General features: G+C 33.7%; 54 protein-coding genes (2 of these 54 cut by a window edge). 15 read left to right on the top strand and 39 right to left on the bottom strand.

Annotation, left to right across the window (positions count from 1 at the left end):
- The 27 genes from wecB (AA089_RS02575) to AA089_RS02445 all read right to left on the bottom strand — a co-directional run.
- Nucleotides 1-439, bottom strand: partial view of a non-hydrolyzing UDP-N-acetylglucosamine 2-epimerase gene (gene wecB / locus AA089_RS02575; RefSeq protein ID WP_046755342.1) — the 5' portion only. 698 nt of this gene lie to the left of the window's left edge; only the first 439 of its 1,137 coding nucleotides appear in the window; the start codon lies at nt 437-439; the stop codon falls past the left edge of the window.
- Nucleotides 440-572: 133 nt separating this feature from the next.
- Nucleotides 573-1,709, bottom strand: coding sequence for a polysaccharide biosynthesis C-terminal domain-containing protein (locus AA089_RS02570; protein WP_046755341.1), 1,137 nt, complete (start codon nt 1,707-1,709; stop codon nt 573-575).
- Complete coding sequence (locus AA089_RS02565) at nt 1,697-2,134, bottom strand: dTDP-4-dehydrorhamnose 3,5-epimerase family protein (RefSeq protein ID WP_046755340.1); 438 nt, start codon at nt 2,132-2,134, stop codon at nt 1,697-1,699. The genes AA089_RS02570 and AA089_RS02565 overlap by 13 nt, the downstream gene beginning before the upstream one ends.
- A 9-nt stretch (nt 2,135-2,143) precedes the next feature.
- Nucleotides 2,144-3,148, bottom strand: coding sequence for a polysaccharide biosynthesis protein (locus AA089_RS02560; protein WP_046755339.1), 1,005 nt, complete (start codon nt 3,146-3,148; stop codon nt 2,144-2,146).
- Entirely contained in the window at nt 3,135-4,217 is a 1,083-nt protein-coding gene (locus AA089_RS02555; protein WP_046755338.1) for a glycosyltransferase family protein, read from the bottom strand. Before AA089_RS02555 ends, AA089_RS02560 begins: the two co-directional genes overlap by 14 nt.
- Nucleotides 4,214-5,578 carry an O-antigen polymerase gene (locus AA089_RS02550; protein WP_082113176.1) on the bottom strand — a complete coding sequence of 455 codons (1,365 nt, stop codon included), beginning with the start codon at nt 5,576-5,578 and terminating at the stop codon, nt 4,214-4,216. Before AA089_RS02550 ends, AA089_RS02555 begins: the two co-directional genes overlap by 4 nt.
- The gene (locus AA089_RS02545; protein WP_156168870.1) at nt 5,575-6,711 is read right to left on the bottom strand and encodes a hypothetical protein; all 1,137 of its coding nucleotides are present in this window, start codon (nt 6,709-6,711) and stop codon (nt 5,575-5,577) included. Before AA089_RS02545 ends, AA089_RS02550 begins: the two co-directional genes overlap by 4 nt.
- 31 nt (nt 6,712-6,742) lie before the next feature.
- On the bottom strand, nt 6,743-7,270 hold the full coding sequence (locus AA089_RS25730) for an acyltransferase (RefSeq protein WP_053002166.1): 528 nt from the start codon (nt 7,268-7,270) through the stop codon (nt 6,743-6,745).
- Nucleotides 7,245-8,576 carry an O-antigen ligase family protein gene (locus AA089_RS02535; RefSeq protein ID WP_082113175.1) on the bottom strand — a complete coding sequence of 444 codons (1,332 nt, stop codon included), beginning with the start codon at nt 8,574-8,576 and terminating at the stop codon, nt 7,245-7,247. The genes AA089_RS25730 and AA089_RS02535 overlap by 26 nt, the downstream gene beginning before the upstream one ends.
- Nucleotides 8,577-8,593: 17 nt before the next feature.
- Nucleotides 8,594-9,778 carry a hypothetical protein gene (locus AA089_RS02530; RefSeq protein WP_046755334.1) on the bottom strand — a complete coding sequence of 395 codons (1,185 nt, stop codon included), beginning with the start codon at nt 9,776-9,778 and terminating at the stop codon, nt 8,594-8,596.
- 10 nt (nt 9,779-9,788) lie between these two features.
- Entirely contained in the window at nt 9,789-10,364 is a 576-nt protein-coding gene (locus AA089_RS02525) for a hypothetical protein (RefSeq protein WP_046755333.1), read from the bottom strand.
- Between the two features lie 97 nt (nt 10,365-10,461).
- Nucleotides 10,462-11,928 carry a thrombospondin type 3 repeat-containing protein gene (locus AA089_RS02520; protein WP_046755332.1) on the bottom strand — a complete coding sequence of 489 codons (1,467 nt, stop codon included), beginning with the start codon at nt 11,926-11,928 and terminating at the stop codon, nt 10,462-10,464.
- 4 nt (nt 11,929-11,932) lie between these two features.
- Nucleotides 11,933-12,703 carry a T9SS type A sorting domain-containing protein gene (locus AA089_RS02515; RefSeq protein WP_082113174.1) on the bottom strand — a complete coding sequence of 257 codons (771 nt, stop codon included), beginning with the start codon at nt 12,701-12,703 and terminating at the stop codon, nt 11,933-11,935.
- Between the two features lie 14 nt (nt 12,704-12,717).
- On the bottom strand, nt 12,718-13,920 hold the full coding sequence (gene wecC / locus AA089_RS02510; RefSeq protein ID WP_046755330.1) for a UDP-N-acetyl-D-mannosamine dehydrogenase: 1,203 nt from the start codon (nt 13,918-13,920) through the stop codon (nt 12,718-12,720).
- A gap of 6 nt (nt 13,921-13,926) precedes the next feature.
- Entirely contained in the window at nt 13,927-15,051 is a 1,125-nt protein-coding gene (wecB, locus tag AA089_RS02505) for a non-hydrolyzing UDP-N-acetylglucosamine 2-epimerase (RefSeq protein ID WP_046755329.1), read from the bottom strand.
- Nucleotides 15,052-15,084: 33 nt separating this feature from the next.
- Nucleotides 15,085-16,344, bottom strand: a complete 1,260-nt coding sequence (locus tag AA089_RS02500; protein WP_046755328.1) for a nucleotide sugar dehydrogenase — start codon at nt 16,342-16,344, stop codon at nt 15,085-15,087.
- Nucleotides 16,334-17,329 (bottom strand): SDR family oxidoreductase, encoded by a 996-nt coding sequence (locus tag AA089_RS02495; protein ID WP_046755383.1) that lies wholly within the window; start codon nt 17,327-17,329, stop codon nt 16,334-16,336. The genes AA089_RS02500 and AA089_RS02495 overlap by 11 nt, the downstream gene beginning before the upstream one ends.
- A 105-nt stretch (nt 17,330-17,434) precedes the next feature.
- On the bottom strand, nt 17,435-18,244 hold the full coding sequence (gene cysQ, locus AA089_RS02490) for a 3'(2'),5'-bisphosphate nucleotidase CysQ (protein WP_046755327.1): 810 nt from the start codon (nt 18,242-18,244) through the stop codon (nt 17,435-17,437).
- 85 nt (nt 18,245-18,329) lie between these two features.
- Nucleotides 18,330-19,403 carry a Fic family protein gene (locus AA089_RS02485; protein WP_046755326.1) on the bottom strand — a complete coding sequence of 358 codons (1,074 nt, stop codon included), beginning with the start codon at nt 19,401-19,403 and terminating at the stop codon, nt 18,330-18,332.
- A 355-nt stretch (nt 19,404-19,758) separates the two neighbouring features.
- Nucleotides 19,759-20,604 (bottom strand): dTDP-4-dehydrorhamnose reductase, encoded by an 846-nt coding sequence (rfbD, locus tag AA089_RS02480; protein WP_046755325.1) that lies wholly within the window; start codon nt 20,602-20,604, stop codon nt 19,759-19,761.
- Nucleotides 20,601-21,134, bottom strand: a complete 534-nt coding sequence (gene rfbC / locus AA089_RS02475) for a dTDP-4-dehydrorhamnose 3,5-epimerase (RefSeq protein ID WP_046755324.1) — start codon at nt 21,132-21,134, stop codon at nt 20,601-20,603. The genes rfbD and rfbC overlap by 4 nt, the downstream gene beginning before the upstream one ends.
- Nucleotides 21,135-21,138: 4 nt before the next feature.
- Nucleotides 21,139-21,996: a glucose-1-phosphate thymidylyltransferase RfbA gene (gene rfbA / locus AA089_RS02470; protein WP_046755323.1), complete on the bottom strand. Its 858-nt coding sequence runs from the start codon at nt 21,994-21,996 to the stop codon at nt 21,139-21,141.
- Nucleotides 21,997-22,006: 10 nt separating this feature from the next.
- A complete protein-coding gene (rfbB, locus tag AA089_RS02465) occupies nt 22,007-23,026 on the bottom strand; it encodes a dTDP-glucose 4,6-dehydratase (RefSeq protein ID WP_046755322.1) in 1,020 nt (339 codons plus the stop codon).
- Nucleotides 23,019-24,107, bottom strand: coding sequence for a hypothetical protein (locus tag AA089_RS02460; RefSeq protein WP_046755321.1), 1,089 nt, complete (start codon nt 24,105-24,107; stop codon nt 23,019-23,021). Before AA089_RS02460 ends, rfbB begins: the two co-directional genes overlap by 8 nt.
- Before the next feature lie 7 nt (nt 24,108-24,114).
- Nucleotides 24,115-25,812: a DUF6909 family protein gene (locus AA089_RS02455; RefSeq protein ID WP_046755320.1), complete on the bottom strand. Its 1,698-nt coding sequence runs from the start codon at nt 25,810-25,812 to the stop codon at nt 24,115-24,117.
- A 42-nt stretch (nt 25,813-25,854) separates the two neighbouring features.
- A complete protein-coding gene (locus tag AA089_RS02450; RefSeq protein ID WP_046755319.1) occupies nt 25,855-27,354 on the bottom strand; it encodes a GH3 auxin-responsive promoter family protein in 1,500 nt (499 codons plus the stop codon).
- 38 nt (nt 27,355-27,392) lie between these two features.
- Complete coding sequence (locus tag AA089_RS02445; protein WP_046755318.1) at nt 27,393-28,265, bottom strand: M23 family metallopeptidase; 873 nt, start codon at nt 28,263-28,265, stop codon at nt 27,393-27,395.
- Between the two features lie 128 nt (nt 28,266-28,393).
- Here AA089_RS02445 and tatA point away from each other — a divergent pair, with 128 nt between their 5' ends.
- From tatA to AA089_RS02420, 5 genes are all read left to right on the top strand, one after another.
- Nucleotides 28,394-28,579 (top strand): twin-arginine translocase TatA/TatE family subunit, encoded by a 186-nt coding sequence (gene tatA, locus AA089_RS02440; RefSeq protein WP_046755317.1) that lies wholly within the window; start codon nt 28,394-28,396, stop codon nt 28,577-28,579.
- A gap of 121 nt (nt 28,580-28,700) precedes the next feature.
- Entirely contained in the window at nt 28,701-29,342 is a 642-nt protein-coding gene (locus AA089_RS02435; protein ID WP_046755316.1) for a hypothetical protein, read from the top strand.
- Between the two features lie 68 nt (nt 29,343-29,410).
- Nucleotides 29,411-29,908: a hypothetical protein gene (locus AA089_RS02430; protein ID WP_046755315.1), complete on the top strand. Its 498-nt coding sequence runs from the start codon at nt 29,411-29,413 to the stop codon at nt 29,906-29,908.
- Nucleotides 29,909-29,912: 4 nt separating this feature from the next.
- Nucleotides 29,913-30,671 (top strand): LVIVD repeat-containing protein, encoded by a 759-nt coding sequence (locus AA089_RS02425; RefSeq protein ID WP_046755314.1) that lies wholly within the window; start codon nt 29,913-29,915, stop codon nt 30,669-30,671.
- Nucleotides 30,672-30,720: 49 nt separating this feature from the next.
- Nucleotides 30,721-31,356, top strand: coding sequence for a hypothetical protein (locus tag AA089_RS02420; RefSeq protein WP_046755313.1), 636 nt, complete (start codon nt 30,721-30,723; stop codon nt 31,354-31,356).
- A 52-nt stretch (nt 31,357-31,408) separates the two neighbouring features.
- Here AA089_RS02420 and AA089_RS02415 read toward each other — a convergent pair whose 3' ends face one another.
- The 4 genes from AA089_RS02415 to AA089_RS02400 form a co-directional block, all read right to left on the bottom strand.
- Nucleotides 31,409-31,654: a hypothetical protein gene (locus AA089_RS02415; RefSeq protein ID WP_156168869.1), complete on the bottom strand. Its 246-nt coding sequence runs from the start codon at nt 31,652-31,654 to the stop codon at nt 31,409-31,411.
- Nucleotides 31,655-31,824: 170 nt separating this feature from the next.
- On the bottom strand, nt 31,825-33,951 hold the full coding sequence (locus AA089_RS02410; protein ID WP_046755311.1) for a Tex family protein: 2,127 nt from the start codon (nt 33,949-33,951) through the stop codon (nt 31,825-31,827).
- A gap of 149 nt (nt 33,952-34,100) precedes the next feature.
- The gene (locus AA089_RS02405; RefSeq protein ID WP_046755310.1) at nt 34,101-35,087 is read right to left on the bottom strand and encodes a DUF4837 family protein; all 987 of its coding nucleotides are present in this window, start codon (nt 35,085-35,087) and stop codon (nt 34,101-34,103) included.
- A gap of 30 nt (nt 35,088-35,117) precedes the next feature.
- Complete coding sequence (locus AA089_RS02400; protein WP_046755309.1) at nt 35,118-36,770, bottom strand: LysM peptidoglycan-binding domain-containing protein; 1,653 nt, start codon at nt 36,768-36,770, stop codon at nt 35,118-35,120.
- A 539-nt stretch (nt 36,771-37,309) separates the two neighbouring features.
- Between AA089_RS02400 and AA089_RS02395 the strand changes: the two genes are divergently transcribed.
- Entirely contained in the window at nt 37,310-38,197 is an 888-nt protein-coding gene (locus AA089_RS02395; RefSeq protein WP_046755308.1) for a type IV toxin-antitoxin system AbiEi family antitoxin domain-containing protein, read from the top strand.
- Here AA089_RS02395 and AA089_RS02390 read toward each other — a convergent pair.
- The 3 genes from AA089_RS02390 to AA089_RS23420 all read right to left on the bottom strand — a co-directional run bounded on the left by AA089_RS02390 (nt 38,175) and on the right by AA089_RS23420 (nt 41,676).
- The gene (locus tag AA089_RS02390) at nt 38,175-39,014 is read right to left on the bottom strand and encodes a nucleotidyl transferase AbiEii/AbiGii toxin family protein (protein WP_046755307.1); all 840 of its coding nucleotides are present in this window, start codon (nt 39,012-39,014) and stop codon (nt 38,175-38,177) included. The genes AA089_RS02395 and AA089_RS02390 overlap by 23 nt on opposite strands.
- Before the next feature lie 229 nt (nt 39,015-39,243).
- Nucleotides 39,244-40,431, bottom strand: coding sequence for a phosphoglycerate kinase (locus tag AA089_RS02385; RefSeq protein WP_046755306.1), 1,188 nt, complete (start codon nt 40,429-40,431; stop codon nt 39,244-39,246).
- Nucleotides 40,432-40,575: 144 nt separating this feature from the next.
- Entirely contained in the window at nt 40,576-41,676 is a 1,101-nt protein-coding gene (locus tag AA089_RS23420; RefSeq protein ID WP_053002165.1) for a DUF2652 domain-containing protein, read from the bottom strand.
- Nucleotides 41,677-41,802: 126 nt separating this feature from the next.
- On the opposite strand from AA089_RS23420, the gene AA089_RS02375 reads away from it, so the two are divergent.
- On the top strand, nt 41,803-42,963 hold the full coding sequence (locus AA089_RS02375; protein WP_046755305.1) for a DNA polymerase III subunit: 1,161 nt from the start codon (nt 41,803-41,805) through the stop codon (nt 42,961-42,963).
- 423 nt (nt 42,964-43,386) lie between these two features.
- Complete coding sequence (locus AA089_RS02365) at nt 43,387-44,088, top strand: Fic family protein (protein WP_241479961.1); 702 nt, start codon at nt 43,387-43,389, stop codon at nt 44,086-44,088.
- Nucleotides 44,089-44,155: 67 nt separating this feature from the next.
- Here AA089_RS02365 and AA089_RS02360 read toward each other — a convergent pair whose 3' ends face one another.
- Genes AA089_RS02360 through AA089_RS02350 form a run of 3 tightly spaced genes read right to left on the bottom strand, consistent with a single transcriptional unit; the run spans nt 44,156 to nt 48,289 of the window.
- On the bottom strand, nt 44,156-46,756 hold the full coding sequence (locus AA089_RS02360; RefSeq protein WP_046755303.1) for a carboxypeptidase-like regulatory domain-containing protein: 2,601 nt from the start codon (nt 46,754-46,756) through the stop codon (nt 44,156-44,158).
- 53 nt (nt 46,757-46,809) lie between these two features.
- On the bottom strand, nt 46,810-47,724 hold the full coding sequence (locus AA089_RS02355; RefSeq protein ID WP_082113173.1) for a FecR family protein: 915 nt from the start codon (nt 47,722-47,724) through the stop codon (nt 46,810-46,812).
- Between the two features lie 52 nt (nt 47,725-47,776).
- The gene (locus AA089_RS02350) at nt 47,777-48,289 is read right to left on the bottom strand and encodes an RNA polymerase sigma factor (protein ID WP_046755301.1); all 513 of its coding nucleotides are present in this window, start codon (nt 48,287-48,289) and stop codon (nt 47,777-47,779) included.
- Between the two features lie 969 nt (nt 48,290-49,258).
- Between AA089_RS02350 and AA089_RS02345 the strand changes: the two genes are divergently transcribed.
- Nucleotides 49,259-49,525, top strand: a complete 267-nt coding sequence (locus AA089_RS02345) for a hypothetical protein (protein ID WP_046755300.1) — start codon at nt 49,259-49,261, stop codon at nt 49,523-49,525.
- Nucleotides 49,526-49,536: 11 nt separating this feature from the next.
- Nucleotides 49,537-50,199, top strand: coding sequence for a hypothetical protein (locus AA089_RS02340; RefSeq protein ID WP_046755299.1), 663 nt, complete (start codon nt 49,537-49,539; stop codon nt 50,197-50,199).
- A 90-nt stretch (nt 50,200-50,289) separates the two neighbouring features.
- On the opposite strand, the gene AA089_RS02335 is transcribed toward AA089_RS02340, so the two are convergent.
- Nucleotides 50,290-51,138, bottom strand: a complete 849-nt coding sequence (locus AA089_RS02335; protein ID WP_046755298.1) for a DUF4249 domain-containing protein — start codon at nt 51,136-51,138, stop codon at nt 50,290-50,292.
- A 6-nt stretch (nt 51,139-51,144) separates the two neighbouring features.
- On the bottom strand, nt 51,145-53,523 hold the full coding sequence (locus tag AA089_RS02330; RefSeq protein WP_046755297.1) for a TonB-dependent receptor: 2,379 nt from the start codon (nt 53,521-53,523) through the stop codon (nt 51,145-51,147).
- A gap of 327 nt (nt 53,524-53,850) precedes the next feature.
- Between AA089_RS02330 and AA089_RS02325 the strand changes: the two genes are divergently transcribed.
- The 5 genes in view from AA089_RS02325 to AA089_RS02305 are tightly spaced (at most 58 nt apart) and all read left to right on the top strand, a layout consistent with a single transcriptional unit that may run on beyond the window.
- Complete coding sequence (locus AA089_RS02325; protein WP_046755296.1) at nt 53,851-55,080, top strand: hypothetical protein; 1,230 nt, start codon at nt 53,851-53,853, stop codon at nt 55,078-55,080.
- Between the two features lie 58 nt (nt 55,081-55,138).
- Entirely contained in the window at nt 55,139-55,717 is a 579-nt protein-coding gene (locus tag AA089_RS02320; RefSeq protein WP_156168868.1) for a hypothetical protein, read from the top strand.
- A 4-nt stretch (nt 55,718-55,721) separates the two neighbouring features.
- The gene (locus tag AA089_RS02315; RefSeq protein ID WP_046755294.1) at nt 55,722-56,348 is read left to right on the top strand and encodes a hypothetical protein; all 627 of its coding nucleotides are present in this window, start codon (nt 55,722-55,724) and stop codon (nt 56,346-56,348) included.
- Nucleotides 56,327-57,124: a sensor histidine kinase gene (locus AA089_RS02310; protein WP_046755293.1), complete on the top strand. Its 798-nt coding sequence runs from the start codon at nt 56,327-56,329 to the stop codon at nt 57,122-57,124. The genes AA089_RS02315 and AA089_RS02310 overlap by 22 nt, the downstream gene beginning before the upstream one ends.
- Before the next feature lies 1 nt (nt 57,125).
- A protein-coding gene (locus tag AA089_RS02305; protein WP_046755292.1) for a LytR/AlgR family response regulator transcription factor crosses the window boundary here: on the top strand, nt 57,126-57,671 show its 5' portion. Its footprint extends 201 nt past the window's final position; only the first 546 of its 747 coding nucleotides appear in the window; it begins with the start codon at nt 57,126-57,128; its stop codon lies beyond the right edge, outside the window.

The following is a 57,671-nucleotide window of genomic DNA, read 5'->3' as shown; positions in this document are numbered from 1 at the left end:
GATTGATATCTGATACGTGATCTACAATTTTACGATTGGTTTCTTCTGGCACACGCTGATCGAAACAACGATTTCCAGCTTCCATATGGAATACAGGAATTTTACGTTTTTTGGCTGGAATAGCACATAAACAAGAGTTTGTATCTCCCAATACTAAGAATGCATCTGGATTTTCTTGTTCTAAGATTGGATCTATTTTTATTAAAATGTTTCCAACGGTTTCCGTGGCATTTTTTCCTGCAGCTTCTAAGAAGTGGTCAGGTTTTCTCAACCCTAAATCTTCAAAGAATATTTCATTTAACTCATAGTCATAGTTTTGTCCTGTGTGGACTAAAATATGTTCGATGGCATCACTTTTGTCTAATGCAATTAGTGTACACGATAATCTAATAATTTCTGGTCGCGTTCCTACTACCGTAACTACTTTTAGTTTTTTCATCCAAAAAATTTTAAGAGTACAAACTTAGTATTTTTATTGCATTCTTAGCGGATATAATCGAATATCTACAAAAACCGTCGGTTTAATAACTTTAAGGTAAAGTTAAAAGGACTTGTTGTGATGTAATTTACGATTACACCTCTACAAAATACGTATCAGCATCTTTTGGATCGTACGGTTCGTTGATCCAAAATAGTGTAATTAGTTCTGTATCTCCAATGTTTTTGATGTTGTGTGTGTACCAAATTGGCATATCAACATACGCAGGTTCAGCACCGTCTAAGATGTATTCAAAGACTTCATCTGAATCAATTTTTCGAAGTTTGATAGACGCTTTTCCACTAATGACTGCAAAACGTTCTACTTTTCGTGTATGGTAATGGTTTCCACGTGTGATTCCTGGCACTGTTGTAGAGTACGAAGATTGTCCGGCAGTTCCTGCACGCATAATTTCTACAAATGCACCACGATTATCGGTATGTTTTGTAAATTTTCTTGGGAAATAGTCTTTTGGGATGAAACTCGTAAATGTGTTGAATAAGTCCAATTCGAACGAGTTTAAGTCTACTTTTGGCACTTGTCCGTTATCAACATATTGAATTTTGAAATCTTTTAGTAATCCTAAGATTTCAGATACTTTACGTGATGATGTATGTGGAACAATAAATGCGTCTATTGCTTTGGGAGCATCTTTTGCTATGATTTCTTCATAAAACGCTTGCGAAAGCTCGTTAATGTAGATGAGGTTAACCGTACTATCATTAATTACTGTTGGTTGCTCACCTTGTACTATTTGATGCGAAAATGTTGCAATGAACGAGTTGTAAAATGGTTTTCCAAAAGGTCCAAATACGTTTGGAATGATTAAAGAAGCAACTTTTCCTCCTGTTTTGGTTGCCCAATTTTCTAAGAGCTGTCTTCCGTCACGTTTTGATTTTCCGTATAGATTATCTCTTTCTTCTTGAGTAGAGGATGAAAAGATAATTTTTGGTGTGGAATTTGTTGCTTCACATGCACTAACTAGTTTTTGCACTAAACCAACATTGATATCATAAATGACTTGCTGATCTTCATGACGATTCATTGCTGCAATGTGAACAATGACGTCACATGATTTTACAAAGTTTTGCAATATTAATTCATTTTCGAAGTAGTTTCTTTCAAAACTGATTCGTTGAATTTCTGCTGATTTTGTTCCTAAGAAGTTGTATAAGTGACTTCCCATAAAACCACCTTGTCCTGTGATTCCTACTTTTATTAGTTGTCCCATTTGGTCCATTTGTTTTGATCAAATCGTACTTGATCGTTTTCTATTTCATTAAATCCATAATTGGACATAATCATGAGTTTTGCATTTGCTTCTAAAGCTTTGAAACCGTTTGCAAATCCATTTGGAATGTATAGTATTTCTTGCTTTTCCGCAGTGAGTTCATATTCGTACACTTTTAAATCATCTGAAGGGTTTTCCCAGTTGTCAATTGCAACCAATTTTACCGAAAAACTTCCTTGCACACAGCGAAACCAGCGGCTTTCTATGATATGTCCTTGCCAAGCACGAATAACTTCCGTATCGAAATGTGTTGTGAAGTATACACGTTTTATGGACGACATGTCAAACTCGTTGAAAAATTCGAGTTGTCCGCGTTCGTCCGTGTAGTTTCCGCCAGTAATGATTTTTGGTACTATTTTACTCATTATGCATACTTACTTCACGTCTTCGCGAATGAAGTCTAGTTTTAATAGTAATTTTTTCATTCCTTCAATATCTAAGCGATCTGTATTGTGCGAATGATAATCTTCTACCGTACTCATGTCTATTTCTCCTTCTGAGAAGTAGTTGGCATAGTTTAGGTCTCTGTTGTCGGCTGGAATTCGATAGTAATCGCCCATGTCTTCCGCTTTTATTTTTTCTTCTCTGGTCAACAACGATTCGTATAGTTTTTCTCCGTGACGCGTTCCAATGACTTTAATTTCACTGTCACTTTCATACATTTCTAACAATGCTTTTGCTAAAGTTTCTACCGTTGCTGCTGGTGCTTTTTGCACAAACATATCGCCTGCATTTGCATGTTCAAACGCAAATAACACTAAATCTACAGCATCTTCTAGTGTCATCATAAAACGCGTCATACTTGGATCTGTCAGCGTTAAGTTTTGATTCGCTTTTATTTGATCTACAAATAGTGGAATTACAGAACCTCTTGATGCCATTACGTTTCCGTAACGTGTTCCTGAGATTACCGTATTTCCTGCGTTTCTAGATTTTGCGACTAATACTTTTTCCATCATGGCTTTGGAGATTCCCATAGCATTGATTGGATATACGGCTTTATCTGTACTTAATACAACTACATTTTTTACATTGTTTCTAATGGCTGCCTCTAGTACGTTTTCTGTACCTAATACGTTTGTTTTTACGGCTTCTACAGGGAAAAACTCACATGATGGTACTTGTTTTAGTGCGGCTGCATGAAATATGTAGTCGACACCTCTTACGGCAGTTTCAACTGATTGTGGATCTCTAACATCGCCAATGTAAAATTTTACTTTTGGATGTGATAATCTTCTTCGTTGGTCTTCTTGTTTTTTTTCATCTCTAGAGAATACACGTATTTCACTAAAGTGATCTGTATCTAAAAATCTGTTTAATACAGCATTTCCAAAGGAACCTGTTCCTCCTGTTATGAGTAATGTTTTATTTTTTAGCATTGCTTAGTGGTAATTTGTCCATTTGATCTTCCCAAAAGTAGATCGGATTTTGTTTTAATTCTTTTTGTTTATTCTCCAATAGGGTTTTATCGTTGTATAAATCCATTGTTAATTGATGTAATGCATCAGCATCGTTGTATTTTATTGCAAAATATCCGCCTTCTGGAAAGTAATTCCCTGTTGTTTCTATTTCACTATTTAGTATTGGTACCGTTTTGGTTACTAATGCATCTCCCCATTTGTTTGGACTTGCTTTTCTGTTTATTTCTAAAGCAGGATCGTAAAATGTGAGTATTACATCTGATGTATAATAGTGAGCTAATGAGGTTGTTGCGTCAACGACACCTAAATAGTTTACATATTTGGAGCCTAATATATTTTCTCCTAGTCCTTCTTTTTTTCCTGTTATTTTTATTTCTAAATCGAGTCCATCTTCTAGTTTTCCTATGAATTCAGACATCATGTTTAAGCCTCTAGTTGGCACCAACCAACCGTTGGTATATAAGACTAGTTTGTGTGTTTTTTTGAGTCCTAATGCTTCCGATTTTTTATAATCTACAAGACTAGGGAAATTTTTGATGACTAAAAATCGGTCATGATCTATGTTGTATCCTGGAATTCGGCTATGATCTGGTACAACAGTTATTCTGGCTCTATTGATTATTCTACAATCTATCCAAAAAACAAGCTTTTTTAGCAGTTTTGGAAGTTGCTTGGATTGATAAAAATTGTCTGGATTGTCATAAATATACGCTCCGCCTCTGATGAGACTTACTAAGTATACCATGAGTGCACTTTCGTAACCCGAAACAAATACAAGTTTTTTTCTTTTTCTAAAAAGTAATCTAAAGAATAAGCCTGTCATCCATAAGATGTATTCGATTCCTTTGGAGTTATAGGTTTTGCAGATATCTTTTTCGTTATAGATACTTTTGTGCGTTCCCTTTTTTTTCCAAAGCTCCAAGCCATAATCTCTACTCGTAAAATAGTGTACGTTTTTAGAGAGTCTAACACGCTCATCAATATTGGCTATTCTTATGATAAGAATAATTTCTGGTTTAGATGTCATTTTTTTAAAACATATTTAAGTTTACCTAGGAACATTATTACTATAAATGGTAACACAACAAAAAGCGTTCTAGTGAAAATTCCTAAAAATTCTCCATATTGAAAAACGAAGCAAACAGCAACTAACAAATAGATATAGATTGAAAATTGTAATAAGCCACCATGTATTCTATTGAGCATATTTTTAAGCAATGCTAAAAAACAAGCTAATATGAATGCGCCTACGATAAATCCGAATACATGAAAATTCATGTAGCATTCTGTAGGATATCCTGTTGTGGTTGATGTGATATTTTTGGCATCTTTGGCATCAAGATCATAACTTCCAGGTTTTATCCAGTTTCGCATTGCAGGTCCGCCACCTAAAGGTTTGTTTTTCCATAGTTTTCTTGGAACAAAGTTGGTGAATCCTGCCATGAATGTTTTTCCGTATAGCGGACTCCATTTGTCCATATTGTCATTCATCCACACAATATTTTCAAACTTACCAAAGTTTACAACGAGGTTTTCTGTTATTTTTTCAACATATACTTTTGCAAATTCTTCGTAGAGATTTAGGTGAGTATTTTTTACTCGTACTCTCATAAATCCAAAAAAGGATAATGAAGATATTAGTAGAAACATGAAAACACCTATTCTGATGAAAAACTTTTTTTTGATTTTTTCTTTTAAATAGATAAAAGCAAATACGATTTGAATGAGCAAGAGAATCACCGATAATCTACTTCCTATGACCAAATATATTCCTGAAAACAAGATTACGGAAAGATATATGGCTATTTTTCTAGCTAAGTTTACTAGTGTTTTTCTTTTGTTTAAATACGTATTGATTAGCAATACTAGGATTAATATATTACTTGAGTAAATTATTAAAGAAATTAGTCCTAAGCCTTTGTTTAGTAGAATTCTATTTTGAAAGTAATCGCCAATACCAATGTCAAGTATATATTTTATGTGCGATATGGACACTAATAAAACAATGATGTAATAGAAAAAAAGTAATATGTTTTCTACAAGATTTAATTTTTTAAATTTAGGCCAAGGCGGTTTTTTTGAAAGCTTAAATGTGGAACTAACGACTGTGTAAAATATGAAGGTAGCAAAGTAGAATATCGTGAGAAATAGTTTGCTAAAAAAAATACTTGCGTCGCTATAACCTTCTCCTTCTTCTGTGTATGTGAAATTGTTTCCTGAAACCATTATCAACGGAATTAGGTTGTAACAAATAATCCAGCAAATAGAAAATAAAGCGAATGGATCAAAAAGAACTTCCCTTACTTTATCGTGTCTCTTTGTTTTATAGAGTATATAAATAATGAAGAAAAACTCCAAAAAGGTTAGTATATAGAAAAGGAATTTCATTCTTTAGTTCTTAAGGTATCTCTTTTTAGTTCAAATAAACATATGTATCCTATTAAAGCCCTTAAGCTCCAAGTTATTAATAATGCGCTTGAAATAGCTACTAAAATACTTAGCCCAAACTTGTATAGTAATATAAAAGCTGCGCAAATATAGAAAATATTAGCTAAATTATATCGTATAGATACCTTTCTAATGAGCTTATTCTCGCCAAAAGCACCAAAATAAGCACTTGGTATCAATAACAAGTACCGAGCGTATAAAATGAAGGTTAATACAATACCTAACCACGCTATTGGATCTTGTTTTTTAACCGATTTGTATAGCCAACCTGAAAACAGATAGTAACAAAAAACCATAACGACACCACCTACAACTATGTGTATAAGATATTTGTCTAAAAATAATAATGCTTTTTGTTTGTTGTCTCTTAAAAATGGAGTTAATAAGAATCCTAAAAAGCTTAGGATAGCCGCAAATGGCGCAATGAAAAAAGTCACATGAGAGAATAGTATTTCTGATGCTGTTGTATCTTCTAAACCATTGATTAATAACTGGTCAACAAATAAAATAACGTTTAAAGAACAGGTAGACAAGAAAAAGTAAAATCCTGTTTTTAGTGCTGGTTTATAGTTTTTAAATGACGATGCTTTGAAACTTATTTTACGCAATGGTCCAACTAAGAAAATGATAGCGCTTATAAATGCTATTGCTAGCGGAATTTCAATAAGTTTATAGGTAGCGGAAACAATGAGTACGTAAAATAGAATACGCCAGAAATGAAAAATGAAAATGGATCGCGTATAGTTTAGTTTTGATCTTTCAAATGAAAATAAGATTAGTATTGTGGAGTAGCACAATAATATGAGAAAAACATATGGATAGGAAACATCATAATCAAATATCCATAAAATACCGCATGTTAAGAGTGTTAAGACTACTATTTGAAACAAAACAGGTAATAGTGTTTCTTTATAGTTTAGGTTCAAGCGGACGATGGCTTGGTCAATTCCTAAGCTAATAAACGAGCCTGAAATAAATATTAAAGATTTTAAAAGTGCCCATTGTGAAACTGTGTCTACATCATATTTTACTATGATGGCAACATCTGCCAACCAAAACAAAAATAAGCTCAAAAAGTTTATAATAAATGGAAGTATTAATCTTTTAAGTTTGCTTATCATCACGCTTTAGGTTTCTTGTCTTTATTACTTTTGCTGGATTTCCACCTACAACTTCATATGGTTTTACTTCTTTTGTCACAATAGCTCCTGCTGCAATGACTGCTCCGTATCCTATTTTTTTTACGGTTGGTAAAATAATAGCTTTGGCACCTATCCATGCATAATCATCAATTTCTAATGGATAAGTTATAATTTCACTGTATTGTATGTCAATTTGGTCATCAACACTGTGATTGTGTGTAAAGATTTTGACACCTTCAGATACCGTAACAAAGTTACCAATTGTAACTGGCGACGTATAATCTATCATGACTTCTTTGTCTAATATAACAGATTCTCCAAAAGAAATAGATGTTTTACCAATAAAATGAGAAGGTCTTAAGTTTACACTTTCCGCAACTTTTAAGTTTTTAGCGTTAAAATGCTTTTGATATACTTTATTTCTTAATTTTCTCAGTATTGGATACGAAAATAATGGTGTCCCTTTAAATATTTTGTATAGTAGTTTCATTTCTGTAGTAGTTTAGTATAAATAATATGTTGAAAAAAGCGAAAAACACAACTCCTTTTTGTCGCATTAAAACGGAGTCGGCTACAAAGAATAAAAAACAAATTAAAATGAACAATACGTGTGCTCTGCTTTTGTGCTTCAGTCCTTTTTGTAAAGATCCGAAAAAGATAAGCAGCAATGCTACCAAGCCAAAAATACCCGTTTCTACATTTGTTTGAATAAATTGATTGTGATAGTGCATTCCTTTAAATTTCCACTTTTGCTCATCTTTCACTGTGGTTACATTTTTCACTATTTTTTTTTCATAGAACGCATCCAAATGTTTTTGGGCGTCGCCTGTTCCGCGACCTATGAAGAAATCTATTGGTTCTTGATTCGCGTAAGCCTGCAATGCATATACTCTGATTTTCTTGGCGTTTACTTTGTTGTCACCTTTATCAACTACATTTTCCTGTAATGTAACTCTTAATTCTTTAAGTCTTTCTATAAAGGCTGAATTAAAAAGTATGAATCCTAAAAGTACTGTACCACTTAAAAATATAAAAGCTTTGTATTTCGTCTTTATCCGCAGTTTAAAGAAATAATATCCTAATACGGCAATGAGTAGTACTAGCCCTATTCTACTCGATAAATGAAACATGAATAAGGTAAAGTAGGCTAGCAAAAACAAACTAAGATTAAAGAGTATTTTCTTCTTGTTTTCATGAAATATCGTGTATTCTAACATAAAAATGATCGCCGTAAGAATGTACAATGCAAAAAAAGAAGCCTGCAAATCTAAGCCTTTGGTTAGGTTGGTATAGGTAAACCAATGATAGGTAAAGTAGTCGTATATGGAAAAATCATACTGACCGCTGTTATTAAATCGTTGCCATTCTCCCAAATTAGTTATTTCGCAATATATAGAAGCGATAAACGCTGAAACGATAAGTGTTATTTTTATGGTATTGACATTGACGTCTACTTTTTTTAATCTTAAAAAAACCAATGGAAAGATTAAAAAAGGAAGATTTCTTTGCAGTATTTTTAGTGCATAAGCCTGATTTTCAGAAATTAACAAACCATATATTAGTGCTGAGAAAAAGATCACATTGAATAGCAAAAGTTTATGATTTACTATACTTTTTAATAATGAACCTATATTTTTGCCCACATCTAAAATCCAAAAAACGGCAAGTAAAATGATGGATATACTGTTAATGTTTTCTTTTTTAAGAAAAAGTGTAGCAACGACTAACATCAACAAATACGTATATATTTTGCTTTTATGATGTTCTATGTAATTATGTATATTACTTACACTCATAGCTGTTATACGTTTGACTATTTATTAAAACTAAAATTATTTTTCAAGTATAAAAACGAGAACGCAAAGAAAGTGGTATTTGATATAGAAGAAACAAAATTCCCTGAAAAGTTACCAATAAAAAATATGAGTATTAATATGATATTCAATATCGCTTCTTTTTTTGAGAATAGATACGACTTTACAAAGAATAGGTAAATGATAATACCTACTACACCAAAAAATAAGAAGATATCGACAAGCTCAATTTCTACCTTTAGTATCGTAAAGTTTGTACCACCAATGAGATAATTAATTGCATTCCAGTTGATTTCTATATATTCCATTGCACTAATAAAGAGTAAGTCGCGGTACGATAATAATACCGTAATGAGTCCATTGTCCGTATAAATTGTGGTAGACAAGTCCATTAATTTTAGCATATTTATCGCAATTTTTTCACTAAAAAAAACGAACAAAAGTGTCAATGAACCAACGGTAAAGTATACCAAGCGTTTTCTTTCTTGTCTAAAAAACACATCTGCCAATAAAAGTAAAAACAGAAATAAATAAGCACCTTTGGTTCCTAATAGTAACGCTGCAACTACTAAAATTATAAAATCTAGCAGTGTGGAACGGTTTATTTTTTTGAAATTTCTGTACTCCGTAAAACCTTTATAATATACGATAGAAATTACAAAAATATAATAAAAGGTTCCAGCTCCTTGAATTGGTAACAATCCATTAAAACCAAATCTATTTGTATACGGATACGATTTGAATACGTTAATGTCAAAAAGCAACCCCAATACTATAAATATGGCATTCACTTTTGCAAAAATTATCAATATTTTTATAATCTTTTTCCAGGTTTCTTGGGAAAGGTTTGCAAGAATTGGAATGAGTAAAAAGAAATATAAATGCCTGATGAAATAGTAAAACTTACCATTTATATAGCCTAAACTTAATTGTCTTTCTGGGTCAAATACTAATCCTAATAGAAATATTACTAAAATCGCTACAACATACGTCCAAGCTTTTTTATCTCCTAATTTTAAAAAAAAAAAGAGTGTAAAACAGATCAACAAAGCTTTTACGATGGTACTAGGGTAATAGTTTAGTTGTAAGTCCGTTAGTCTAACTATCATTTTAGTAACAAAGTCAGCAACCAGCAGTAAAACAATCAAGTATACGTATATATTTTGATATAGTTTTTTTACCATTCTTTTAAAGTTATGGGATCGTTACATCTTTTAAAGTATAGTAATTAGTGTTTTTATTGTTAGAAGCGTCGTACAAGTAAAATCGAATAAATGTAAATTCTTTTGGCGCTAAGCTAAATGTACCTGAAGCCACAATTTCATTCCCCATCAATACTGTTTTGGCTTTTATACCATTGGTTTTGCTTCCTTTAGATCGAATTGCAGGATCTTTAAATTTAGATGGATCTTTTGCCGTTGCAATGATGGCAATTTGCCAATTATTGTACACATCAAAATTTGTAGTTTTTTCATTAAAAACTAAAATTAGTGAATACGTATCTTCTCCTGTTTTTAAAATGTTTACTTCTTCAAAAACGATATCTTCTGAAAAAGCATGACTCTCGCTGGTTAGGTTTACCAAGCTTGGATTTTCTAGTAAGTTGTCAACCTTTTCAAAATTATATTTTTTTGCAATTTCTTCTACTTTGCTAAGCGCTTTTTCCTTTACATCTGTAACCTTAGAAGTATCTGCATCTGTTGGTTTCTTTTTATCATCTCCGCATGCTACTAAAGCAATTGCAATTAAAATTAAAAATAGTTTTCTCATGATTGTAATTTATTTATAAATTCTTCTAAAAATCTAACGTTTTATTATTTTTCTAATCTAGTTAATTCTTTGTAAATAGTGCTACATGTTGCACTGTTTAATTTGGACAGGGAATTTCTACTCCTATTAATTGTCCAACATTATTTGGTCTGTATCTAAAACATTTTCCGTTTGGAGCTTTCATAATAACTCCTCTGTAAATATTACTTATAAATACATCTCCATCTTCTACATGGAGCTTACTCTTTGGTGTTGTGGTGCTAATTCCAACAAAACCAGTATCGGTTCCTGCTGATGATTGACACGCATCACCAATACCATCTCCGTTAGCATCTAATTGGTTTGGGTTGACTGTATTCAAGCAATTATCACAAGCATCACCTACACCATCTCCATCAGTATCTTCTTGGTTAGGATTTGAAATATCCATGCAATTATCAACTAATCCATCAACACCACAGTAATCAATGATTGCATCATTGGAAGCACAATTTGTATTATTTCCAAAAACAGTTATAGATCTATTGGCAAGTTTAACTACGCAGCATTCATCTAAATTAATATTACCGCTAATTTCGCGAGAACCTGATGAACCAAATGTCATATTAGCCAATCCACTAATGTCAACTAAATTTAGATTACTTGTAATTGTAAAACCAGAGTTTATTAATAAGTTCGTAGTTGGTGTAAATAAACTCGTAATATTAGCGTTATTATGAATTTTAAGTGAACTTATCTCAGTAATACTTGATAATTCATCAAGATTACTAAGTTGTGCATTACTTTCAATTTCAATCTCTGCTGATAGATTGTAAAAACCTTGTAAAAAGGATAATGCTGTCATGCTATTATTACCTCTTACAGTAAAAACAGCATCCCAATTTGCAGGCGTTAAGCTTTGAATTGTAAAGCCCGCTATATCTACTAATGCGTTATTATACTCAATCTTAGCATATACTAATGGCATTATTGTATTTGATCCTATCGCAACATTTGCTAAATTATTATTTGATGTTATTTCTAATTGATTTAAACTAGTAATATTTGGCAAATTGATATTCTGTAATTGGTCACAATTAATAATTGTAAGCTTTGCTCTACTATGATCACCAACTATATTCATATTCGCTATTGCATCAAGGGATGTTAATGTTGAGTTGTTAGTTAAAGCTAGTTTTTCACAACTAGGCATACCTTGCAATCCATTTAAATTTTGAAGAAAAGGATTATTATAAATAAGAATATCATCAACACTAGTATTTAGGTTTTCTAAACCTGATAAAGATGTTAATGAAGTGTTCCTAATTGTAATATCCCCATTACCGTAAGGAGTTCCTGTTAAAAAAGATAGTCCTGAGATATCGGTTATAGGGTCAGAGCCTCCTACACTACCTGATCCAATAATTAAATTATAAAATTCATTACAGCTACCTGCGTTTGCTGTTATAAAATCATCTACCTCTGTTTGAGTGGTTAATGTAACTTGTCCACATTCTTGCGCATATATCGTAGTCAACCCACAAAAAATAAAGACGAACAAGAAAATTAGAATCGTTTTTTTCATAGCGCTATGTTTTTATTATTTTTTTGATGCCAACTTTACCATCTTCCGTTTCTATTTTTAATAGATAGGTGCCAACTGGTAATTGCTGAAGGTTTATTAGTTTTTGACTTTTAGATTCTAAAACCTGTACTCCTAAAAGATTGTATACTGCTACTTTTTTTACCGTATCTAAAGTTTGAATGGTAATCGTATTGCTTGTTGGATTTGGATAAATGGTAATTTTTTCCAAAGAAAAATCATCCACACTCAAGGTTCCTGTATATAAAAGTTTTACAACGCCTGCTGTTGCATAATCTACTGCAAAATCATTGTCAAATTCTAAACTAGCAAATTGACCTGTTAGCGTACCTGAGTAATTCAAAATGTTAAACTCATCGCCAAGTGAAGGTACATAATTCATGCTTGTAACAGTTAATTTTCCATCCAACGTTACATCGCCATCAACGGTTATATTATCATGTCCGTTTGTTTGTCCAACACCAGCATTTCCAGCAATTTCAATCGTAATGTTTGAGGTGTCAGCATTCATCAATGAAGAGTTTATTAGCAATTGCCCTATTTCAAAACCAGGACTAATATTCATCGTATTAGACATGGAAGAAAAATTGACAACTCCATTTCCGATAATTTTCCCGTCACCTTTGTTTAATATGCTTCCGTCAGAATATAATACTGCATTTTCTTGTAGAGAAATTAACGCGCCATCATTTGTCAAACTTTGTGCAAAACAAAAACTTGAAATAAAAGTTGTCATTATTATAATTAATTTTCTCATAAGAAAGTATTTATTTACTTAAAAACACCACAAAAATCAAGCGCATTGCTTGTTTTCTCTAATCTAGCAAATTCTTTGTGTGCTACCAAATATACAATAATATCTGCATCAGCTAACGCGTCTTCAATCTCATATATTGTAAATGCATTGTGCGATTTTATATTTGGCTCTACTGCCATAATATCAAACCCATCATTCATTAATGTATTGGCAACTAATAAGGCTGGCGATTCGCGTAAATCGTCAATATTTGGTTTAAACGCCAATCCCATACATGCAATTTTTGCATCGCGTCCATTGTCTAGTTTGAATTGCAATGCGGTACTTTTTGTTTTTTCAATTGCCCATTCGGTTTTGTAGTTGTTGATTTCTCTTGCAGCACGAATGATTTTCGCTTGCTTTGGGAATTCAGATACTATAAACCATGGATCAACAGCAATACAATGCCCACCAACTCCTGTTCCTGGCTGTAAAATGTTTACACGTGGATGTTTGTTGGCTAAGTTGATCAATTCCCAAACATTGATTCCTGCTTCATCACAAATCATAGAAAGTTCGTTTGCAAACGCAATTTGAACGTCTCTTGAAGAGTTTTCAACCAATTTACACATTTCGGCAGTTTTCGAATTGGTTTTGTGCAATTCTCCTTTTACAAAATGTCTGTAAAATTGCACTGCTCTTTCTGTAGAAGCTTCGTCAATTCCACCAATGGCTCTGTCATTGTGTTCCAATTCGTAAATTACGTTTCCTGGCAATACACGTTCTGGACAGTATGCCATGAATATTTTTCCTTCCAATTCAGGACGTTCCGCATTGATAACGGCTTGCATTTTTTCGGTTGTTCCTACAGGACTTGTCGATTCAACAATAACCAACGCGCCTTCTTTTAAAGTTGGCAACAACGCTCTGGTAGCTGCTTCAACATATGAAATATCTGGTTCGTGATCGCCCTTAAAAGGTGTTGGAACCGCAATTAAATATACATCAGCTTCCACTGGTGCTGTTTTTGCTTGTAAGTAGCCATCTTTTACTACTTTGTGTACCAAACCATCTAAATCTGGTTCTACAATGTGAATTTCTCCTTTGTTAATCGTATCTACGACACTTTGCGTAACATCAACTCCTGTTACTTTAATTTCTTTACTTGCGATTAACGCTGCTGTAGGAAGTCCAATATATCCTAGACCTACCATAACAACACTTGGTTTGTTTGCCATGATGTATTATAATTTTGACATGTATGTTACAATTTTATCACACGCTGTTCCATCTCCATACGGATTATGAAGTTTGCTCATTTTGTGATATGCTTCTTCGTTTGTTAGTAATTTTGTGGCTTCTGTAATAATTTTATCAGTGTCTGTTCCTACTAATAAAACCGTTCCTGCGTCTACAGCTTCAGGTCGTTCTGTAGTATCACGCATGACCAATACAGGTTTTCCTAAACTTGGTGCTTCTTCTTGTACACCGCCACTATCTGTAATGATTAAACTCGATTTGTCCATTAACCACACAAAAGCTGGATAAGATAACGGATTGATTAAATTCACATTATCGATATCTGCTAATAGTTCGTATACTGGTTTTTGCACATTCGGATTTAAATGTACAGGATAAATAATTTGCGTATCAGGATGATTTACAGCAATTTGCTTTAACGCGCTACAAATGTTGATAAATCCTTGCCCGTGATTTTCTCTACGATGTCCTGTTACTAATATCAATCGTTTTGAGGTATCGAGAACTTCTTTTACATCTTCTATTTCTTGATCTTGAAATCCTTCCGATTTTACTTTGTTTGCACTAAAGTGTAATGCATCAATTACGGTATTTCCTGTAATGAGTATGTTTTCATCTGCTACATTTTCATTCAGCAGGTTTTGTTTTGAGGTTTCTGTTGGAGAAAAGTGATAGTCACAAATACTTCCTGTAACACATCTGTTGATTTCTTCTGGAAACGGAGAACGCTTGTTAAACGTACGCAATCCTGCTTCTACATGACATACTTTTGCACCTGAATAAAAGGCTGCAATACTTGTTGCCATAGTTGTCGTTGTATCTCCGTGAACGTATACGTAATCTGGTTGAAACTCCTCAAGCACAGGTTTTAAGTTCATGATAATGTCTGAAGTTAACCCATATAAGTTTTGGTTAGGCTTCATTAAATCTAAATCGTAATCTGGTGTAATTTCGAAGAACGAAAGTACTTGATCTAGCATTTCTCTGTGTTGTGCTGTGATACAAACTTTCGTTTCAAAAGTATCTTGATGCTTTAAAAATTCTTTTACCAACGGCGCCATTTTGATGGCTTCTGGTCGTGTACCAAATACAATTAGATTTTTTTTCATGTATATGCTGCTATTTGTTATCGTTAGAAACGATTATAATCTTTCTGTTACAATTGATTTTGGGAGAAAATTTTTCGCGTCAAAAATAATACATCCTTCTTTAAAAAAGGGAGTTACGTCAATTTTATTAAAACTTTTATGAGCAACTGCCAAGATCATCGCTGATGTGTCAGTTGAAATGCTCGAAACCAACTCAATATCGTATTCTTTTTTTACTTCTGAAGCATTTACATTATCGTCAAACACCTCAACTTCAACTCCATATTCTGTGAGTTCGTGTATAATATCAATTACACGTGTATTTCTAATGTCAGGGCAATTTTCTTTAAAAGTGATTCCCAAAATGGTCACTTTTGCGCCTTTGACAAGTTTTTCTTGTTTTATCATGAGTTTTACAACGCGTTCTGCAATGTATTTCCCCATGTTGTCATTTATTTTTCTTCCTGCTAGGATGACTTGCGGATTGTAGCCTACACTTTTTGCTTTGTAGGTTAGGTAATACGGGTCCACGCCAATGCAATGTCCGCCAACCAACCCTGGCGTAAATGGCAAAAAGTTCCACTTAGTTCCTGCGGCCTGTAAAACTTCATGCGTATCAATGCCTAGTTTTCCAAATATTAATGCCAGTTCGTTTACAAACGCAATGTTGATGTCTCGCTGCGAATTTTCAATCACTTTTGCCGCTTCTGCTACTTTTATTGATGATGCTTTGAAGGTTCCTACCGTGATGATACTTTTGTACAATGCATCAACTTCATTGGCAATTTCTGGCGTGCTTCCTGAAGTTACTTTTACAATGTTACTAACTCTGTGTTTTTTGTCTCCGGGATTGATCCGCTCTGGCGAATAACCACAAAAGAAATCCTCATTAAATCGTAAACCACTTTTTTCTTCCAAAATTGGTACACAAACTTCTTCTGTACATCCTGGAAATACGGTAGATTCATAGATGACAATATCATTTTTACTCAGCACTGAACCTACTAATTTTGAAGCGGCTTCTAGTGGAGATAAGTCTGGAAATTTATGAGCTGTTATTGGTGTCGGAACCGTAACAATGTATGTATTTGCTTTCGCAATATCTGCTGCTTTGTTGGTATACTGTAGTGTTGAAGCTTGTTGCAATTCTTCGTTGCTTACTTCAAGTGTATGATCGGTTCCTTGTTGTAGTTCTTTTATTCGCGCTTCATTGATATCAAATCCGATGACTTGAAATCCTTTTTTGCTAAATTCTACAGCTAAAGGCAATCCAACATATCCTAATCCTATTATGGAAATTACCTTATTTTTCATTTGCTACAGCTTGATTTTTAAAGAAATCGTACGTAATTGACAATCCGTCACGAACTGTATGTGTTGGTTGATAGCCTATAATTTTTTTGGCTTTTGAAATATCGGCTAATGAATCGCGCACATCGCCAATACGAGTTTCGCCAAATGTAGCTTCCACGGTACTGTTTGAAAAATTTTTGATATGATTCCACAATTCATTCACACTAATTCGATCGCCAACGGCTACATTCATCACTTCGTGTTGGTTTATGTCTGCAAATAATGATTTTATATTTGCTTGTACTACATTTTCGACAAATGTAAAATCTCTGGTTTGATTTCCATCGCCATTGATTGTTACTTTTGTGTTATGTATTCCTGCATTGAAAAAGAGTGGAATTACTGCTGCGTAGGCACCTTTTACGTTTTGTTTTGGTCCAAAAACGTTAAAGTAGCGCAATCCTACGGTATGAAAACCAAAGTTTTTTGAGATATTTTCTGCGTATAATTCGTTTACATATTTTGTAATTGCATACGGAGATAATGGTTTTCCAATGATTTCTTCTTTTTTTGGCAATAATTTACTGTCGCCATACGTGCTTGAAGAAGCGGCATATACCATGCGTTTTACGCCAGCGTCTCTGGCAGCAATCATCATATTTAAAAAACCTGAAATGTTTACAGCGTTTGAAGTTATTGGGTCGTTAAACGAACGTGGAACGGAACCTAAAGCTGCTTGATGCAGTACAAAATCTATGGAATCGACCGCATTTTTGCAAGTATCTATGTCTCTGATATCTCCAAGAATGAATTCAAAGTTTGGATTTGATTCAAACTCTACTAAGTTGTGCATAAAACCTGTTGCCAAATTGTCCAATACACGAACTTTTTTAGCATTGTGTTTTATTAAATATTCAACTAGGTTAGCTCCTATAAATCCAGCTCCGCCAGTAATTAGAAAACTATAATTTTCTAAGCTTTCTTGATGATATGCTTCTTGATACATGGTGCGATTATTGGGTGCAAAACTAGCCATAAATTTTTACACTAAAAAATAAATGACTTTTAAGGGGAAATACCCTTTTTTAAAAGGGTTTAATCCCCTTTTTTCTCATCCGATTTTTCGAACGATAAACCACGGATTTAGTAGATTTTTTTTGTTGTATTGTAAAGGTTCGTCCGTTTCTAGCGAGTAAACTTCTATTCCAACGGCATTGCAAATAGCTTGTCCTGCGGCGGTATCCCATTCCATGGTTGGTGCGTATCGCGGATAGGAAGTGGCTTTTCCTTCGGCTATTAAGCAAAATTTTATGGAACTTCCTGCTTTTACAAGAGTTACTTTTTTGTTTTGTGCTTCCAAACGTGCAATTAAGTCAAATACTTGTGCGTTGGTATACGATCTGCTCGATGTTATTTTGACAATATTGCTTTGTGTTTCTGGAAAGATTTCAACAGCATTGTCAATTAATTGTGTTGCTACAACATGTTCTTTTAACACGAGTTTGAATGCTTTTTTTTCGGCAGTTATAGCGAAGTAAACCGTTTTTGTAACAGGAATGTATATGACACCTAGAATTGGTTTTTCGTTTTCGATTAACGCTATGTTTACGGTAAATTCTCCATTGCGTTTGATGAATTCCTTTGTGCCATCTAACGGATCTACACACCAAAATTGTTTCCAGTGTTTGCGAATTTCGTACGCTGTATGATCGCCTTCTTCGCTAATGACAGGAATATTAGTGCTTTGCAAAGCTTTTTCAATGTATTCATTTGCTTTTTTATCAGCAATTGTTACGGGAGAATCATCAGATTTGATTTCTATTGCAAAGTTTTCATTTTCATAGATATCCATAATGATTGAACCAGCGTTTACTGCGGATTTGATGGCTTTTTCAAGGTACGATTGTATTGAATTGGGCATAGTTATGATACTTTTTTAAACTTTGGTATTCTTAGGTTATTGACAAAAAAGAATAAAAAATTATTATCATTAATAGTCAAAGTAATTACTTTTTTAAAGTTAATATTTCAATTAATCTTACATTAACATAGTAATTTCCAGTTCCTAATTTTTCTTTTTTCAATATATTATCTTTTGCTAATAAATTGAGATATTTAGCAGCTGTAATTCTTGAAACACCTAAATCATTTTCTACAAATTCAATTTTGGTGTACGGGTGCTTAAATAAATTATTTAATAAATCTTGGCTGTAAAATTTGTAATTATTTCTCAATAGGTTTTTGTACTCAAAGATGAGCGCTTTGATTTTTGAAATCAATATAATAGTCTCTTTTGAAATTTGCTCAACACTATCAAGTATATATAGTATCCAATTTTCCCAATTATCGGTTTCTCTAACTTCTTGTAGTAGTTTGTAATACTCTTCTTTGTGTTCAATGATATAGCGACTTAAATATAGAATAGGCAGATTTAGTAAATCATTCATTACTAAATATAATACGTTAATGATTCTTCCCGTTCTTCCATTTCCATCATAAAAAGGATGAATACTTTCAAATTGGTAATGTATGATCGCCATTTTTACTAAGTCGTCGAAATTTGACATAGTTCCATCATTTATGTAGTGCTCAAGATTTGTCATTAAATCTAGAATCGTATTATAATCTTGAGGTGGTGTATAAACAATTTCTCCAGTAGATGCGTTTTTCAATGCAGTTCCTGGCACTTTCCTAAATCCAGCATTATTTTTTTCTAATTCCGATTGGATTAGGATGATATTATTTTTAGTTAATAATTTTTGATTCGTTATTAATTTGAACCCTTTTTTTAGTGCAGAAATATAGTTTTGAACTTCTTTAGCATTTAATGATTTAAAACCATCAAGATTTAGTTCGGCTTTATATATATCATCATGCGTTGTTATTATATTTTCAATTGCAGAACTATCTTTTGCTTCTTGAAGACCCAACGTATTGATTAAAATATTTTGATTTGGAATACTTGAAACAACACCTTTCAATTCGGCTAAAGCTCTATGAGCAGAAGTTAGTTTTTTAAGAACTTTCTTCGTTTCAACATCTTTTGATAGTGGTAATTTTTCAAGTTTGAAATTGATCATAATGATAAGAAAAATAGATTTTCTTATCAAAGATAGTTTATTATGATAAAAAAATGCTGTTTTCTTTACATAATAAATACATAAGATACGTTTTTTGGATATTTTATACAGTATCGATTTTCTTTGGTGTAGTGTTTTAGCTAATAATGATTACAAAAGTAGTCGTAATGAAGTAGCTATTACTTCATTATACACTGTTATGTGGATTTTTTCATTTGTTTATTTAATTCATCATATGCTTTATTAATTTCTTGCATTTGACGATTAAGTATAGATTTTTCTAGTTCTTCTAGAAATGAGTATTTATCTGGATGATAAAGTAACTAGCCTAACAAGCACACGTTAGTTTTTTCACTCACTCCATCAACTTCCGTAAACTTTCTTGCCAAGAAATTGTTTCAATTATAGCACGTACTTTTGTTTTGTCTAAGACACTATTTTCTGGTCGAGCCGCTTTGGTTTTGTAACTCGCTACACTTTTTAAGGAAGGCTGATCTGCTTCCGAAAGCTGTAAGTTTTGAATGATTTCTTTGGTAAAATCGTACCAAGTTGCTTCGCCTTCATTGCTAAAGTGATAGATTCCGTAGTCCGTATTGTCCGTATTGATAATTTCCAGTAGCAACGCAGCCAAATCGTTTGCGTTGGTTGGTGTCCCTTTTTGTTCTGTTGTGATGGTCAGATTTGCCTTTTCTGAAGCTTTTTGTAGAATTGTTTTGTAGAAATTCTTCCCAAATTCGGCATATAACCACGATGTACGAATGATAAAGTAGTTTTGAAACGTTTCCTGAATGTACTGTTCGCCTTTTAACTTCGAAGCTCCATACACACTTATCGGGTTTGTAGCATCTATTTCTGTATATGGCGTTTTTTTAGTGCCATCGAACACGTAATCTGTGGAAATATGCAATAAAGTTGTATTGTACTTTTTACAGGTTTCTGCCAAGTTTTTTGCAGCTTCTGCATTGACTAAGTATGCTTTGTCTATTTCTGTTTCTGCCAGCTCTACATTGGTATACGCGGCACAATTTACACAGTAATCAATTGTATTTTTTGAAAAGAAAGCATCAATTGCTTTTGCATCTGTAATGTCTAATTCACTTGACGATTTGAAATGAAATGAAATTTCAGAAAACTGCTGTTGGATTTTCTGAATACATTGCCCTAATTGTCCATTGGCACCTGTAATTAGAACCGTTTTCATAGTGATAAAGATTTCAAAGTAGGCAGTATTTTGTCTTTGTCTGAAAGTAGAATTTCGTCTTCCGAAAGCATCCAATCGATAGCAATGTCTAGATCGTTGTACATGATTCCTGATTCTGCTTCTTTGTTCCAGAAGTTATCACATTTGTATGCAAATATGGTATCATCTTTTAAGACGGCAAAACCGTGAGCAAATCCACGCGGCACAAAAAGTTGTTTGTTGTTTTTGTCGTTTAAAACAATAGAGAAATGTTGTCCAAATGTTTCAGAATTTGGTCGGATATCTACAGCAACATCCAATACTTCTCCGCGTATGACGCGTACGAGTTTTGCTTGCGCATGTTCTCCTTTTTGGAAGTGCAATCCGCGCAATACTCCTTTTTGTGAAATGGATTGATTGTCTTGTACAAAATGTACATCCACAGGAAATTTTTCTTTGTTGTAACTTTCCATAAAGCTTCCTCTAGCATCTCCAAATACTTGAGATTCTATGACAAAACAGCCTGCTAATGGTGTGTGTACGATGTTCAAAGCTTTATTGTATTTCTAAGAGGTGTTTTCCATAACCACTTTTTAGCAATGGTTTTGCGAGTTCCTCTAGTTGTTTTTTGGTAATGAATCCCATTCTGTATGCGGCTTCTTCTATTGCACCAATTTTTAGTCCTTGACGTTCTTCAATGACTTGCACAAATTGTGAAGCTTGCATGAGTGAGTTGAATGTTCCAGTGTCTAGCCAAGCGGTTCCTCTATCGAGAATGCTTACACTAAGTTTTCCTTTTTCAAGATATACGCGGTTTACGTCTGTAATTTCGAGTTCGCCACGTTTACTAGGCTTGATATTTTGGGCAATTTCTACCACTTCATTGTCATAGAAATAGATGCCTGGCACTGCATAGTTTGATTTTGGTTGCGTTGGTTTTTCTTCTATAGAAATTGCATTTCCGTCAGCATCAAATTCTACCACACCATAACGTTCTGGATCGTGTACATGATATGCGTATATGATTCCTCCATCTGGGTTGTTATTGGCTTGTAAAAGTGTTGCCAAACCTGATCCGTAAAATATGTTATCGCCTAATATTAGAGCTACTTTATCGTTTCCGATGAATGTAGCACCAATAATGAATGCTTCTGCTAATCCATTAGGATTTTCTTGTACTTCATAGTGAAATTCGCAACCAAATTTTTTCCCGTCGCCCAATAGTTTTTGGAACAATGGTAAATCTTGCGGTGTTGAAATGATGAGTATTTCGCGAATTCCTGCGCTTATAAGTGTTGAAATGGGATAGTATATCATCGGTTTGTCATATACAGGCATCAATTGCTTACTTACGGCTAAGGTAAGTGGATGCAATCGTGTTCCTGATCCTCCTGCTAATACTATTCCTTTCATTTATTACTTTTTATGTTGTCGTGTATTTTTTTAAATACCATTCTATTGTTTTTAGAATGCCCGTTTCAAAGTTTTCTGCGGCTTTCCAACCGAGTTCATTTTCTATTTTATTGGCATCAATTGCATAACGAAAATCGTGTCCTGGTCTGTCGGTTACAAAGGTTATTTGTTCTTTGTACGACGTTTCCGTTGGATGCAATTTGTCTAATAGTTCACAGATAGTGTTAGCAATATACACATTGTTTCGTTCATTTCGCCCGCCAATGTTATAGGTTTCGCCTGCTTTTCCGTTTTGGTATACTAAGTGAATTCCTTTGCAATGATCTAATACATATAACCAATCACGAATGTTTGTTCCATCTCCATATATGGGAATGTTTTCGCCAGAAATTGCTTTTCTGATGATGGTTGGAATTAGTTTTTCATCGTGTTGTTTTGGTCCGTAATTGTTAGAGCAATTTGTAGTTACTACATTCATTCCATAGGTATGAAAATAACTACGCACAATAAAATCTGACGATGCTTTGGAAGCGCTGTACGGACTGTTTGGTGCGTACGATGTATCTTCTGTAAACAAACCTGTTTCGCCTAGTGTTCCGTAAACCTCATCTGTTGAGATGTGATGAAAACGGCAGTTTTCGCAACCTTCTTTGGGTTGATTTGGTCCCTGCATCCAATGTTTTTTGGCAACATCAAGCAAGTTAAATGTACCAAAGATATTGGTTTGAATAAACGCATCAGGATTTTTGATAGAGTTGTCTACGTGTGATTCGGCTGCAAAGTGAATGATGCCTTTAAAATCGTATTTTGTAAACAATTCTTCTATCAAAGTTCTATTACAAATATCGCCTTCTATAAATGTATAATTGGCATTATTTTGTACTTCTTCGACATTTTTTACATCGCCTGCATACGTAAGTTTATCAAGGTTCACAACAGTAGTGTCTTGGTGTTGTTCCAAGAAATATGGTATATAGTTTGAACCTATAAAACCTGCTCCTCCTGTTATGAGTACTGCATTTTTAGGCATTTAGTCTTTTATTTTCTTCGTATGTATTTAAGTACGTGTTTAATTCTCTTAATAGAATGAACATTAACAGTAATGATATTGTGATCACTGGAATTCTGAATAAAAAGCTATCATAGAAACTTTTGATTTCTGCTCCAGGAGAGAAGCCACTTAATACGTTGATTATTTCGCTGTTTAATTCTTTTTTATAGTTAATTTCAAGAATTTTATTCGAAATTTCTTCATTGATTCTTAGTAATTCTATCTCCTTTGTTTTCTTATCATTGTTAGCTGCTAGCTGAATATACGTTCCAGATCCTGCTCTTGTTTTATCGTCTTTAGGTTGTTCACGAAGTAATTCTTTGTAGACTTCCCCTAAGGTATCAATTTTTACTAACTGACTTTTTAAGGTTTGTTCCGTTTGCTCAAGATTTCTAAGGTTTATTTCTTTTTGTCTCTTGATGTAATTATTTTCAATATTTTTTTTGACAAGTGGTTCTTGTAATACTGGAATAATTTCTTTGTCGAAGGACAAAACGGATATTTGATGAGTATTGAAATCTAAAGGACTTGTGTTTGTTCTAAATTTTTTGAAGTCAATTTCACCCAAAACAAAAGTAGTATCTGTTTTTTTCATGAAATCATTGTATGCATTTAGCATTCCATTTTCAGTAACATCAGGTTCTATAAAGAAACCTAGTAGCGTTCCTGCTTGATCTTTTGTAATATCAAAAATTTCGGCAAGTTTTGTACTGTCTGCATCTTCAGCAAGTCCGTTATAATATCTGATGTTTGAGTATAACTGACGTGTACTGTCATAATTAGCTTCTATGTACATCCCTGAAGCATATATCGGTTCTTGTCTTGAGTCAATAAACCATCCAACTATGACACTTAAGAAACCTACTATTGCAAATTTTAAGACATGAACTCTCATTATTATTAGCACCTTTATGATAAGGTCAAATACCAATAAGAATATATCTCTTATGAACTTAAAAAGCTTACTAAATACTGCTCCGATCATTCTGAATAATTCTCTTAAATCTATTTCAGTACTCGGTTTTGGTGCTTCTGGGTTGTTTTGAACATTTTCGCTCATTTCCTTCTTATTTGTTGTTAAATAGTTGTTCTAATATTTTTCTTGTAATTAGGTATGTTGGCTTTACACCTGTCGTTCCTAATCCGCCAGAAGCTAAAGTACTTCCTGTTTCTAATGGATTATCCGATGCATAATACGCATACCTAACTTTTACATTTTCAGCAATGCTTCTTCTAATTTTTGAAGCTGACTGAATGGCTTTTTGATAATGTGCTCCTTCCATTTCTAACCCAATTACTTTCCAGGTAGAATCGTAGAAGAATTTTAATATGTCTTTGTTTTGTAATGAAGTTCCTAAAACCGTAATCATAGAACCTTCAAAAACTTGCAATCCGTGACCTTCTAAGTCTTCTTTTTGCAATTCATTTTTAAACGGATAGTTATCAGCTGTTCCTTCAAAAATGTGTGCCGACGGAATCATGATGTCTCCTTTTCCGCCTTCTAATATACCTGCTTTTCCCATGATTGAGATCGAAGCGATGTTTAAGTATTCTTTGCTTGTTCCATCGTCATTTATGTACGGCTTTAGAAACTCATCAATAGTTTCATAGGCTTGCTCTCCAAACGCGTAATCCATGACAAATAGTACAGGTTTTTCGGCATCATCTGTAGCACAACAGGAATAGCTTGTTTTTTCAAAATCAATTTTTGCCGTATCAAATATTTGCACATTGATATTTGTTCCTGATTCATCTTCAATGTAAATCATTCCATTTTTCAACGCTATTTTTTCTACTTTATTTCGAAGTGCGTTGTTTCCTGATGTACTCAATTCTTCAAAGATATCAAACTCGTCGGTTGTATTGAGTTGTTTTTGAAGCAATTTTGGCGCAAATATAGAATTCATAACACTGTGCATGTTAGCACTTATGATATGAATTGGTCTTTCTAATAAGTTGTTTTCTTTTAATACTTTTTTAATATTGTTTGCCCAAACTTCACCATGAATATGATGTCCTAAACGTTCGCGTAATACTGGACTAAACGTAATGGTTCTTTTTTGTCCCGTAGTAATTTCTTTTATTGCCAATTTTCCTAGCCAATATATGATGTTTAGAAAACGTTCAGGATTTTCTTTGGTAGAAAATGTTTTGTGTGCATCTAATATTTCCTTAAACGTACGACCAAGAATGTTTGCTGTGTGTGTTATTGCAACTTCTCTTTCGGCTAAGGTTAATTTTTTCTTTTTACAAACGGCAGCTTCTAGTTTTTCCCAATCGCGCGTTGTTTCTCCATCTTCGCCAATAAGCACACGATTCGCAATTTTGTGTGATTCTATGAATAAGAACGTCAAATGTGTTAAAATATCATAGATTTCCGATCGTCCACGCGTGATTTCAATATTCATCTGTTCTTCGTCAATACGATAACAGTTTCTTCTTCTTTTTGGTGGAATGATTACTTTGAAGTGCGAATTTTTGTATCCTTCATCAGATGTTAAATTGATAAAACGACATTCTTCAATTCCGATTGGCAAACGATCAATTACATACGAAAGTCCATTGATTTCTGCCTTTTCTTCCGCAACCGAACCATATATTTCTGGACGTAACAATAGCAAAGCCTGACGCAGTGTTTCCCCAGAAACGCCCATTGGTTTGTAAAATCCACGATTGAATAAATGTCTCATGGTGATGTACAAACGCTCGATGGCTCCTGACGATTCTTGTGCTCTTGTTCTTTTATGTATTTTAATGTTACTCATATATGATTTTTCCGCACAAAAATACAAGTTAATTTGATATTTCTATGCTTTTTTGTAATTCGTTAGCTTTTCTGCGATTTTTCTATCGTTAGATAACCTTGGAATTTTATTTTGTCCACCCAATTTTCCAATAGATTTCATGTAATTTTGAAAGCCATCTTTTTGGATTTTCGTTATTTTTAATGGTTGCAACACTTTCCCTTTAATGAGATCAAAATAATAACTATTTTGTTGTTGTAGTGATGCGTCAATTGCTTTTGCAAAAAGGGCTATATTTTCTGGTTCTTTTTCAAATTCTATAAACCATTCATGATATGGCAATTGGTTTTCTGTTTCTATTTTTGGCGCTACTGTAAATTCGTTGATACTTGTGTTAGCATTCTGCAGTGCTTCCTGTAATGCATATTCTACCTCTTTTCCAATGACATGCTCACCAAAAGCCGAAATAAAGTGTTTGATACGTCCTGAAACAATTACTTTGTATGGTTTTATTGAGGTAAATTCTACAGTATCCCCAATATTATATCCCCAAAGTCCGGCGTTGGTAGAAATAATCATGACGTAATTTACACCAACTTGCACATCTTTTAGGGTAATTCGGGTAGGGTTTTCGTCAAAAAAGGTAGTTGCTTCGATGAACTCATAAAAAATACCTGATTTTAATTGCAATAACATGCCTTTGTCATCTTGTTTGTCTTGAAAAGCAAAAAATCCTTCACTTGCTGGATACAATTCTATGCTGTCTACTTTTCTACCAATAAGGTTTTCAAATTTGCTGCGATACGGTTCGTAATTGACGCCTCCAAAAATGAATAGTTTAAAATCGGGAAAGACATCGCCAATTTTTTTGCCAGTTCGTTCTTGAATGCGTTCAAAATACATTTGAACCCACGAAGGAATTCCGCTGATAATCGCCATTTTTTCGGGCAATGTTTCATCAACAATTGCTTCTACTTTGGTTTCCCAGTCGTCAATACAATTGGTTTCCCAGCTTGGCAGTCTATTTTTTTGCAAATATTTAGGGACATAATGTGCTACTATGCCCGACAATCGTCCAAGTTTTACACCGTTTTCTTCTTTTAAAATTGGACTTCCTTGCAAGAAGATCATTTTTCCATTGACAAAATCTGTGTTTCCTGTTTCGGCAATGTAGCATAAAATTGCATTTCGTGCAGCATCAACATGTGTTGGCATGGATGCTCTTGTGATTGGAATGTATTTTGCGCCCGAAGTAGTTCCAGAAGTTTTGGCAAAGTATAGTGGTTTTCCTTTCCAGAGAATGTCTTTTTCGCCCGCTACAACTCGTTCTACATATGGTTTTAACGCTTCATAATCACGAATAGGAACACGTTTTACAAAATCGGCATGTGAATGAATGTTTTCAAAATCGTGATCTTTTCCAAATGCCGTATGTGCAGCTTGCTTGATGAGTTTTTTAAATACTTTTTCTTGCGTTTTGATTGGGTTATTTGCCCATTTTGATATTTTTTTCTGGATGTATTTGGCAAAAGGTTTGGCAAGTAAAGCTTTTAAGGATTTCATCTGTTTATTTGTTTTTTTGATGCGATCAGATGTAATTTTTATAGTTTAAAATCGATATACGATGTTGGATTTACAGAGTAGCCTTCACTCCACAATTCGAAATGCAAATGTGGTCCTGTAGTCAATTCGCCAGTATTTCCTATGGTTGCTATAACTTCGCCTGCGGTGACTAAATCGCCTTGTCGTTTGGTTAAGGTAGCATTGTGTTTGTATACAGATATTAAATTATTTGGATGTTCAATTATAAGTACATATCCTGTAGCAACAGTCCATTCGGAAAAAATAACCGTTCCGTCAGCAGTTGCTTTTACAGGTGTATTTTTTGGAGCTACGATGTCTATCGCAAAGTGTTTTTCTTCTGGATTGTATTCCTGTGATATTTCGCCTTTTACAGGAGGAAATAATACATAATTTACTTTAGACGTTGCCGTTTCAAATAGATTGTATTTGTCTTCTTCGGCTACTTCTTCCCGTAATAACGAATCTTGTTTACTTGGTGTTAGATCAACATCTTCAGTATCAATTTTGAATGCATCATACAAGGAATCTTTGTTGATATTTTCACTTTTTATTTCTCCCGTAAGGACATTACGAATGGAAGCTAAATACACCGAATCGCGTATCCGTACTTTTTGTAAAGAATCTATTTTTTCGTTGAGTTCTATAGCTTGCGTTTTTAATTCCGTAGATGAATATCCTGGAATGTATTCTCGTAAAGAGGTAAATGCAATAAGAAACGTAGTTAATACAATGAGTAAAATTATTAAAAACCCACTTAAGACGAATACATTTAAACGTGTGAGTTTAAAGGAAACGCGTTCTTCAAAAGTATCTTCGTTCAAAATAACTAAACGATACTTGTGTAAAAGTTTCTTTTTGAGTCGTTGTTTTTTCGGTTTGTCTTTCGCCATAGCTCAATTGTACTTTACAAACTTAAAAGAAATTATTAGTAATAATATTGTGTAGAAGCGTTTTTTTATACTTCTTTGTAGTGGTAATTATATTTATTTTTACCTTTGTAGCTTAAATAATAATCATTATGATGTCTTTAAACATGTTTTTAGCAATTCCAGGGGGAACTTCAATTATATTAATTGTAGTTGTTGTATTACTTTTGTTCGGAGGAAGAAAAATTCCAGAATTAATGCGTGGATTAGGTAGCGGAATTAAGGAATTTAAGGATGCCACAAAGGATGACGAAGCAAAGAAAGTAGATAAAGAGTAACTTTATTTTATATAAAAAGATAAAATCCACACGGAATCCGTGTGGATTTTTTTGTTTTTTGTAACAAGTATACTATAGAAATATACATATGATTGGCAATTATATATAAAACTGTAGCGCATTGGAAATCAAGAAAAAAGAAGTTGAACAATTAGTACACGTACAAAAACCTGATACATTTTGGACGCACAGTCAACTTGATAAAAGAGTAATTGGTACCTCAGATAAAAACACCGTAAAACTATGGCAGCGAAATATGTGGACTACAAGTTTGTATGCCGTTTTTGTGTTTTCTTTTAATGAGAAAAATGAGCTTATTAACATTGAAACGAAACTTAACATCTTTGGAAAAATCCTTTTTTATGGAGCTTTTGTTTTGTTGAGTATATTCTTTACTTGGAGAGTTCTTGAAATGTTAGGACATGAAAAAAATTGGCTGTATAGTTGTCTGTATTGCTGTTTTTTGATTCTGTATATATTCATTTGTAAAATAATCTACGAAAGTGAAAAAAGGATTCAGCGCAAAGCAATTTTTGACGCTTTAGACATAGAAATAACGACAGAACACACTATTAACGAGCGATCTTTGTTTAGTTTTTTTATTCGAATATTCACGTATCCTTTAGGAATAATGACCTTGTACGCTTGTACTGTCTATTTTTTTCCCAATGAAAAATACATCTTTTGCATTTTGGGAGTCGTTGTCGTTTGTGCTTACTTTATCACAGATTTTATGCTGTTTTTTAGAAAGCAAAAAAAGTAAGTTGATAATTTCTTTAAGTAGCAACGCAACCAAATACTGCTTTGTGTATCTATTGTGAAAACAATAGCATGAAAACTAACTATTTAATCGTATTAATTGCGCTTACACTTACATCTTGTTTTTATAATGATGACAATGTAATCCCTTTTGTACCACCAACATCATTATTTGAACCAACGACAATGTTACGTTCTGATTTTGAAGCTTCCATAACAGTGCAGGAAGCAAAACCTATTACTGAAACAGGCAAAATTTATGTCATAGGACAGTATGTTTTTATCAACGAACCGTATCAAGGGTTTCATATTGTCAACAATGTAGATCCTACCAATCCTATAGTTGAAAAATACTTAGTAACTCCAGGGGCTACAGATCTTATTTTTAAAAATGATTCATTCTACATCAATCAAGCTGTTGATCTCGTGGCATTAAAATTTAATTCTTCTTTTGATGGCGTTATTGAAACTCAAAGAGTTCAAAATATATTTCCACAACTTTTATCGCCAGACGGTTTCTTTCCGAATACTCCACAAGATGAAATTGTAATTAACTGGATACAAAATTAAAGACATGAAAAAATTAGGAATTTTAATAGTATTAGTCTGTATATCAATAATATATGCTTCTTGCTCAGCAGATGGTTCGGATCTTTCAAGTGTAACGAATTCAGGAAACGAAACAGGACAATCTGGCTCGTTGGCACGTTTTGTCATCATACAAAGTTATTTATACACTGTAGACAATCAAAACTTGAATGTTTTTAATATTAGTGATCCTGAAAACCCAGTATTGGTCAATAATTTAAGCGTTGGTTTTAATATTGAAACCTTGTCTTCTTATAAAAGTTATTTATACATCGGTTCGCAAAACGGAATGTTTATTTACGATGCACAACAAATGGAAACACCTCAATTGTTATCCGCAGTGCAACACTTTACCGCTTGTGATCCTGTAATTGCAAACGACACACATGCTTTTGTTACGCTAAAAGGTGGAAACTTTTGTGGTGGAAATACAAATGTTTTAGAAGTGTATGATATTGCAGATGCTGAAAATCCAGTATTGATATCACAACGCAATTTAATTGAACCTGTAGGTATGGGATTTTATAAAGATAATTACCTATTTGTGTGTGATGATCAAGTAAAAATATTTGATATTTCCGATCCTGAAAATATGAATTTAGTGCATGCTATTGATGCCGATAGTTTTGATGTTATTATTCAAGACAACCTTCTTATTTTAATTGGTGAAACGGGTTTAACACAGTATATGCTTGATCCAAATGACATTCAGAATGAAAGCTTTTTGAGTTCGTTGAGTCTGTAAATTCATATCTTTTTAAACAAGTAGTCTATTTTTATTGTACATTCAGTACATGAACATATTCACTACTTTCTATTTGATCATTTTTTTGGTATTATTTTCTGCTTGTGAAGAGAAAGGAAAAGTAATTCCTAACAAAGAACCGCAACAAGAAGTTTTAAAAGATTCGGTTTCTCCAAAAGTCAATTCTCACGAAAGTGAATCTATTAAAAAGGTTGATCTTACTTCTAAATTAGCAAAAAAAGTAGCGCGATTAACTACATTAGAGCATAACTACGAAGTAAAGAATTTGGATCTTGTTGCTCATGAAAAAGGAATGCTTTTGAGTAAATTGATATATCTTAAAAAACTAAATGATTCGATGTTAAAAGATATTGATATTAATCTTTTCAAAAGCAATCTTCATGAAGTTCGAAAATCCTTTTTGAAAGGAACAAAACCTATGAATCCGAATGGAAATACGTATCCAAGAGTTCATATTGAAGAATATATGTTTAAAACTTCGGAAAGTGCAAAAGCAACCTACGATATGTTGAAAAAATCGAAACCAAACGGTCGTTTTTGGATGCATATAAGTAAGTCTCCGTATGATTTGTTTTTAGAAGAAAATAGAATCTACTTTGGAAGTTCGGGAGGTTTTTATATGATGGGAATTTATAAAGATATTTTTGAAAAAATTAAAGGCTAGCAAACTTTTTATGTGCTAACCTTTATCAAACGTCTAAGATATTTACTTGTATTTATCCAGCCGCATTTTCGTTGTTTCCAGCTGGACTCGCTGGACTTGCTTCATTGGCAGGTGATTCGTAATAACTTGGATCGCCCGATGGAGCAGCAATAAAGCTTCCGATTGGAATACAAAAACATACAGATTCACAGGAAACAGCAGATGGACATGCATTATCCGAATCTACCATTCCACCGATTAAAAAGTTACTAATAGTTGTTTTTTTTAATGCTAACGAATTTAAATTTCTTTTTTTCATGATTTGTTGGTTTTGGTTATAGAAGCCATTTTGACTTCTTTCTACAGCTATAACCTTCAGAAATTTAAAACGTGACATTTTATTTTAAAAAAAGTCTTCTTTGGGTAGCAAAGTGTATTCAACATACCGTTTTTAGTGTAGTTTCTCAGACTTCTAAAAACTGCGTTTCACTAATCAATCATTGACAATTGAATTCGTTTTCTACTTTCATCAACCTCAACAACCGTAACCGTTACATGTTGGTGTAGTTTTACTGCCGAATTGACATCGCTGATAAATTCATTTGCCAATTTTGAAATGTGCACCAAACCACTTTCTTTGATGCCAATATCCACAAAACAGCCAAAATTGGTAATGTTGTTGACAATTCCTGGTAACGACATGCCTACTTTTACATCAGAAATCGTTTTTACATTTGGGTCAAATTCAAAGAGTTTTGCTGCTTTTCGCGGATCAACGCCAGGTTTTTCCAATTCTTTTACAATATCATTCAACGTTGGCAATCCAATAGTTTCTGTGCAATAGTCTTCAAGTTTGATGGTACTTAAAACAGTTTTATTTCCAATTAATTCATCTACGGAAATCTTAGCATCTTTTGCCATTTTTTCTACAATGTAATAACTTTCAGGATGTACGGTAGAATTATCCAACGGATGTTTGGCATCTGTAATTCGTAAGAATGCGGCAGCTTGTTGAAATGCTTTTGGTCCCAAACGCGGTACTTTTTTTAAGCTACTACGGGAATCAATTTTTCCGTGTTCCGATCTAAATTTCACTACATTTTCTGCCAAATTTGTGCCAATTCCAGATACATAACTCAACAAAGCGCTACTTGCCGTATTGACATTGACACCAACGGCGTTTACACAACTCATCACAACCGTATCTAGTTCTTCTTTCAATTTTGTTTGATCGACATCGTGCTGATATTGTCCCACACCAATGGCTTTTGGGTCAATTTTTACGAGTTCTGCCAACGGATCTTTTAAACGTCTTCCAATGGAAACTGCACCACGAACCGTGACATCATAGTTTGGAAATTCGGCACGTGCAATTTTAGACGCAGAATATACAGAAGCACCAGCTTCATTGACGATAAATACTTGCAAATCGCGATCAAATTGAATCTTCTTAATAAAGAATTCTGTTTCACGCGAAGCGGTTCCGTTTCCAATGGCAATGGCTTGAATTTTATACGCGTTTACCAACGAACGAATTTTTTTTCCTGCATCAGTAGTTTTACGCTGTGGCGGATGCGGATAAATGTTTTCATTGTGTAGCAAATCGCCTTTTTCATCCAAACACACTACTTTACAACCCGATTTGAATCCTGGATCAATTGCCAATACACGTTTTTGACCCAATGGCGCGCCGAGTAATAATTGTTTTAAGTTATCGGCAAAAACGGAAATAGCTGTTGCATCTGCTTTGGCTTTGACTTCATTTAATACTTCATTTACAATTGCAGGCGACAACAAACGTTTGTAGGCGTCTTCAATTGCCATAAATACTTGATCTGTACAAGAAATCACATCTGTTTTTATAATAAGTCTGTCAATAATATCGAGTGCTTCTTCTTTGTCAATGTCAATTTTGAGTTTGATGAAACCTTCGTTTTCGGCACGCAACATCGCCAATAATCGATGCGATGGTGTTCTGTGAAGCGATTCGCTCCAATCAAAATATTGTTTGTATTTCTGCGCGCTGTCGTCTTCTTTTTTTGTTTTGACCACTTTGGTTGTTATGGTTGCTTTTCGTTGATACAAGCGGCGTATTTTGTTTCTAACATATTCATTCTCGTTAATCCATTCCGTAATAATGTGTCGTGCGCCTTCTAAAGCATTTTCTACAGAAGAAACATCTCCTTTTACAAAACGTTGCGCTGCATACGCTGTATCTTCATGTTGTTGTTTCATGATGATTTTTGCCAATGGCTCCAATCCGTTTTCTTTGGCAATGGAAGCTTTTGTTTTCCGTTTCTTTTTATACGGTAAGTAGATATCTTCTAATGCTGTTAAGGTTTGTGCTTGCACTATTTTTTCCTGTAGTTGTGGTGTAAGAGCTTCTTGTTCTGTAATTGATTTTAAAATGGCTTCACGTCTTTTTTCTAATGCTGAAAACGTGGTTTTTAGTTTTACTATTTGACCAATTTGAACTTCATCTAAGTTTCCTGTCATCTCTTTTCGATAGCGAGCAATAAAAGGAATTGTACAATCTTCATTGAGTAATTGAATGGTTTTCAGAATGCTTTTTTCTGGTAATGAAAGTTGCGATTGTATGTATTGAAGTTCGGTCATGAAAGTTCTTTTTTTTGAAAGTTGCAATTTACTGTTTTTTGATCATAAAAAGTAGCTGAGATACTTCTCGCGAAAGCGAAAAAGCAAAAAAATAAAAGCACAGAAATTTTAAAAAACTCCTGTGCTCTTGTCGGTTTTAATGTATGTTTTTATTCTTTAATTTTCAACGATTTTAGAATGGCTTCTATTTCAAACATGAAGTCTCTTTTATCTTCCGATGGTGCAAAAGTTAATCCTTCAATTACCACCAATCGATCGTGTTGCTTGTCTTCTACAATGTAATTGATAAATGGTCCTGCCATGTGAAAGTTTTTCATTTCCCACATACCTTTGGTTTCTAAGGCAGGTTTGTTGTCTACAATTGCATCGTATAAGAAAGGTGCATATGCTTTTTCCGTAATCATGTGCATGCGTTTTGGATCTCTTCCTGGCACATATTCCTTTCCAATAGAATCACGCATTCTAATGATGGCATCCACCGTTGTTGAGTCTTTTGGAATGCTTCCAAATGGCAAAGTGTACGCGATAATATTCATCGTTCCTTTTGGTACTTCACGTTCAAACCAAACAAAGTTGTCTTCGTTTTTAACCATTTTGTAGGCAGACGGAATGTTTAGCGAGAATCCGAAGGTTTCTTCTAACGTTTTGTCTCTACTCAATGAACCTTCAATAAATTGCTGTTTAGAGCGTAATTCGTTTAACTTTAATGTCGTAATAGATTCTTTTGCATTTGCACTAAGTTGTGCTATAATTTCATCATCAGTTCCCGTAACATATACTATTTTTTGTGGTTTTGCGTATACATTTTCTTTGATTTTGAATTGTTTTTTATCTGACGATTTTACGAACAATACACTTCTACATTTCGTCAACAATCCATCAAATACTTCAGGTGTGTAATGTTTTATGGAAAACAAAGGTTCTTCCATTGGCAATCCGTCCGTTGGTGCAGCGTAAATATTTCTGATACTATCTCCAACTTTTCCTTGCCATAATTCATCATCTACCACAACTGCAAGTAAGTTTACTTTTCCATACGATTCTGGTAAATATTGTTCTGCTGATGCACTATTTTTTCTGTCTTCACAAGAGGTAAATATTGCCAAAGCAACGATAATTGCGTATAGTTTTTTCACGAGATCTAATTTTATTATTAGTTGTTTTTATTAATTGGAAACCTGCAAGGTCATTCCAATTTTTAGTTTATTACCACTAATATCATTCCATTTTTTAATATTCTTCACAGAAACTCCAGGAAATTTTTGTGCAATGCTCCACAAAGAGTCGCCAGACTTGACAACGTAGGTTTTTGCATTTCCTGTATTTTTTTTCTTTTTACTTGGTTTTTTTGCGGCAAATCCTGGTTTTTTAGGATACACTGTCAATCGTTGTCCAATTCGTAATTTGTTCGATCGAAGTCCATTCCATCGTTTCAAGTCACTGACACGAACACCAAAACGTCGTGCAATTTTACCCAAATAATCGCCACTTTTTACACGATAACGTGTGCGTTTGTCCATTTCAAATAGTTGTGGCAATGGTTTTTCGCGTTTGGCTAGTTCTTCTTTCGCTAAAGCGTAAATTGCCGCTTCATTATTGACAAATTTTCCAACTTCTTTTACAGGCAATCGCAACGCATAATTGCGTCCTTTTACATTGGGAATGATGTCTAATTTATAAGAAGGATTGAAAAATTGTAAGTCTTCCACTTTCACGTTTAAAACTTCTGAAACCTGATCAAACGTAAGCAATTCTTTTACTTGAATTGTATCGGTGGCAAAGTGTGGCACTTCTATTTTTTCTACTTGAAAACCGTGTTCATCCGCATATTCAAAGATGTACATGGTAGCTAAAAATGCTGGCAAATATCCTGCTGTTTCGCGTGGTAAATTTGGACGAATGTTCCAATAATTTACATAGCCGCCAGAGCGTCTAATTGCTTTGGAAACGTTTCCAGGACCTGAATTATACGCTGCCAATGCCAAATCCCAATCGCCAAATATTTTGTATAGTGTTGCTAAATATTGGCACGCTGCTTTGGTTGATTTTTCAGGATCGCTGCGTTCATCTACGTATGAACTTACATTTAAATCGTATTCTTTCCCTGTTTGATACATAAATTGCCATAAACCAGTGGCGCCCACACGTGAACGCGCTCTTGGGTTTAATGCCGATTCTACAATAGCTAAGTATTTTACTTCCAGAGGAATATTGTAATTGTCCAGTTCTTGCTCAAACATTGGAAAGTAGTATTGACTGACTTTCATTAAGCGTTCCATAGATTTTTTTCTTCGTTTTAAGAATCGACGAATGACACTTTCTAGGGAAGGATTGTATTCAATGTTGAACGGTGTTTTTGCATTGAGTCGTTCCAAACGCGCTTTTAGCGTATCGGTTGGTAATTCTTGAAATACAACAGGTTCGTATTTGAGTTCTGTAATTTCTTTATGAATGGTATCAAATAATTCTTCGTCAGCAAGTTCTTTAAGCCACAAACTGTCAATAGTTGCCGCCATTTTGTTGTCTTGCAACACATATTTTTCTTCAACTTTTGTTAGCTCTTTTTTTCCATCAAGTATGATGCTTGTGCTATCTATTTCAGGAAGAATTTCGCTCGTATTCCGTTTGATTTCGTTTTTGGTGTCGAAATATATCGTATCCGTCATGACCGTTTTCTTCCCATCTAAAATAACAGTGTCTTTGATGATTTTAAACGTAGGTTTTGTGATTTCTTTTACCTTTTCGGGCTTTTTATTAGCTTCTTGTGCGTGTCCGATGAAGGCAATGCATAGAAAAAGTATGGAAAAGAGGTATTTCATCTATTGTGAGTTGTTTTATCGTTTTATGAGCTGTTCTCGATACAAAATTTTACACTAAAATTTCACTCGAACTAACGTTGCTTCTAGTATTGAAAACGTAATTCGTGCTAAATTCGTGTTTTTTCTTCAAATTTTGAAATTATGGTATACGAAAAAAGTCTAATTACGGGAATTAGACTTTAAATAATTGTATGTAATTGAACGAACTATCATTGATAATAGTAAAGTGTAATCTGGTTTATATGAATAGTTTATTTTTTTGTTCTATGTTTTTTTAGTCATTATTAGTTACTAAAAACTGAACAATACCATTAACTCAATAATTCGCCATATTATTAAACCTGGTTTTTAAAAATTATTTGATTTGGTTTTTAAAAATTTTATCTGTAACTTTGCATCATACTATCATATATGATAGTATGATATAATTTATTTATTTAATCTCTTTCACCAAAATTATTTTAATTTCAAACTTGACATTATCAAAATAAATACATATATTTGCATAATACTATCATATATGATAGTATTATAAAATAATGCGAAAAGAATCTTTTGATAGAGCTAGTGCCGAAATTGCTGATTTTTTCAAAAACAGTATTCACGAAGCATATACCACCAACGACATTCAAAAAATTTTTGAAAGTCAAAAAGGGCAATGGCGAATAGCTCAATACCGAAACTATAAGCATTTTATAACTTTTTTGAATAATCGTAAAATTCTAATTCTTGATATTCAAAATCATGATTTCCAAAATTCTGAAAAAAAAATATTGAGGAAAAGTACCTGTACTCCTTTTGATATTGGTCTAACAGTAAAGAAAGGTGGGTATTTATGTAACTATTCGGCAATGCAAATTCATCAATTGACATTACAGATTCCAAAGACTGTGTATATTAGTGAAGATAAATATGCTCCATATGGGGGAAACTTATTTGTTGAATTAAATCAAGATTCTGTTAATAAAGCATTTTCTAAACCACAAAGAGTCTCTAAAGAATCTTACAAATCTGAATATGATGGATTTAGATATGTCTATCTTCAAAAAAAGCATAATTCAATAAATGTAGGAATTACAAAAATTAATGGTTTATCAGTAACTGATTTAGAAAGAACTTTAATTGATATTGCAGTTCGCCCAGCCTACTCAGGTGGTGCATTTCAGATATTAGAAGCCTACAATAAAGCAAAAAAAAAAATAAACCTTAATAAGTTAGATAACTATTTAAAAGATCTTGATTATATATATCCTTATCATCAATTGATAGGGTTTTATTTAGATTTAGCAGGTTTTCCAGAAAAAGATCTTAATTTATTTTTGAATAAGAAGTCTGATATTAATTTTTACCAGACATACAATCTCACAAATAAAAAATTAAACAAAAAATGGGGGATATTTTACCCTACTGGTCTAGAAGCTCTTTAATGCATCTCATTGTAAAATTGAAATAAAAATCATATCCTTTATTTTTTTCGGTAATAGTATCCACAACAGTTACCCAATCTTCTTGTTGCAAATCTTTATATTTTTTGATTAGACTTAGAAAATTAAGTGGAACTCGTTTTGCATCAAAAATTTGTTCTAACATTATTCTATTTTCTTGTGACTTGAAATCAATCTCAAAGTTTTGACAAATATTCCAAATATCATAAAAATCACGAGCTCTTCCTTTTATTCTAGCTGTGGGAATAATATTTTTGTATTCTGGAATAGATTGACATAGTGCTCTTAACTTTTCAAGAACAATCATTTCAGGAGTATATACAAAAAAGACAGCTCCATCTACATCAATCATTTTCTTTGAATCAGTGTACTCATAAGAACTTATATCAACAGTGAATATAGGAGAGTTGTTGTTTTGAAGAGGAAAAGCTCTTCTTCTATTTTTATCTAGATCATCTGGATCATAATTTTCATAATCAATTACTTTAAACGCAAGTTGATACCCCTTCCATACCTTAACTTTATTTTGTTTCGGTTTTTCAAAAAAATTAACATCAAAGACAACCAAGTCATGCTTTTCAAATTCCGCTGTTAAAAGTCCAAATAATATCCCATTAATACGATCATACTCTATAGGATTAAAGTCTCCCGAAATAGAAAAGTCTATATCTTTTGAAGCCCTGTCTGTAATGTTGTAAGCAAGTTCAAGGGCATTGCCTCCCTTTAAAACTAAGCCATACATTAAACCTTCATCAGCTACTAAAGCCCTTAGTGTAAGCATCTTTATTTTTTCTATCATGGGTTATATTAGGTTAATTATTGTTTTTAATGAAACACAGCATGATTATAACGAGAGTTTTTTCTGTTTTTTACTTAGTAATTAAATCTAAAAGAATTTCTTGTAAAACCATATTAAAAAGTAAGTATTTATTATGCAATATTAATATCTACTAGTTTATACTTACAACTTTTATATGCATATAAAAAGAAAAAATCCCGCGCATAACGGGATATTTTAGTGTATAATTTTACGCTAAAATCGCAGCAATTCCAGGCAATGTTTTTCCTTCTAAGCTTTCTAACATAGCGCCACCACCTGTACTTACGTAACTTACTTTTGGTTCGAAACCAAATTGTTTTACAGCGGCAACAGAATCGCCACCACCAACAAGTGAAAAAGCACCATCTTTAGTTGCATCTGCAATAGCGTGTCCTAAAGCAATGGTTCCTTTGGCAAAGTTTGGCATTTCAAAAACGCCTAAAGGTCCATTCCAAAGTATCGTTTTTGATTGTGCAATTACCGCAGCAAATTTTTCTTGTGTTGCTGGTCCTGCATCTAATCCCATCCAACCGTCAGGAATTTGTGTAACATCAACAACTTTGGTATTGGCATCATTGGCAAATGCATCTGCAATGACAGAATCGACAGGCAAATGAATCGTTACGTTTTTAGCTGCAGCTTCTTTCATAATTTCTTTTGCTAGCTCTAATTTATCATCTTCTACCAAAGAATCTCCGATGCTTCCACCTTGTGCTTTGATAAATGTAAATGTCATTCCGCCACCAATGATTAAGTGATCTATTTTGTCTAAAATGTTATCAATAATCGTAATTTTTGACGATACTTTTGCGCCACCAAGTACAGCTGTGACTGGTTTTTCGCCTGTTTCCATTACTTTGGCAATGCTTTCAATTTCTTTTGCAAGTAATAATCCAAAACATTTTTTGTCTGTAAAGTTTTGTGCAATGACTGCTGTAGATGCGTGCGCTCTGTGTGCTGTTCCAAAGGCATCATTTACGTAAATATCACCTAGTTTGGCAAGTTTTGCTGCAAATGCTTCATCGCCTGCTTTTTCTTCTTCGTGAAAACGTAAATTTTCGAGTAATAATACTTCGCCGTCTTCTAAACCAGCAACTGCTTTTTCAGCTTCTTCGCCAACACAGTTTCCTGCAAATTTTACTTGTACTCCAATAATTTGTGAAACCGTTTCAGCAATATGACGTAATGAGTATTCTTCTTGAAATCCTTTTGGTCTTCCTAAGTGCGACATTAATACACAACTTCCACCATCTTCTAATATTTTGATGATTGTTGGTTTTGCGGCACGAATACGCGTATCGTCCGTTACTTCAAATTGATCGTTTAATGGTACGTTAAAATCTACTCGAATGAGTGCTTTTTTATCTTTAAAGTTAAAATCGTTTAGCGTTTTCACAGTGTTTTATTTTTCGGTTATTGTTGTTAAAATCCGCATGCTGAATTAGAAAATCTATTACAGTTCTAAACTACTTCAAATACTAACGTTACACTGCGCTTTTTAATGTAAGCGTAGCAATGCTATACTGAAATTAAGAAAGCACTAGTCTTTTTTGTAGTTGAGATCTTCATCACGAAGTTCCAATACAGAATTCGGATTGAATCCTGAATCAGCAAGCAATATAAGTTCTTTTATATTTTCGGGAATGACTTTTTTGAAGTTTTTTTTCATCAAACGTTTTAGTAAGATACCGAATGGCTTAAAATCGACAAATACTTCAATTCTGAGTCGTGTTTTTTGCTCATTTTCAGCTTCTAGTACGTAATAAACATTTAGTTTTTTGGTAAATGGAACTTCCGTTGTCGATTCGCCATAGACCAATTGATTTTTTGCCGATTTTTTGGTTACCGTTTTCGGATTGATGGTGTTTTTATCAATGAGACATTTGTGCTTGTCTCCCATCCGATTGACACGATTTTTTTCGTATTCAATCTTATCAATTCCTTTTGCCCACAATAAACGATAGTCAAAATTACTAATGGTTTCATAGAGTTCTAAAATGGGCATATTGATGCTTGCTTCTTTACTGTACAAATTATGTTTGGGTACATTGTCTGGAATTGGTGAAATTTCAGGAAGTTCATTTTTGTAGTCTGAAAGTGATTCGTATGCATAGTTTATCTGACCAAAGTCATAATCTGCTTGTAATTGATGCTCCAATTTTGAAATGTTTTCAGGATCAATGTCTTGTGTAAATAGTGCATATTCCGCAATTGGTACATCATTTTTGAGCAATCGATGTACTTTTATGACATTGCTTCCGTAGGGTTTGTTGGAATCTTTTACGGAGATAAACTCAATTTCACCATAATGCACGACAAATTTTAGCGATAGATTGTACACAGACGAACACGCGCCACATTGGCAAATTTTTTCGTATTCGTAGCGTTTCAGATAGGTATGAAATGCTAGGTACATTCGTTTTACTTGTTCGCGAACTTGATTGATATTTACAGCGCCAATTCGATAGAAAAATAAAGCATCTCCTTCAATTTCAGCCAATTGCAATCCTGATATATTATTATCGATCAAGAGTTCTAAGAGTTCCGAAATAATATGACGACTGTGTTGAATTGCCGTATGTTGCACAAATTCGGTAAATCCAGAAATGTCAGGAATGAAAAGAAGCGCTTGGTCCGCCATGAGGTTTTTATAGTTTTTGATCGCGTTATGGTAAAGATACTTCCTTTGTCGTAATTATTGATATTTCCTTTTGAAAGTAATGCGTGTTATTGTGTAAAATTAAATCGTTACAACTATATTTGCGCTATGCTTTTTCAAGATATTTTAGGTTTAACACATATTAAAAAACATCTGACATTGAGTGCCGATCGTGGACGAATTCCGCATGCACAACTTTTTGTTGGACCAGAAGGTTGCGGAACACTTCCACTGGCAGTTGCGTATGCGCAATATGTGTTGTGTCAAAATATGGAAGGAGAAAATACCGGTGGAAACGACGCTTGTAATTTAAAATTTAACCACATTTCGCATCCCGATTTGCATTTTGCCTTTCCTGTCGCGGGAAATCATAAGGTGAAAAGTCATCCTGTATCCAAGCATTTTATGGAAGAATGGCGCGAATTTATCCAAGAACAACCTTATGGAAATTTATTTGATTGGTATAAATTGCTTGGCATTGATAATAAACAAGGACAAATTGGAGTTGACGAAGCGCTCGATATTGTAAAATCGTTGGCGTTAAAGTCATATGAAGGTGGTTATAAAGTAATGATTATTTGGATGGCGGAACGTATGAATACGGCTGCTGCAAATAAGTTGCTAAAGTTGCTTGAAGAACCACCAAATAAAACTTTATTTATTTTAATTGCTGAAGACGAAGAACAGATTATTAATACGATTCGTTCCCGTTGCCAAATTTTACATTTTCCTCCTTTGGGCGAACAAGCAATTAAGGAATCGTTGATGCAAAAGATGAATGTTTTGGAAGCGGAAGCGACTAAAATTGCGCATCAATCAAATGGAAATTATAACAAAGCGGTAGATTTGGTCAATCAGGATTCGGAAGATTTACAGTTTGAAACGTGGTTTGTGGCTTGGGTTCGTTCTGCTTTTAAAGCAAAAGGAAATAAAACGGCCATTCGCGATTTGATTGCCTGGAGCGAAGAAGTTGCCAAAACCGGTCGTGAAACGCAGAAGAAGTTTTTAGGTTTTTGTTTGAATCTTTTTCGACAAGCTTTACTACAAAATTATACCGCAACCGATTTGGTGTTTTTTGAACCGCATACCAAAGGTTTCTTTTTAGAGAAATTTGCACCATTTGTGCACGGAAATAATATTCTGGATATTTCTACCGAATTGCAAGATGCTATTTATCATATAGAACGCAACGGAAATTCTAAAATCATATTGACTGATTTGTCTATTAAATTGACGCGATTGTTGCATCGGAAAGATTTGCAATTGTAGGTTTTACTGCAACCTTAGCTAGTGAATAGCTGTTATCATTTATATTTCATATCTTTATTTTATATTTGTAGTAGGTTTCATTCATATGAATGAAGACTCTAAAAGTTACTATGTTAATAAATAGAACAGACATATCGACACTTAAAGAATTATCTTTTACTAAAGATTTGGTATCAGTGAAAAAAATTCCAAATTCCTTTAAATCGGATTTTGATCAATTTTTCTTTGGTAAAACTTTGGTTAAAAGAAACAATGATTTATTTGCTTATCCTCACGATATCAAACGTTGGGTTCGTTTTATTTTCTCTAAGTATAACAATTAACTAGATGCTTTCCGATTCCTTACAACGGTTCAATTTAGCGTTAGAAAACTTCAGAAACAGATTTCCTGTTCAAGATTGGACATAAGAATTTAAAACCAATTTGATAAACGATTATTCTTTTTATTCTTCTAAAATAGAAGATGAAGAACTACAATATGGAGATACAATTCGGTTTTTAAATGGTGAGCTCGTTAGAAAAAGTAGAATGAAGAGTTTACTAGATGTTTCTAATCACAAAGAAGTTTTGGAATCTATACTAAACAGATATGATTCTTTTGAATTAACAGAGCTTTCTATTAAGGAAATCCACAAAGATTTAATGAATAGCGAACTTGCATGGGAAACAGATTTTAATCCACATTTGGTTGGCGAATATAGAAATATACCAACAGTTGGCTACAGAGAACCTCATTTTGAAAATAAGGAGTATGTTGCACATTACAACTTGGAGATTGTTATGGCATCACACATTGATCTATTTAATTCACACATAAAAAATATAGATAATTCAGCAGTTGAAACACATTTAATTACTGCTTTAAGTTATTTTCATAATAAATTTCTAAATGAAATTCATCCTTTTGCCGACGGAAATGGTAGAGTGTGTAGAATAATTATAGGTACTATTTTAATGAAGAATAATTGTCCTCCTATCTTTAAAAAAATAACATCTGGTAAAGATATATTTGAATATATCAGTACGATTGTGGCGTGTGAAAATGAAAAATCAAATACTCCATTAGTTGAGTTTTTGGCAAATGGTATGTCTGATTATTTGGAAGAATGTATAGAGAATAGTTAGAAATCTAATAAAAATGCTTCAGCTTGATCGTACTAAAAAAATGAAATTGTATCTAAATTAAGTTTCACTAAAAATCCACTCTAAATACCAAATTCGGCGTTAATCCCAATGAAATATTATCTACAGTTTGTAAACGGAATTGAACCTCATTGTCATCATTTAAGAAAGGTCTGATTTCGTAATACCGTTCTAATAGATTTTTACGATTGTAAATATTTAATAACGAAAATCCTATTTTTCCTTTCCAATTGCTATTTTTATCAAAATTGAAAGTATATGTTCCTGAAAAATCTAACCGATGATAGTCAGGGATGCGCACTGTGTTCGTTTCTCCAATAAAGACAAACAAGTCTCCGTTTGCTTGCGTTTCTGACGTTACAGGCGTATATGGCGTTCCTGTTCGGTAATTCCAGCCAAGTGAAAATTTGAAATTATCAATTGTATATGAATGTGCCCAACGAAAGTAATGTGTAATGTCATAGTTTCCAGGAAATCGCACGCCACTGTTTATTTGAGAGAATTCAAATTGATTGTTGGTATACGAATAGCCCATCCACGTTTGGTAGTTGTCAATTTTCTTTTCTACCAAGACATCAACCCCTGTTATTTTACTTCGCCCTTCTGTAAAAGTTTCTATAACACTTGTACTTCCAAAGCTTCTGTTGAGGGAAGTGAGTCCTGATATATTTTTGTAATATCCGTCCACATTGACACGCCAACCTTTTTTATTGAATAGAAAACCTGCCGATATTTGTTGACTTTTTAGAATTGGAAATTCATCTCCATTGGCAATGGCCCATACTTGATTTTCTAATCCTAAATTTGCTGTATTGAATTCTATGATTTGACTTACTGCTTGGTGTTTTACTTCCGCAGATAGTGTAGTGCTAAAGCGTTTGCTTAATTTTTTTTCAATGTGTAAACGCGGCTCTAAAAATAGTGTTCTTGTGGTACTGAAGTAATTGCCACGCAAACCAGCGTTTATGATTAAGTTTTTTTGATCGTTGTATTTGTACGAAGTGTACAATGCATACGAATTGTTAATGCTTTCCTCAGCACTCAGATACCGTGAAATTCCTTCATCATCGGCGCTAAATCCTGAAAAGCTAAACGAAACATCATTTGAAGAAAATTGAAATCCTGATTGTATTTCGTTTTTTTCGTTGATTTTCCAGAAGGTATCATACGAAAATCCTACATCTCTAATGGTGTTTTGTTTTCGGTCTTCTTCAACGAGTTGCACAATATCGCCTTGAAATCGTCCTAAATATTCAAAGTCAAATTTGGAGTGATATATTTTAAGATCGTGTGAAAATTTATCATTCCATTGTCGTTTCCAAAAACCGCTTATTCCTGAGTTTTGTATGCTTAATTGATCGCGTGAGGTTTCTTCAAAAAATTCAACTTTAGAACCAAAATCGAGTTCATTTTTGGTCATCAAGTTACTGACCATAATTTCATCTTTGTCTGATAGTTTTCCAATGAGTTTTATTGTATAATCTGTAAAAAAGAATCGATTTGTCGTTTCCGAGAATATATTTTCTGCGATTTCTGTTCCTTTCGTAATTTTTGTATTTTGAAATACACGTTCGGAGAAATTATCATAGGTAAATGTTTCCAAGACATCTGTAAATGCTCTTCGTGCTGAAACGGTAACGCCAAATTTTTCGCCTATAGGTACTTTTAAATACGCATCGGCATGTGTCATATTGAACCCAAATCCGCCAGAGAGTTTTTCAGGAACTTTCGTATCAGTTTGAATGTCAATAACACCCGAAATTCGATCGCCATAACGTGTTTCTGTGCCGCTTTTGTATACAGATACTTCTTCTATAACATAAGGATTAAAAGCAGATATTAAACCAAAAAAGTGACCTGAGTGATACATTTTTATTCCGTCCCAAAGTATTAGGTTTTGATCTGGTGTTCCGCCACGAATGAATAGACCTGAAGCCGTTTCGTTTGGACTTTGAACACCTGGCAATAGTTGAATACTTTGCAATACATCAGGTTCGGTAAGTCCTGGTAATATTCCTAATTTTTCGGGAGATATGGTTAATGCGCCATTGCTTCTTTTGTTAATTCCAGAAGTAAGATAGTTGCTAATTAGTACTTCTTTGAGACTAAATTTTTCAGCTACTAAAAATAGGTTTGTACATGGCTTTGTTTGTAGTTCTTGTGCAAGAATTTGTTTGGTTTTGTATCCTAAATATCTTATTTCTATGGTATCAGAAGGAAATGATAGATAGAGCTCAAAGTAGCCGTTGGCATCGGAAACTGTTCCTTTTGCTTGTGTTTTGTTGACCACAGAAGCATCAATGATAGGTATTTGACTTTCAGCATCGACCAAAACGCCACAGATTCGTACTTTTCCTTCTTGTGTCTGATTTCGGATGATGTAGTACCGATCGTCTACTTTTTCAAACACAATTTTTACTTGTGATTGTAGTTGTTGAAATACCGTAGTTAGGTTTGCATCTTTTAGCGTAAGTGTAATGCGTTTGTCTTTAACTAATTCGGCACGATATGAAAACTTAATATCGTATGCTTTTTCAATAGTTGTTAAGACGTTTTGAAGTGGTTCATTTGTAAACGAGAAATCGACATTGTTTTGGGAAAACAATGTTTGTGTGATGAGTAGTAAAACAACACTTAAGATTCTTCTCATATACGTTCTGGTAACTCTCTACTAAGCGAACGTTTTAACTTAAAAATAGTTAATTATTTCGCATTTTTAAGGATAACGGTATTTGTATTTTCGTCCTTAAAAGTATATGAAATTTCCATAGGAACAAAGACTGTGCGTAAAGCAAGCTTTAAATTTTTGTGAGAGAAGCTTCCTGTAAAGCGCTGTGTTGTATCTATGTTATCGTGTGCAATTGTGATTTCGTATTGATTTTCAATGGCTTCAATGACATGTTTTAAAGGTATTTCGCGGAAATTGCTTTCGCCTTCTCGCCATGTGTTATCATTTATATTGAAGTCCCATTTTGATGTTTTTCCAGCTAGTTTTGAAAAGGCATTTCCGACTGTTAAAGTTGATGATTCGTTGTTGGAAGTGGTCACTTTTACTTTTCCTTCTGTGCATTTTACTTCAAATACGTCAGTTCCTGTACGTACATTAAATTGTGTTCCAAGTACTTCAACCGTGCCAGCATTTGTTGAAACGGTAAATTTTTGTCCTTTTTCAACTTTAAAAAATGCTTCTCCTGTAAGTGCAACTGTTCTGTTGGTTTCCCAAGAACTTTCATCAAATGTTACACTTGATTTTGCATTTAAGATTGCTTGTGATCCATCAGGCAATGTAACTGCCATTTGGTCTCCATATCCTGTTTGAAACGTTTCTCCTGCTGGAGCATAAACATATGTAAGTCCAACCACTAAAAGTATTACAGCGGCAGCGGCATACATCCAAGAAGGAACTAACTTTCTGGTTTTCGTTTCTTTTTTGTCATTTATTTTAGACCATAGGCGTTGTGTATCAAAAGAAGGTGCTTCCAATTGGTTTGTCCCTTCAATGATTTTAACATAATCATGATACTCCGAGGAGCGCTCAAAACGAGTTTTTTCTGCTTCCGAAATATCACCACTTAGCCATTTTGCTAAAAATGTATCGTCATATTTATCTTCCATCATTTCTACTTGATTCGGTAATAGAACAGTTTTCTTTACGAATACCCTACCATTTTTATATATTTCCTATTTCTTTTCTTAATGTAACTAATGCTTTATGCATTCTTTTTTCTACAGCTTTCACAGAAAGTCCTATAATTTCTGCTATTTCTTTGTATGTTTTTTTGTCGATTCTGTTGAGTAAAAAAACTTCTCGTTGTCCTTCCGGAAGTTTTGCAATGGTTCGTTGTAGTTTTTCTTGAAATTCTTTTTCTCGTAAGATAAACTCAGGCGTTTCGTTGGAAACTTTTCCAGGGCTTTGCTGTTTGTATTTTAAAACTACTTTCGCGTGTGCAACTTCATTTAGAAACATGTTATTGGCTACAGTATACAGATACGATTTTGCTTTTGTAAATATTACTTTTGCGCAGTTTTTCCAGAGTTTTACAAATGCTTCTTGAACGATATCTTCTGCCTGCTGCTCATTTCCACACTTATAATATATAAAGTTTCGGAGCGTTTCAGCATTGGTCTTGAAGATGGTTTCAAAGTTTTTTGATTCACAAACAGATTTTTCCTCTGCAGCCATTAATTTTTAAAATTAGTTTTTCCAAAATTACGCAATTTTATTTTAGGGTAGACTATTGCAATGAAACACTTAAAATTCATTATAAAGACTTCATTTTTTATCTTTTGATGACGTTTACACGTAGTTACTTTTTTAAATTTTTTGGTGTAGGAATAAAAAAGATTCATTTTTTTTAATGCTAGTATACTTCACGAAAACTGCCTATTTATAAAGGATTCTTGATGATTTTAACATTTTAAATTGAAATTTTTTAATTTTTTTTAAAAAAATAGTAGGGTATTTTCTAGATAGCCTGTTTTAGTATCAAGTTAGGTTAAAAACAAAAAGTTTTAAAACTAATAAGTTCAATTAAGTCGGTTTTTTATTAGTTGAAAATAAGTGGCAGCAAAGCTATTGAGATCGAGGCTAAAGTCTTTGTTGCCCTTTTTTTAATTTGTAAATACACATATGTAGGTTGGGAAAAAATTGCTATGAAAAAGAATAATAACTATCCGATGAGTTATTAAAAATATTCGGGAAAAAGAAAATACATCTCAAAACCTATTTACTAGTTTTTCTTCCCTCGGTAATTCTAAATTTATCGAGGTTTTTTTCGCTCTAAACTGAACTGATTTTCTTCTTAAGAATTACAACACACGTATCAAAAGCGTTTCTTTACATTACTATTTTTCACAAACATTTTGAGCTGCATCAAATTACATCTTCAATCGTTGTACATAAACCATTTTTTACACCTTTACACCTATTATTTAATTGTTAGTCTTTGATTTTAAAATTGTTAGGTAATTCAACCCTTTTTGAAATCAAGTAGTTTTACGCTGAAAATTCTTATTTAATCGTAAGAAATTTGTATAGCAATCAATAAGAGCAATAATTATTTAGTAGCTACAATTCTTTTTATCGATTGCGAAAGGTGGAATCTGAAAAGCCTTCGAAAACAGAGTAAGAACTAATTTAATCAAAACGATCATGTCAACCCTACCAGGAGATTATTCTCAGTACACATGTAAAATTTCAGCAGAAGCCGAAAAAGCTTTTACTGAAGCGCTCGGAGGTATTATTGGTGTACGTTATTGGCCAGTTGCAGTTTCTACAAAAATTGTTTCAGGAACAAACTACAAATTTTTCTGTAATACGCAAGTTGCCACAATAAGACCATTAAATGGCTCATCTATTGTAAAAATTCATGCTCCACTTGAAGGAAATGCACACATTATACATATTCAAACCTTATAAAATTATCAATCATGCAAGGAATACCCGTAAAAGTTAAAAATGTAAACGTTTATGCATATTTTAACCCAATTGAACCTTTACAAGAACAAGTAATTGAAGGCGCTACAGGAACATATACTGTAGGAACGTTAACCACAAATATTTTTTATAATCTGGATTTAAATGACGACGGAAAGCGCGTAAATCCATTAAATGTACACGGCAGATATTATGCTACTTTCGAAACTGAAGATGGTACTAAAATATCAACCGTATGGATGTTTTGTTTAGATAATTCAGATACGCCAAAATTTGGTCGTACCGTAAACATGTTACATTCAAATGATGCGGATGCAGACATAGCCGCTACACCAGCAATTATTGATCCATCACAGTATATTGTGCTTACACCGTTACACGATATTACGGTAACTCAATTGTTTCCGCCACCAGCAATTGGTGAACGAATTTTGATAGAAAACGGCACAGGAAATATTATTGGAACTCGCATCGGAGCACCACATCTTATGGGAGTTGCCGTAAATGATGGGAAACAAGTAGGCAAATTTTCGCCAGGAATGAAACGCATTGTTATTTCAGGAAAAACGGACAAAGGCGAGTTAATTTCTAGAACGAATTTAACCGTTATTTCTAATGATAAACCAGCCATCTTTTTAAGAACATTTCCATCATAAGATGTAAAGATTCTTCACATTTTTCAATAAAAAAACCGCTAAGAAACATTGTTTTGTTAGCGGTTTTCTGTTTTGTCTGCAATTTGTATTTTACTGAAATGTGTACGTAACCTCATCAAATTCGGTAACTCTGAAATAGCCAAATGCATAATTTTCTCCATTGGTTTCATTAACACAGTTTCCGCGAATTTCTGCTGGCGTTACCGCAAACGGATTTCCACCAGAATAATATTGTTCTATGAGTAAAGAAACATAATCGTAATAGCGTTGCGAGATTCCATGTAATCTAATGTTTACTGTATCTCCCGGATTGTATTCAACCGTTTCATCTTCATCATCACTTTCTTTTTCAAAGAATTCTTCTTGTACATTTCCATTGGTAAATTCATCCGATTGTGTTTCCAAATCTGCAAATAAATCGCCCTCTTCTTGTATTCTAATAAAATAAAAGTTTTCTTCATCTGCTGGATCGTCAAAAAGTATGGTAACATCTAAAACTTCATCATCAAATCCGCCTTCTAGCGATTGTGTTGTGCTCAAAATTGGTGTTACTGGCGTTAATGTTTCTGTAGCAGTATACGTTTCGCCATTATGAATAACTTCTAAGGTATACGAATCGTTTAAAACAGGTACAAAATTATTTATGGTATAAGTTCCATCGTTTTGATCTGTAAACGTATACATAGCACCCGAATTGTTATTGGTAACACGTACCAAAGCGCCGCTGACATCCGTATTCAACGTTGTATCAAAATACGGTGTGGATGTACTTAATTTTATGGTTTGATTGTTTCCCGTAGTTCCTTTTTGCCAATCTAACGAAGCTTCAATTACTAAACGTGGTGGCGCTTCTGGAACGTCTACATCTATTTTATCATCACAGGAAACGAATGTGATTAATACGGCTAAAAGGACAGTAAATATGTTATGTTTTGCCATGATTTCTTAGAATTTAAAATTATACGTTATGGACGGAATGACACTTCCAAAAATGGACAATCGGCGTGCTTCGTTGATGCCCGTATCAAAGTCTTGTGTAAAGGAAACTGATGCCGCGTTTCTTCTCGCGTAAGCGTTGTATAAACCAAAAACCCATTCGCTTTGCCAACGTTGGTTTTTGTTATTACTTGGCGTAAATATTGCCGAAAGATCGAGTCTGTGATAGGCAGGCAAACGGTTTGCATTTCGTTCGTCAAAACTTGCAATAGATAAACCTTCGTATTCATATTGTCCGTTTGGATAGGTTACTGGACGACCTGTTTGGTATACAAAATTGGCACTAAATTTCCACTTTTCATTGAGGTCATAACTTCCTGTAACCGAAATATCGTGAGTTCTATCAAATGGAGTATTGTACCAATCGCCATTATTAATTCCTGGTCCGCCAGCATTTCCACCAAGCGCTCTTTGCTCAGATTTTGATAGTGTATAAGCAAACCAACCTTTGAATTTTCCTTCGTTTTTTCGAAATAAGATTTCCAAACCGTAAGCTCTAGCTTCTCCGTTGAGAATTTCGGTTTCAATATTGTTGGTTCCGATCAAATCTGAGCCATCAATGTAATCAATTCTGTTGGCTACATTTTTATAATACGTTTCTACTTCTAAGGAATATTTTTTGTCGCTAAAATTTTTGTAATATCCAACAGCATATTGATCAGATTTTTGCGGTTGAATGTAACGACCACTTGGCGCCCAAACATCTAACGGCGTCACCGAAACCGTGTTTGATAGTAAGTGCACATATTGTACAGATCGTGTGTAACTTGCTTTTACCGAAGATGCATCATTGAGTTGGTATGAAAGTCCCAATCGCGGTTCCAGATTTGCAAAGGTTTTGATACTTTCACTTCTTTTGTAATCGGTTGTACTTATTTCTTCGCCTTCTTCATAGATACCAATTTCTTCATTGTATACCAGCGGCTGATCGTTGGCATAGTTCGCTAAAGCTTGTCCGCCCAAACGACTAAAAGCACTGAAACGCAAACCATATTGCGCCGTAAGTTTGTCGGTTAATTCATGCTCGGCACTGATATACGCCGCCGCTTCAAATGCACGTTTTTGATCTAGTTTTCTAAAATTAATCGACGAACTCGGATCCGAAGGTCGTACTTCTCCAGGATTGAAATCATAGGTAATTCCACTGACTCCAAAATCGAGCTTTAGTTTGTCGCTTGCATAGTAGCGTAAATCGTATTTTAGGTTAAAGTTTTCAATATCGGCAACCCAATCAAGCTTAACGAAATCAAGAATAATTTCGTAATCGTATTTGCTATAGATTAATGATAAGTTAGAGAAGAGTTTTTCATTAAATACATGATTCCAACGTAAGTTTGCCGATGTGTTTCCGTACCTGTTTTTGATGAATTGAGAAATATCAAAAATGTCTCTTCCAAAGTACCCAGAAAGGTAGATTCGGTTGTTTTCGTTGATTTCGTAATTTGTTTTTAGGTTTAAATCGTAAAACGAAATTTTATCATCTTTTAACTCTTCTATTAATGGCAAAAATATATGTGCATACGAGGTTCTTCCTGCCACTAAGAATGATCCTTTTTTGTTAAACATTGGACCTTCTACCGACAATCGACTCGATATGATTCCGACACCACCATTTACTTCTAGATTTTTACTGTTTCCGTCTTTCTGGCGAACATCTAACACGGAAGAAATACGTCCTCCAAATTTAGCGGGAATATCTCCTTTGTACAGTTTGATATCTTTTATTGCATCCGCATTAAACACGGAGAAAAAGCCAAAAAAGTGCGAAGTATTGTAAATAATTGCTTCATCTAAGAGTACTAAGTTTTGGTCTGCTGCACCACCACGAACGTTAAATCCGGCAGATCCTTCTCCGCCATTGGTGACTCCTGGTAACATCTGAATGGATTTGATGACATCGACTTCTCCCAAAACTACGGGCATTAGTTTTATGGTTGCTGCATTTAGTTTTGCAACACTCATTTGTGGTTTTCGGATGTTTACACGTTCTGATTCTTCTCCTTCAATGACCACCGTTTCCAAGGAAGTTGACGCCTCTTTGATTTCGAAGTTTAGCGTTTGGTCAACTGTAAGATTGATTTCTTTGGAAATGGTTTCGTATCCAATAAACGAAACGACTAAGGTATAGGTTCCTTCTGTTGCTGTTAACGAGTAAAAACCGTATTCATTGGTGACAGCTCCGTTACTTGTACCTTTTAAGTATACCGTAGCACCCAATAGTGTTTCCCCATTTTTTTTGTCTTTTATAATTCCGCTTACGCTAAATTTTTCTTGCGCAAAGAGGAATGTACTCATAAGGAGACACATCCAAATGACACTTTTTTTCATGTTTTGAGTAGTTTTTTGATTGCTGTTTTATAGCGTTACTAACGATTGATAACGAAAAAAGTTACATCTGTTAACAAAACTTTAGCGTACAAAAATAACCTTCTCACTACTAAGCTTTTGGTTTTTGTAGGTTTTTTAACAAAGTATTATAAAATGAAACAAACCGATCATCAAATCAAAGCGACCGTTCTTAAAGTTACACTATAGTATTGATTCTTTGTATTCCATCTTTGTTGCCATAATTACGTAATAATACAACTTCGTAAGGCGGAAACCGAAAAGCCTTTTTCGTAAATAGAGTAGGTAAATTTTTGAAATTAAATAATTATGGAAAATACTAAAAACTGTAAGCAAACCAGAGCTATAAATGTAACATATTCGTGTGATAATTTTGCAGATATTTATATTGGCGATTGTACCAAAGTGTTACGAAAAGTAGCCACAAGCAGCTCATTAGAAGCTGTGAATTTTAAAGCAAAAGTAACCTGTGAAGAATACTTATACTTTGTGTGTTGGAGTGATAATAGTGGTTTAAATGGTCTTTTAGCAGAGTTGAAAGGAGCAAACACTGTTTTTTCGGGAACACATGCCAAATGGGAAGTTTTTCCAACAGGAATTAATTTTAGTTCGCAGACTACACGTCCTTCGGATCAGTTGATAAATGCCGAATTGAAAAAAGCACATTGCAAGAAGTGGAAAGCCGTGACCAAAGGAGTAAGTAATGGAAATATACCTTTTAGAACGTATCCTTCAATTGATAAAAACGCACATTTTATTTGGTACAATTCAGGAAAAGATACTTCGGCTACTGCTCCATTTCAAGGATTTAATCATGATGAGTTTTTAATTTTTAGGTTTCCTATAAGTGAATTGTACAAAGAAGAATGTCATGACTGTACACCTGAGTGTGAATGTGTAGACAACTGTTTATGTTCGGCGTGTGCTGAAACCATTCAAGAGGAACAAAAAGTATTGAAAACGGAAGCACTTTCGAAAACATTCTTGATTAAAGGAAAAGAAAATAATTCGCGAAGATGCAAAGCTCCGTATTCAGGAGAAACCTGTTCTACACTCGATTTACCAACATTAGAACCTTGTTTCTATTTGCATTGGGGCGATAGTACAAAAGATCAGATGGAAACGCACGATGATGAAGTATTGTACATTACAGCCTGTAATCCGTATAGCAATTTACGCTTTAGAGGATTGATTATTACGAGCATTACTATTGTGCCAAAAAGAAACGCAGGAACAATTGGAAATACTCCGGTAACACCAAGTATAACTACACAAACGCAAACTCAAGCACATCAATTAGCTTCAAAAAGTACAGTGATGGCAGAAACCAATAACGGTATTCAACTTGTACCAAACCGTTTGGTTCGTCTGGGAGATGTATGTGGTTGTGCATGTACGAGTCAGGCATTGTATTTATCTATTCAAAATGCAAAACCACAAGATTATGACATTGTAGTAGAATACTGTATTGAGCAAATTGAAATCAATCAAGACAATACAGGAAAAACACGCTTCCCTATTACACTAATAAAGAGTTAATTAACACTACTAAAAAATGTTCCGTTTGTGTATGCAGGCGGAACTTAAAAACACGATTATGAGAAAAACTATATTATATTTAACAATTTTATTCTTACTTTTAATACTAAATTCCTGTGGAACTTTAGAACAATTAGTATGTGAGTCAGGAGTTGATACAAATGTTCTTCCAGAAACTGCTTTGTGTACCAAAGATGCCAGCACGTTAGAACAAAACTATATTACGCTCAAAGGATTCAATTCAAGAGATCCTAAGCTCGGACCTGGACATGATAATAGAATCATTTCATTTACTTATGAACAAATGTTGGGCAATTTGAAATATTTAATTGTGAAAGCAAGAGAATTAGGTATCGATAAAGAAGAGTTAGGATTCCGTGTGTACTTCGGTGCAAAAAAAGATGAGTCCTTTAATAAAGGAGAGTTAAAAGCAATTGCCTCAAACGAAGTAGCCTATTCAACAGTATTTTTTGTTGCTACTGTAAAAGGAACTTCAGATGATGAGAATGATTATGAAAATGTATATGAAATTCCTGCTTTAAATTATGGAGGTTCTAGAAGACCGCCTGATAACGAATACAAGTCTGATTTAATTTGTCCAGTACATGGAAAAAGGCATCTTGAAATAACTGATTAGCATTATGAAATTTTTAACCAATACTTTTTTTCTATACTTTCAAATAGCTGCTTTAGTTGCGGCTATTTGGTATTGGAAACGCTACAAACATAGTACACAGCGTCATTTTTTATGGTTTTTAATGTATGTGGTTTGTCACGAAATAGTTGGACTTAGTTACAAATATTTTTTTAAGATGAGTAATGATATTTTCTATAACCTTTATACCATCATTTCCTTTCTATTTTATTTTTTATGGTTTTATAAAATTTTACAGAAACGAAAATGGTTTGTACATATCATATTGACAACTTTTAGTATTCTATTTTTATACGATCTTTTTGACAAAAATCCTTTTCATGAACTGTATCTAAACCCAATTATTGTAGGTTCTTTTGGTGTTTTAATATTAACCATTAGCTATTTTGTAGAACTCTTAAATACAGATTCAATCGTATCCTTTGCACGTTCGCAAACGTTTTGGATTGTTACAGGCTTATTTTCCTTTTATATTGGTTTACTTCCGTTGTTACTATTTCATGCATATCTAAAATATGGTAGTGATTTTTACACCATTGTCATCACCGTATTAAATGTTGTTTTATATGGCTGTTATCTTAAAAGCTTTTTATGTCTGAAACAGAAAACATAGAGGAAATTTTCTTTTTACTATCTGGCGCTGCTTTGTTGATTGCCGTCGCGGTGGTAATTCTATTTTATGTGTTTATTACACGTAAAAATAAATTGCTGACCGAAAAAACCATGTCGATCAATTCGTATGAAAAGAAAATGATTGAGTTGGAATTAAACGCCTTAAGATCGCAGATGAATCCACATTTTGTACATAATTCGTTGAACGCAATTCAATATTATATTCAACTCAACGATATTGATCAATCGGAGAATTATTTGACCCGTTTTTCAAAATTAGTACGGCAATTTTTCGACTATTCGCGCAAGCAATTAATCACTATTGAGGAAGAAATTGACTTGATTTCCAACTATTTATCATTAGAAAAGTTGCGTTTTGAAGACAAACTTTCCTATGAAATTATATGTGATGAAATTGTTGACAAAGAAGCTTCTATTCCATCAATGGTGTTGCAACCTATTGTTGAAAATGCAGTCAATCATGGTATTTTTCACAAAAAAACACCAGGGAAAGTCAGCATTACATTTTCGCAACTTTCGTACGATACCTTTTGCGTTGTTATAGAAGATGACGGAATTGGTATTAAAGCAGCTAAAACACTTTCCAATAATTCATTTCAATCACGGAAATCACATTCATCCCAAGTGTTAGATGAACGTTTGAAATTGTTGGAACAAGTTGACAATTGGCATGTGGAATATACCATTAAAGACCGTTCTGAATTTGGCAACAAACAAGGAACAATTGTAACTCTAATTTTTAAACTACCAAACTAACATGACTGTAACTGCAATTCTTATTGACGATGAACATAAATCGTTGGCAATTTTAAAAAATAAACTGGAACGCTTGTGTCCAAATATAGATGTGATCGCGGAAACACAAGATCCTGAAGAAGCTGTTGAACTGATCAGCAATTTGAATCCGCAATTGGTATTTTTGGACATTGCCATGCCTGGTATGAATGGCTTTGAAGTGTTGCAAAAAATTCCAAAACCACAGTTTGAAATCATTTTTGTGACCGCTTTTGATCAGTATGGTATTGAAGCCATTAAACATTGTGCTATTGGTTATATTGTGAAGCCGATTGACAGCCAAGATTTAATTCAGGCAGTTGCAATTGCTACTGAGAATATTGCGGATAAAACAGCTTTGGCTAAGAATACACAGTTGATTGAGAATTTGGGCATTCAGTCGTTTCAACAAAAGAAAGTTGTGATTCCTTCACAAGACGGTTTGGAGTTTGTAAAAGTAGAAGATATTATTCATTGTCAAGGAATTGATGGTTATACTAAAATTTACTTTCAGCAACAGAAACCTATT

It is taken from the genome of Kordia jejudonensis, assembly GCF_001005315.1.
Lineage (GTDB): Bacteria > Bacteroidota > Bacteroidia > Flavobacteriales > Flavobacteriaceae > Kordia > Kordia jejudonensis.
Note: the sequence above shows the minus strand (reverse complement) of the source record. Positions and strands in the feature narration are given on the sequence as shown.

Coding starts and splice junctions, on each gene's coding strand:
- AA089_RS02515 (WP_082113174.1), bottom strand. CDS start 12,703: ATGAGAAAATTAATTATAATAATGACAACTTTTATTTCAAGTTTTTGT.
- AA089_RS02550 (WP_082113176.1), bottom strand. CDS start 5,578: ATGAAATTCCTTTTCTATATACTAACCTTTTTGGAGTTTTTCTTCATT.
- AA089_RS02310 (WP_046755293.1), top strand. CDS start 56,327: ATGTCTGAAACAGAAAACATAGAGGAAATTTTCTTTTTACTATCTGGC.
- AA089_RS02520 (WP_046755332.1), bottom strand. CDS start 11,928: ATGAAAAAAACGATTCTAATTTTCTTGTTCGTCTTTATTTTTTGTGGG.
- tatA (WP_046755317.1), top strand. CDS start 28,394: ATGATGTCTTTAAACATGTTTTTAGCAATTCCAGGGGGAACTTCAATT.
- AA089_RS02360 (WP_046755303.1), bottom strand. CDS start 46,756: ATGAGAAGAATCTTAAGTGTTGTTTTACTACTCATCACACAAACATTG.
- cysQ (WP_046755327.1), bottom strand. CDS start 18,244: ATGCCCAATTCAATACAATCGTACCTTGAAAAAGCCATCAAATCCGCA.
- AA089_RS02395 (WP_046755308.1), top strand. CDS start 37,310: ATGCGAAAAGAATCTTTTGATAGAGCTAGTGCCGAAATTGCTGATTTT.
- rfbD (WP_046755325.1), bottom strand. CDS start 20,604: ATGAAAACGGTTCTAATTACAGGTGCCAATGGACAATTAGGGCAATGT.
- AA089_RS02330 (WP_046755297.1), bottom strand. CDS start 53,523: ATGAAAAAAAGTGTCATTTGGATGTGTCTCCTTATGAGTACATTCCTC.
- AA089_RS25730 (WP_053002166.1), bottom strand. CDS start 7,270: ATGAAACTACTATACAAAATATTTAAAGGGACACCATTATTTTCGTAT.
- AA089_RS02390 (WP_046755307.1), bottom strand. CDS start 39,014: ATGATAGAAAAAATAAAGATGCTTACACTAAGGGCTTTAGTAGCTGAT.
- AA089_RS02570 (WP_046755341.1), bottom strand. CDS start 1,709: ATGGGACAACTAATAAAAGTAGGAATCACAGGACAAGGTGGTTTTATG.
- AA089_RS02420 (WP_046755313.1), top strand. CDS start 30,721: ATGAACATATTCACTACTTTCTATTTGATCATTTTTTTGGTATTATTT.
- AA089_RS02565 (WP_046755340.1), bottom strand. CDS start 2,134: ATGAGTAAAATAGTACCAAAAATCATTACTGGCGGAAACTACACGGAC.
- AA089_RS02460 (WP_046755321.1), bottom strand. CDS start 24,107: ATGAGCGAAAATGTTCAAAACAACCCAGAAGCACCAAAACCGAGTACT.
- AA089_RS02455 (WP_046755320.1), bottom strand. CDS start 25,812: ATGAGTAACATTAAAATACATAAAAGAACAAGAGCACAAGAATCGTCA.
- rfbA (WP_046755323.1), bottom strand. CDS start 21,996: ATGAAAGGAATAGTATTAGCAGGAGGATCAGGAACACGATTGCATCCA.
- AA089_RS02350 (WP_046755301.1), bottom strand. CDS start 48,289: ATGGCTGCAGAGGAAAAATCTGTTTGTGAATCAAAAAACTTTGAAACC.
- AA089_RS02555 (WP_046755338.1), bottom strand. CDS start 4,217: ATGACATCTAAACCAGAAATTATTCTTATCATAAGAATAGCCAATATT.
- AA089_RS02500 (WP_046755328.1), bottom strand. CDS start 16,344: ATGAAAAATAAGGTAATTTCCATAATAGGATTAGGATATGTTGGATTG.
- AA089_RS02415 (WP_156168869.1), bottom strand. CDS start 31,654: ATGAAAAAAAGAAATTTAAATTCGTTAGCATTAAAAAAAACAACTATT.
- AA089_RS02410 (WP_046755311.1), bottom strand. CDS start 33,951: ATGACCGAACTTCAATACATACAATCGCAACTTTCATTACCAGAAAAA.
- AA089_RS02450 (WP_046755319.1), bottom strand. CDS start 27,354: ATGAAATCCTTAAAAGCTTTACTTGCCAAACCTTTTGCCAAATACATC.
- rfbB (WP_046755322.1), bottom strand. CDS start 23,026: ATGCCTAAAAATGCAGTACTCATAACAGGAGGAGCAGGTTTTATAGGT.
- AA089_RS02425 (WP_046755314.1), top strand. CDS start 29,913: ATGAAAAAATTAGGAATTTTAATAGTATTAGTCTGTATATCAATAATA.
- AA089_RS02445 (WP_046755318.1), bottom strand. CDS start 28,265: ATGGCGAAAGACAAACCGAAAAAACAACGACTCAAAAAGAAACTTTTA.
- AA089_RS02535 (WP_082113175.1), bottom strand. CDS start 8,576: ATGAGTGTAAGTAATATACATAATTACATAGAACATCATAAAAGCAAA.
- AA089_RS02325 (WP_046755296.1), top strand. CDS start 53,851: ATGGAAAATACTAAAAACTGTAAGCAAACCAGAGCTATAAATGTAACA.
- AA089_RS02320 (WP_156168868.1), top strand. CDS start 55,139: ATGAGAAAAACTATATTATATTTAACAATTTTATTCTTACTTTTAATA.
- AA089_RS02335 (WP_046755298.1), bottom strand. CDS start 51,138: ATGGCAAAACATAACATATTTACTGTCCTTTTAGCCGTATTAATCACA.
- AA089_RS02430 (WP_046755315.1), top strand. CDS start 29,411: ATGAAAACTAACTATTTAATCGTATTAATTGCGCTTACACTTACATCT.
- wecC (WP_046755330.1), bottom strand. CDS start 13,920: ATGGCAAACAAACCAAGTGTTGTTATGGTAGGTCTAGGATATATTGGA.
- AA089_RS02525 (WP_046755333.1), bottom strand. CDS start 10,364: ATGAGAAAACTATTTTTAATTTTAATTGCAATTGCTTTAGTAGCATGC.
- AA089_RS02345 (WP_046755300.1), top strand. CDS start 49,259: ATGTCAACCCTACCAGGAGATTATTCTCAGTACACATGTAAAATTTCA.
- AA089_RS02355 (WP_082113173.1), bottom strand. CDS start 47,724: ATGATGGAAGATAAATATGACGATACATTTTTAGCAAAATGGCTAAGT.
- AA089_RS02560 (WP_046755339.1), bottom strand. CDS start 3,148: ATGCTAAAAAATAAAACATTACTCATAACAGGAGGAACAGGTTCCTTT.
- AA089_RS02485 (WP_046755326.1), bottom strand. CDS start 19,403: ATGATCAATTTCAAACTTGAAAAATTACCACTATCAAAAGATGTTGAA.
- AA089_RS02340 (WP_046755299.1), top strand. CDS start 49,537: ATGCAAGGAATACCCGTAAAAGTTAAAAATGTAAACGTTTATGCATAT.
- AA089_RS02400 (WP_046755309.1), bottom strand. CDS start 36,770: ATGAAATACCTCTTTTCCATACTTTTTCTATGCATTGCCTTCATCGGA.
- AA089_RS02375 (WP_046755305.1), top strand. CDS start 41,803: ATGCTTTTTCAAGATATTTTAGGTTTAACACATATTAAAAAACATCTG.
- wecB (WP_046755329.1), bottom strand. CDS start 15,051: ATGAAAAAAAATCTAATTGTATTTGGTACACGACCAGAAGCCATCAAA.
- AA089_RS23420 (WP_053002165.1), bottom strand. CDS start 41,676: ATGGCGGACCAAGCGCTTCTTTTCATTCCTGACATTTCTGGATTTACC.
- AA089_RS02315 (WP_046755294.1), top strand. CDS start 55,722: ATGAAATTTTTAACCAATACTTTTTTTCTATACTTTCAAATAGCTGCT.
- AA089_RS02530 (WP_046755334.1), bottom strand. CDS start 9,778: ATGGTAAAAAAACTATATCAAAATATATACGTATACTTGATTGTTTTA.
- AA089_RS02495 (WP_046755383.1), bottom strand. CDS start 17,329: ATGTATCAAGAAGCATATCATCAAGAAAGCTTAGAAAATTATAGTTTT.